This window comes from uncultured Thalassospira sp. (genome assembly GCF_963976115.1).
Lineage (GTDB): Bacteria > Pseudomonadota > Alphaproteobacteria > Rhodospirillales > Thalassospiraceae > Thalassospira.
Map to the genome: position 1 here is coordinate 57,672 of NZ_CAXBJJ010000005.1, position 57,671 is coordinate 115,342.

53 protein-coding genes (1 of these 53 only partly in view) are annotated in these 57,671 nt (G+C 54.7%); 11 read left to right on the top strand and 42 right to left on the bottom strand.

Annotated elements, in window-relative coordinates:
• A protein-coding gene (locus AAC086_RS07165) for a helix-turn-helix transcriptional regulator (protein WP_339777036.1) crosses the window boundary here: on the bottom strand, positions 1–1,009 show its 5' portion. Its footprint begins 185 nt before the window's first position; the window shows 1,009 of its 1,194 coding nt (coding positions 1–1,009); the start codon lies at positions 1,007–1,009; its stop codon lies off the left edge, out of view.
• Positions 1,010–1,148: 139 nt separating this feature from the next.
• Between AAC086_RS07165 and AAC086_RS07170 the strand changes: the two genes are divergently transcribed.
• Positions 1,149–1,655: a hypothetical protein gene (locus AAC086_RS07170; RefSeq protein ID WP_339777039.1), complete on the top strand. Its 507-nt coding sequence runs from the start codon at positions 1,149–1,151 to the stop codon at positions 1,653–1,655.
• Positions 1,656–1,746: 91 nt separating this feature from the next.
• Here AAC086_RS07170 and AAC086_RS07175 read toward each other — a convergent pair whose 3' ends face one another.
• From AAC086_RS07175 to uraH, 9 genes are all read right to left on the bottom strand, one after another.
• Positions 1,747–2,817, bottom strand: coding sequence for a BMP family ABC transporter substrate-binding protein (locus AAC086_RS07175; RefSeq protein ID WP_339777631.1), 1,071 nt, complete (start codon positions 2,815–2,817; stop codon positions 1,747–1,749).
• A 124-nt stretch (positions 2,818–2,941) separates the two neighbouring features.
• Positions 2,942–3,862, bottom strand: a complete 921-nt coding sequence (locus AAC086_RS07180) for an ABC transporter permease (protein ID WP_339777041.1) — start codon at positions 3,860–3,862, stop codon at positions 2,942–2,944.
• Positions 3,862–4,941 (bottom strand): ABC transporter permease, encoded by a 1,080-nt coding sequence (locus AAC086_RS07185; RefSeq protein WP_339777044.1) that lies wholly within the window; start codon positions 4,939–4,941, stop codon positions 3,862–3,864. Before AAC086_RS07185 ends, AAC086_RS07180 begins: the two co-directional genes overlap by 1 nt.
• On the bottom strand, positions 4,938–6,530 hold the full coding sequence (locus AAC086_RS07190) for an ABC transporter ATP-binding protein (RefSeq protein WP_339777633.1): 1,593 nt from the start codon (positions 6,528–6,530) through the stop codon (positions 4,938–4,940). Before AAC086_RS07190 ends, AAC086_RS07185 begins: the two co-directional genes overlap by 4 nt.
• A 129-nt stretch (positions 6,531–6,659) precedes the next feature.
• Positions 6,660–7,139, bottom strand: a complete 480-nt coding sequence (locus tag AAC086_RS07195; protein ID WP_339777046.1) for a nucleoside deaminase — start codon at positions 7,137–7,139, stop codon at positions 6,660–6,662.
• Positions 7,140–7,271: 132 nt separating this feature from the next.
• Complete coding sequence (gene xdhC, locus AAC086_RS07200; protein ID WP_339777049.1) at positions 7,272–8,408, bottom strand: xanthine dehydrogenase accessory protein XdhC; 1,137 nt, start codon at positions 8,406–8,408, stop codon at positions 7,272–7,274.
• A 5-nt stretch (positions 8,409–8,413) separates the two neighbouring features.
• Positions 8,414–10,819, bottom strand: a complete 2,406-nt coding sequence (xdhB, locus tag AAC086_RS07205; protein ID WP_339777051.1) for a xanthine dehydrogenase molybdopterin binding subunit — start codon at positions 10,817–10,819, stop codon at positions 8,414–8,416.
• Positions 10,812–12,299, bottom strand: coding sequence for a xanthine dehydrogenase small subunit (xdhA, locus tag AAC086_RS07210; RefSeq protein WP_339777053.1), 1,488 nt, complete (start codon positions 12,297–12,299; stop codon positions 10,812–10,814). Before xdhA ends, xdhB begins: the two co-directional genes overlap by 8 nt.
• 8 nt (positions 12,300–12,307) lie before the next feature.
• On the bottom strand, positions 12,308–12,661 hold the full coding sequence (uraH, locus tag AAC086_RS07215; protein ID WP_339777055.1) for a hydroxyisourate hydrolase: 354 nt from the start codon (positions 12,659–12,661) through the stop codon (positions 12,308–12,310).
• A 423-nt stretch (positions 12,662–13,084) separates the two neighbouring features.
• Between uraH and puuE the strand changes: the two genes are divergently transcribed.
• Genes puuE through AAC086_RS07235 form a run of 4 tightly spaced genes read left to right on the top strand, consistent with a single transcriptional unit; the run spans position 13,085 to position 16,230 of the window.
• Positions 13,085–13,999 carry an allantoinase PuuE gene (gene puuE / locus AAC086_RS07220; RefSeq protein WP_339777056.1) on the top strand — a complete coding sequence of 305 codons (915 nt, stop codon included), beginning with the start codon at positions 13,085–13,087 and terminating at the stop codon, positions 13,997–13,999.
• Positions 14,000–14,055: 56 nt separating this feature from the next.
• Positions 14,056–14,613 carry a 2-oxo-4-hydroxy-4-carboxy-5-ureidoimidazoline decarboxylase gene (gene uraD, locus AAC086_RS07225; protein WP_339777058.1) on the top strand — a complete coding sequence of 186 codons (558 nt, stop codon included), beginning with the start codon at positions 14,056–14,058 and terminating at the stop codon, positions 14,611–14,613.
• Between the two features lie 36 nt (positions 14,614–14,649).
• Positions 14,650–15,669 (top strand): allantoicase, encoded by a 1,020-nt coding sequence (alc, locus tag AAC086_RS07230; RefSeq protein ID WP_339777060.1) that lies wholly within the window; start codon positions 14,650–14,652, stop codon positions 15,667–15,669.
• A 30-nt stretch (positions 15,670–15,699) separates the two neighbouring features.
• On the top strand, positions 15,700–16,230 hold the full coding sequence (locus AAC086_RS07235) for an ureidoglycolate lyase (protein ID WP_339777063.1): 531 nt from the start codon (positions 15,700–15,702) through the stop codon (positions 16,228–16,230).
• Here AAC086_RS07235 and AAC086_RS07240 read toward each other — a convergent pair.
• The 20 genes from AAC086_RS07240 to pspA all read right to left on the bottom strand — a co-directional run bounded on the left by AAC086_RS07240 (position 16,227) and on the right by pspA (position 36,198).
• Positions 16,227–16,925 carry an HAD family hydrolase gene (locus AAC086_RS07240; protein WP_339777636.1) on the bottom strand — a complete coding sequence of 233 codons (699 nt, stop codon included), beginning with the start codon at positions 16,923–16,925 and terminating at the stop codon, positions 16,227–16,229. The genes AAC086_RS07235 and AAC086_RS07240 overlap by 4 nt on opposite strands.
• An 81-nt stretch (positions 16,926–17,006) precedes the next feature.
• Complete coding sequence (locus AAC086_RS07245; RefSeq protein ID WP_339777065.1) at positions 17,007–17,777, bottom strand: hypothetical protein; 771 nt, start codon at positions 17,775–17,777, stop codon at positions 17,007–17,009.
• Between the two features lie 88 nt (positions 17,778–17,865).
• Positions 17,866–19,653, bottom strand: a complete 1,788-nt coding sequence (locus AAC086_RS07250) for a hypothetical protein (RefSeq protein ID WP_339777067.1) — start codon at positions 19,651–19,653, stop codon at positions 17,866–17,868.
• A 720-nt stretch (positions 19,654–20,373) separates the two neighbouring features.
• Positions 20,374–21,156: a succinate dehydrogenase iron-sulfur subunit gene (locus tag AAC086_RS07255; RefSeq protein WP_339777068.1), complete on the bottom strand. Its 783-nt coding sequence runs from the start codon at positions 21,154–21,156 to the stop codon at positions 20,374–20,376.
• Positions 21,157–21,181: 25 nt separating this feature from the next.
• A complete protein-coding gene (sdhA, locus tag AAC086_RS07260; protein ID WP_339777070.1) occupies positions 21,182–22,978 on the bottom strand; it encodes a succinate dehydrogenase flavoprotein subunit in 1,797 nt (598 codons plus the stop codon).
• A gap of 3 nt (positions 22,979–22,981) precedes the next feature.
• Positions 22,982–23,365 (bottom strand): succinate dehydrogenase, hydrophobic membrane anchor protein, encoded by a 384-nt coding sequence (sdhD, locus tag AAC086_RS07265; protein ID WP_339777072.1) that lies wholly within the window; start codon positions 23,363–23,365, stop codon positions 22,982–22,984.
• A gap of 26 nt (positions 23,366–23,391) precedes the next feature.
• Positions 23,392–23,772, bottom strand: coding sequence for a succinate dehydrogenase, cytochrome b556 subunit (gene sdhC / locus AAC086_RS07270; protein ID WP_339777074.1), 381 nt, complete (start codon positions 23,770–23,772; stop codon positions 23,392–23,394).
• A 253-nt stretch (positions 23,773–24,025) separates the two neighbouring features.
• Positions 24,026–25,081 (bottom strand): MaoC family dehydratase, encoded by a 1,056-nt coding sequence (locus tag AAC086_RS07275; RefSeq protein ID WP_339777638.1) that lies wholly within the window; start codon positions 25,079–25,081, stop codon positions 24,026–24,028.
• A 96-nt stretch (positions 25,082–25,177) separates the two neighbouring features.
• Positions 25,178–26,068 (bottom strand): CoA ester lyase, encoded by an 891-nt coding sequence (locus AAC086_RS07280; RefSeq protein ID WP_339777076.1) that lies wholly within the window; start codon positions 26,066–26,068, stop codon positions 25,178–25,180.
• 250 nt (positions 26,069–26,318) lie between these two features.
• Positions 26,319–27,233, bottom strand: coding sequence for an HlyD family secretion protein (locus AAC086_RS07285; protein ID WP_339777078.1), 915 nt, complete (start codon positions 27,231–27,233; stop codon positions 26,319–26,321).
• Between the two features lie 7 nt (positions 27,234–27,240).
• A complete protein-coding gene (locus AAC086_RS07290; protein ID WP_339777080.1) occupies positions 27,241–27,444 on the bottom strand; it encodes a DUF1656 domain-containing protein in 204 nt (67 codons plus the stop codon).
• A complete protein-coding gene (locus tag AAC086_RS07295; protein WP_339777082.1) occupies positions 27,441–29,660 on the bottom strand; it encodes an FUSC family protein in 2,220 nt (739 codons plus the stop codon). Before AAC086_RS07295 ends, AAC086_RS07290 begins: the two co-directional genes overlap by 4 nt.
• Before the next feature lie 9 nt (positions 29,661–29,669).
• Entirely contained in the window at positions 29,670–30,146 is a 477-nt protein-coding gene (locus AAC086_RS07300) for a MarR family transcriptional regulator (RefSeq protein WP_339777085.1), read from the bottom strand.
• Positions 30,147–30,367: 221 nt separating this feature from the next.
• A complete protein-coding gene (locus AAC086_RS07305; RefSeq protein WP_339777087.1) occupies positions 30,368–31,492 on the bottom strand; it encodes a serine hydrolase domain-containing protein in 1,125 nt (374 codons plus the stop codon).
• Positions 31,493–31,661: 169 nt separating this feature from the next.
• Positions 31,662–32,048 (bottom strand): hypothetical protein, encoded by a 387-nt coding sequence (locus AAC086_RS07310; RefSeq protein ID WP_339777089.1) that lies wholly within the window; start codon positions 32,046–32,048, stop codon positions 31,662–31,664.
• 76 nt (positions 32,049–32,124) lie between these two features.
• Positions 32,125–32,679, bottom strand: coding sequence for an EndoU domain-containing protein (locus tag AAC086_RS07315; RefSeq protein WP_339777091.1), 555 nt, complete (start codon positions 32,677–32,679; stop codon positions 32,125–32,127).
• 120 nt (positions 32,680–32,799) lie between these two features.
• Positions 32,800–34,176 carry an AAA family ATPase gene (locus AAC086_RS07320; RefSeq protein ID WP_339777094.1) on the bottom strand — a complete coding sequence of 459 codons (1,377 nt, stop codon included), beginning with the start codon at positions 34,174–34,176 and terminating at the stop codon, positions 32,800–32,802.
• 386 nt (positions 34,177–34,562) lie between these two features.
• The gene (locus AAC086_RS07325) at positions 34,563–35,201 is read right to left on the bottom strand and encodes a hypothetical protein (RefSeq protein WP_339777096.1); all 639 of its coding nucleotides are present in this window, start codon (positions 35,199–35,201) and stop codon (positions 34,563–34,565) included.
• The gene (pspB, locus tag AAC086_RS07330) at positions 35,198–35,446 is read right to left on the bottom strand and encodes an envelope stress response membrane protein PspB (RefSeq protein WP_339777097.1); all 249 of its coding nucleotides are present in this window, start codon (positions 35,444–35,446) and stop codon (positions 35,198–35,200) included. Before pspB ends, AAC086_RS07325 begins: the two co-directional genes overlap by 4 nt.
• Before the next feature lie 86 nt (positions 35,447–35,532).
• Positions 35,533–36,198: a phage shock protein PspA gene (gene pspA, locus AAC086_RS07335; RefSeq protein ID WP_339777099.1), complete on the bottom strand. Its 666-nt coding sequence runs from the start codon at positions 36,196–36,198 to the stop codon at positions 35,533–35,535.
• Between the two features lie 165 nt (positions 36,199–36,363).
• Between pspA and pspF the strand changes: the two genes are divergently transcribed.
• Both pspF and AAC086_RS07345 read left to right on the top strand, forming a co-directional pair.
• Positions 36,364–37,389, top strand: coding sequence for a phage shock protein operon transcriptional activator (gene pspF, locus AAC086_RS07340; RefSeq protein ID WP_339777101.1), 1,026 nt, complete (start codon positions 36,364–36,366; stop codon positions 37,387–37,389).
• A gap of 8 nt (positions 37,390–37,397) precedes the next feature.
• Complete coding sequence (locus tag AAC086_RS07345) at positions 37,398–37,862, top strand: hypothetical protein (RefSeq protein WP_339777102.1); 465 nt, start codon at positions 37,398–37,400, stop codon at positions 37,860–37,862.
• A gap of 110 nt (positions 37,863–37,972) precedes the next feature.
• Here the strand turns inward: AAC086_RS07345 and AAC086_RS07350 are convergent, their stop codons facing one another.
• From AAC086_RS07350 to AAC086_RS07395, 10 genes are all read right to left on the bottom strand, one after another.
• The gene (locus AAC086_RS07350) at positions 37,973–39,106 is read right to left on the bottom strand and encodes an acyl-CoA dehydrogenase (protein WP_339777639.1); all 1,134 of its coding nucleotides are present in this window, start codon (positions 39,104–39,106) and stop codon (positions 37,973–37,975) included.
• Between the two features lie 70 nt (positions 39,107–39,176).
• Positions 39,177–39,800, bottom strand: a complete 624-nt coding sequence (locus AAC086_RS07355) for a carbonic anhydrase (protein WP_339777104.1) — start codon at positions 39,798–39,800, stop codon at positions 39,177–39,179.
• A 114-nt stretch (positions 39,801–39,914) separates the two neighbouring features.
• On the bottom strand, positions 39,915–41,102 hold the full coding sequence (locus AAC086_RS07360) for an acetyl-CoA C-acyltransferase (protein ID WP_339777106.1): 1,188 nt from the start codon (positions 41,100–41,102) through the stop codon (positions 39,915–39,917).
• 51 nt (positions 41,103–41,153) lie between these two features.
• Entirely contained in the window at positions 41,154–42,326 is a 1,173-nt protein-coding gene (locus tag AAC086_RS07365; RefSeq protein WP_339777108.1) for an isovaleryl-CoA dehydrogenase, read from the bottom strand.
• A 99-nt stretch (positions 42,327–42,425) separates the two neighbouring features.
• Positions 42,426–42,890 (bottom strand): PaaI family thioesterase, encoded by a 465-nt coding sequence (locus tag AAC086_RS07370; protein ID WP_339777110.1) that lies wholly within the window; start codon positions 42,888–42,890, stop codon positions 42,426–42,428.
• A 216-nt stretch (positions 42,891–43,106) separates the two neighbouring features.
• Positions 43,107–44,402 (bottom strand): TRAP transporter large permease, encoded by a 1,296-nt coding sequence (locus tag AAC086_RS07375; RefSeq protein ID WP_339777111.1) that lies wholly within the window; start codon positions 44,400–44,402, stop codon positions 43,107–43,109.
• Positions 44,399–44,980, bottom strand: a complete 582-nt coding sequence (locus tag AAC086_RS07380; protein ID WP_339777114.1) for a TRAP transporter small permease — start codon at positions 44,978–44,980, stop codon at positions 44,399–44,401. Before AAC086_RS07380 ends, AAC086_RS07375 begins: the two co-directional genes overlap by 4 nt.
• Before the next feature lie 125 nt (positions 44,981–45,105).
• Positions 45,106–46,128 carry a DctP family TRAP transporter solute-binding subunit gene (locus AAC086_RS07385; RefSeq protein ID WP_339777117.1) on the bottom strand — a complete coding sequence of 341 codons (1,023 nt, stop codon included), beginning with the start codon at positions 46,126–46,128 and terminating at the stop codon, positions 45,106–45,108.
• Between the two features lie 340 nt (positions 46,129–46,468).
• Entirely contained in the window at positions 46,469–47,242 is a 774-nt protein-coding gene (locus tag AAC086_RS07390) for a transporter substrate-binding domain-containing protein (RefSeq protein ID WP_339777120.1), read from the bottom strand.
• Between the two features lie 960 nt (positions 47,243–48,202).
• Complete coding sequence (locus tag AAC086_RS07395) at positions 48,203–50,107, bottom strand: DEAD/DEAH box helicase (protein WP_339777122.1); 1,905 nt, start codon at positions 50,105–50,107, stop codon at positions 48,203–48,205.
• A 398-nt stretch (positions 50,108–50,505) separates the two neighbouring features.
• Here AAC086_RS07395 and AAC086_RS07400 point away from each other — a divergent pair, with 398 nt between their 5' ends.
• On the top strand, positions 50,506–52,176 hold the full coding sequence (locus tag AAC086_RS07400) for a methyl-accepting chemotaxis protein (protein WP_339777124.1): 1,671 nt from the start codon (positions 50,506–50,508) through the stop codon (positions 52,174–52,176).
• 101 nt (positions 52,177–52,277) lie between these two features.
• Here AAC086_RS07400 and AAC086_RS07405 read toward each other — a convergent pair whose 3' ends face one another.
• Complete coding sequence (locus tag AAC086_RS07405) at positions 52,278–53,138, bottom strand: prephenate dehydratase (RefSeq protein WP_339777126.1); 861 nt, start codon at positions 53,136–53,138, stop codon at positions 52,278–52,280.
• 256 nt (positions 53,139–53,394) lie between these two features.
• Positions 53,395–54,141 (bottom strand): 3-deoxy-manno-octulosonate cytidylyltransferase, encoded by a 747-nt coding sequence (locus AAC086_RS07410; RefSeq protein WP_339777129.1) that lies wholly within the window; start codon positions 54,139–54,141, stop codon positions 53,395–53,397.
• A 340-nt stretch (positions 54,142–54,481) separates the two neighbouring features.
• On the opposite strand from AAC086_RS07410, the gene AAC086_RS07415 reads away from it, so the two are divergent.
• The 3 genes from AAC086_RS07415 to AAC086_RS07425 all read left to right on the top strand — a co-directional run bounded on the left by AAC086_RS07415 (position 54,482) and on the right by AAC086_RS07425 (position 57,516).
• Positions 54,482–55,270: a c-type cytochrome gene (locus tag AAC086_RS07415; protein ID WP_339777132.1), complete on the top strand. Its 789-nt coding sequence runs from the start codon at positions 54,482–54,484 to the stop codon at positions 55,268–55,270.
• 102 nt (positions 55,271–55,372) lie between these two features.
• Complete coding sequence (gene hisN / locus AAC086_RS07420; protein WP_339777135.1) at positions 55,373–56,155, top strand: histidinol-phosphatase; 783 nt, start codon at positions 55,373–55,375, stop codon at positions 56,153–56,155.
• A 134-nt stretch (positions 56,156–56,289) separates the two neighbouring features.
• The gene (locus AAC086_RS07425) at positions 56,290–57,516 is read left to right on the top strand and encodes a cation:proton antiporter (protein ID WP_339777138.1); all 1,227 of its coding nucleotides are present in this window, start codon (positions 56,290–56,292) and stop codon (positions 57,514–57,516) included.
• The last annotated feature ends 155 nt before the right edge of the window (positions 57,517–57,671 follow it).

Sequence of the window (57,671 nt, forward strand, 5' to 3'; positions counted from 1 at the left end):
TTAATCCGCGCAGAACCGCGTCAAAAACATCGATCTCGGTCGCGGTCAATTTATAGTGCTGGCGCATCAGGCCAACATTCAAATCGGTGTACCAGAACGGGTCCACCACCGTCACCAGCACACCGGAAAATTGCCCGCCAAAAGCGCCACGGGTTTCGCGCAAGGGCGACAGATCCAGCAAATAGGCGCTGTTTTCATTAATCCGGCTGCCAAGGCGAATGCTTTGCGACGTCGTACTTAACTGATCCTTGCGGCTTAGCTTCAAGATGGCATCACGCAAAAAGCGCGCATCATGATCATCGCGTGCCGACAGGCTGGCCCCCGCCCCCAGCATCAGGCTGTCGCCGGTTGAAACAATGCGATTGAATTCTTCATTGGCAAGCACCAGTTCCGAGCCAGCGGTGACAATCCCCACCCCGATCCGCAAGCGGTCCAGCACATCAAGAAATGCGCCGTAACGGTGCCGCAAAAGATTGACCGGCCGGTTCATTTCCAGAACTTTTGTCAGATGGGGGCCAATAATGCGCAGCATACTGGCCGCTTCGTGCGGCACAAATGGCCCGTCATCACGGTAATGGGTGGTTAAAATATCATAGCCGGACGGATCGTTTGACAGGCACAATCCCGCTGCCAGATTACAACCGGTAACTTTTTCAAGCCATGGGTAAAAGCGCGACGGCGACATGTCCCCGTTGCGGTGACGCATTTCGTCGCCAACTGAAAATTCGTAAAGTTCAAGCTGATGGAAATAGGCCGAGCCATCATTATTGTTCAAACCAAGTCGCAGATATTCGGCCGTCATTTCCGGCGTGATCCAGCTATTGGCGTGAAAAGAATAATCGGAAATTTCCGGGCGGATATTTTCAATGCGTACCAGAACAATGTTCTTGCTGCGCAATACCCCGGTCAACCAGTCAAGGCGTTCTTTCCACAATTCGGGCGAAATCGCGGCCTCATATAATGCTGGTATCATCGGGTTTAGAACGCCAAACTCTCTCTCACCGATCATTAGATCACGACCTCCCCTACCGCCAGTTCCCCTCTAAAACAGATAACCCGTTCTAACTAAAAGACAAAGGATTTATACTTATTTTAAAACAGCTTGATGTATCATTACCTCGCTGGCAAAGATTTTGGTTAGAGGATAAATGCAAAAAGATCTTCGGAATTTTCCATTTCGCATCGTCATCCACGAAAGACAGTCCGCCCAACCGATCCTTGACTGGCTGGATCGAAACATTCGCCATGACCGCTGGAACATGGGCATTCGCAATATTGAACTGCCGCGATCCGGGCAAAGCGCACCCTATGTCGATATGGTGATCCATTTTGCGCGCAGCGACGACCTGGAACTGTTTCGCGAAAAATGGGCCGGACAAAGCCGCCAGCGCCGGGTAAAATTAAAATTTATTCGCGCCGCCCTGTTCGCCTTAACCCACCCGCGAGCCGAAATGATATTTTACGAAACCCTGCCCGACCCCAATGCAGACCATAACGCCATGGCACGCACCCGGGAAAAAGCAGACAAACAGGCAAAAGAAGACGCCGAAAAGCTCGACACTGCACTTGATGCCGCTGCCGCTGCCCTGGATAACCCCAATCAAACACCCCCCAAAGCAAGTGATCAACCGCCCAAACCCATGGAATATAAATAAAAACAGCCCCGCCGGATAACCAGCAGGACTGTTTTAGCAGTATTTTCCGGGCCGGGGATAGATCGCCCCGGCAGGATAACCAGGCTCTGTTTTACTTCGGCAGTTCGGCGTCAATGCCTTTAACATACCAATCCATGCCCAGCAGCATGCCGTCCGGGGCAACTTCGCCTTCCTTGACGCGCAATTCGCCAGCCTGATCATAGATCGGACCTGCAAAGATCTTGATATCGCCCGAGGCAATTTTGTCTTCGGTTTCCTTGGCAAGGGCTGCAACATCATCCGGCATATTGGTAAACGGTGCCATATGGACCATGCCTTCTTTCAGGCCGTGCCAGGTATCATCCGCTTTCCAGGTGCCATCCATGACGGCCTGAACGCGGTCGATGTAATAGTCATCCCAATGGTCAACAATCGCGCTAAGCTGTGCTTTGGGCGCAAATTTGATCATGTCCGATGCCTGACCAAAACCCTTGATACCACGGTTTTCAGCAACCTGAAGCGGGGCCGGGCTGTCGGTGTGCTGCACCATAATGTCCGCACCCTGATCGATCAGGGCCTTGGCAGCGTCGCCTTCCTTGCCCGGGTCATACCAGCTGTTGACCCAAACGATTTTGACCTTCACATCGGGGTTAACCGACCATGCACCGCGCATGAACGCGTTGATGCCACGCACAACTTCGGGGATCGGGAAGGACCCGACATAACCGATAACGTTGCTTTTGGTCATTTTACCGGCGATCACGCCCGCAACATAACGGCCTTCATAAAAACGTGCGGCATAGGTCGCAACGTTATCGGCGCGTTTGTAACCGGTGGCATGTTCAAATTTCACATTCGGGAACTGTTTTGCCACCTTCAGGGTCGGGTTCATGAACCCGAACGACGTGGTGAAAATCAGGTCATTGCCGGTCTGGGCCAACTGGCGGATCACGCGTTCGGCGTCTGCCCCTTCAGGCACACTTTCGACAAATGTGGTTTTGACCTTGTCGCCAAATTTCTTTTCAACAGCCTGGCGGCCCTGATCATGCTGGTAGGAATAGCCAAAATCGCCAACCGGACCGACATAAACAAAACCGATCTTTAACGGATCAGCTGCCTGTGCCGCCCCCATGCCCAGTGCCAATGCGCCCACAGTCGCCAAGGCGGCTGCCGTGCGCTTCATAAAACGTGCCTTCATAAGAATGTCTCCCTTAAAACCTTCTGCACAGGATTTATACCTGTTATCGTGTACAATCAACAATGCGCGTCATAATTGAGTGTGACGCACCTCCCACTTGGCGCCGGCGTTATTGCGCCGGTCGGAACGCCTTGCCAATGCAGGCAGGCGCGTTAAGACGAATTTTGGTGATGTCGCTGGAAATAATCACCAGCACGATCACCGTTGCCAGATAAGGCAACATTGACATGAATTGCGACGGCACATTGATGCCCGCACTTTGCGCGTGCAACTGCAACACCGAAATACAGCCAAACATATAAGCCCCGGCCAAAAGCCGCCCCGGTCGCCAGGTGGCAAAAACCACCAGCGCCAACGCGATCCATCCGCGCCCTGCTGTCATGTTTTCGGCCCACATCGGGGTATAAACCAGCGACAGATAGGCCCCGGCCAGCCCCGACATCGCCCCGCCAAACAGCGTTGCCATATAGCGAATGCGAATAACATTATAGCCAATGGCATGGGCCGAATCATGGGAATCGCCAACCGCCTTTAAAATCAGCCCGGCACGGGTTTTGGTTAAAAACCAGCCCGAAGCAATCACCATGAAAATCGACAGATAAACCAGAAAATCCTGCCCAAACAGGATCGGCCCGATCACGGGAATGTCGGAAATGACCGGAATATGCAGGGACGGCAAGGGTTCGATGGCAAAACCAACAAAGCCAGAGCCAACCAGGGCCGAAAAACCCACCCCGAAAATGGTCAGCGCCAAACCGGTTGCCACCTGATTTGCCATCAAGGTCAGGGTTAAAAAGGCAAAAATCAGCGCAATTGCCATCCCGGCAATGGCCGCGGCAATAATGCCCAAAATCGCCGATCCGGTTGAAACGGTGACCGCAAAACCGGTGATGGCGCCAATCAGCATCATGCCTTCGACACCAAGGTTCAAAACGCCTGATTTTTCCGTTATCAATTCGCCGGTTGCCGACAGCAAAAGCGGAGTCGATGCCGTAATCACGGTAAGGATCAAGGGTACAATCCAGTCCATTATGCCGGCTCCCCGGATTTGCTAACCGATCCGAAACGGATACGGTATTTGGTCAAAACATCACAGCCCAGCAGGAAAAACAGCAAGATCCCCTGAAACAACCCGGTCACAGCACTGGGCAGCCCCAAACTGATTTGCGCCAGTTCCCCGCCCAGATAGGTCAACGCCATGACCAGACCGGCAAACAAAATACCAATCGGATGCAAGCGGCCCAGAAAGGCAACGATAATAGCGGTAAAGCCATAACCCGGCGAAATCGACGGTTGAAGCTGGCCAATAGGACCCGCCACCTCGAACATCCCGGCAAGGCCCGAAAGACCGCCCGATAACAGCAAGGTAAACCACACCATGCGTTTTTGCCGGAAACCAACATGGCGGGCCGCCTGTGGCGCCTGCCCAACCACGCGCAACTGAAAACCCACCACCGATTTGGTCAGCAAAACCCAGCCGCCCGCCACGATCAACAAGGCAAAGACAGCCCCCAGATGCACCCGGGTGCCGTCATAAATGATCGGCAGCAACGCCGCATCGGGAAAGGCACGGGATTCGGGGAAGTTAAAGCCTTCGGGGTTGCGCCACGGCCCATAAACCAGATAGCTGAGAAACAAGGTCGCAACATAGGTTAACATCAGGCTGGTTAGAATTTCATTGGCGTTAAAGCGCGTGCGCAGCCATGCCGGGATCGCGCCCCAGAACGCGCCGCCAACGGCCGCCATCACAAACATGCCGGGCAATAAAAACACGCTGGTACTGTCATAAAAAGCCAATGCCAGCCCGCCGCCAAAAATCGCCCCCATCGTCAGTTGGCCTTCGGCCCCAATGTTCCACACATTGGCGCGAAACCCCATCGCCAAACCAACGGCAATAATCACAAGCGGGGTTGCCTTGACGCACAATTCACCAATGCCATAGGCATTGTTAATCGGCATGATGAAAAAAGTATAAAGGGCTTCGATCGGGTCTTTGCCCATAAAGGCAAAAATGATCGCGCCGCTGATCAGGGTCAGCACAATCGCCAGCAAGGGCGAAAGATAGATCATTTTTTGCGAATGCTGGCGCCGTGGTTCAAGCCGGATCATTTCTGGCCTCCGTTCTGTTCGGGGGCCGAATTTGCGCCCTGATCATGAAGCCCGCCCATCAGAAGGCCGATTTCATCAATGGTGGCATCCGCCATATTGCGGGCGGTTGACATTTTACCCCCCGCCATCACAACCACCTGGTCGCAAATGGCGTAGATTTCGTCGAGATCCTGTGAAATCACCAAAACCGCCGTACCCTTGCCCGCCAGGTCCAAAAGCGCCTGATGAATGGCACTGGCCGCCCCGGCATCCACCCCCCAGGTCGGTTGCGAAATAACCAGCACCCCCGGGTCCTGCATGATCTCGCGGCCAACAATGAATTTTTGCAAATTGCCACCCGAAAGACTGCCCGCTTCGGCACTGTTACCGGTGGTGCGCACATCAAAGGTTTTGATAATGCCATCGGCAAAGCTGCGGGTTGGCACCTCGCGGATCAGGCCGCGTGCCGACAGGGCCATACGGCGAAACGCGGTCAAAAACCCGTTTTCGGCCAGGCTCATATCGGGCACTGCCCCATGCCCATTGCGTTCTTCGGGCACAAAGGCCGCCCCCAAACGGCGGCGGCGGCGCGGGCCAAAATCGGCAACGGGCTGTTTATCGATAATAATACAATCGGGCGTGCCATGAATTTCGGTTTCACCGGCCAGCGCCTGAAACAGTTCGTTCTGGCCGTTCCCCGCCACACCGGCCACACCCAGAATTTGCCCGCCGCGCACCTCGAACGAAATGTTTTTAAGATCGGTGCCAAATTGCTGATCGCTTGCCAGCGACAGGTTGTTAACCGCCAATCGCACATCGCCCGGTTCCGGGCGGGTGCCACGGTCCGGGGCGACCAGTTTTTGGCCGATCATCATTTCAGCCATCGATTTGGCCGTTTCGGCGCGCGGATCACAGGTGGCAACAACCTTGCCGCCGCGCAAAACCGTTGCATGTTCGCACAGCGCCTGAACTTCGTGCAATTTGTGGCTGATATAGAGGATCGCGCAGCCTTCACTGGCAAGACGGCGCAGGGTTTCAAACAGCTTATCCACTTCCTGCGGGGTTAAAACCGATGTTGGTTCATCCAGGATCAACAGTTTGGGGTTTTGCAACAGGCAGCGCACAATTTCGATGCGCTGACGTTCGCCCACCGACAGGGTATAAACATGGCGATCGGCATCCAGCGGCAGGCCATAGGTTTTTTCAACCTCGGCCACTTGCTGGCGCAAAACCGCCATATCGCGCACATCGTTCATGGCAAGGGCGATGTTTTCCAGCACCGTCATGGTTTCAAACAATGAAAAATGCTGAAACACCAGCCCAATTCCCATTTCGCGCGCCACGTGCGGGCTGGCAATGGTTGCAGGTTGCCCTTCCCACAACAAGTCACCGGAATCAGCCTGCATCACACCATAGATCATTTTGACCAGCGTGCTTTTGCCTGCGCCATTTTCGCCCAGCAAGGCGTGGATTTCGCCTGGCTCGATCCGAAAACTGATAGTGTCGTTGGCCAAACAACCGGGAAAGGCCTTGGTGACGCCGCATATTTCAAGCTGCGCTGGCCCCGATCCCGTTCGTTGTTCGACTGCCCCGGTTTTATTGCCGGTCATCGCGGTCACTGTCTGCCACCCCCTGATTGCGATCCGATTCCATAAGCCAAAGGCGTTTTACCCCTGCCCGGCCCGGTAATCAAACTGTCTCGATGCGTTTTTTAGATAGGTTTTTTGAGATACGGTTTGTTAATAGGCAATTTTGTCTTCTTTGGCCGCCCATTGGGCAAAAACCTCGGCGGCTTCTTCCATTTTAAAATGTTCGCACGGCAATTGGCGCTGCGATACGGGTTTGGCAACCTCGTCATATAAAAACTGGTCATCAAAACCGATGGCAGCCGCGTCTTCGCGGCCATTGGCGTAATAGATATGGTCGATCCGCGCCCAATATATCGCCGACAGGCACATCGGGCAGGGTTCGCAACTGGTGTAAATTTCGCACCCGGCCAGGTTAAAATCGCCCAAGGCCTCACAGGCCGCACGGATGGCTGAAACTTCGGCATGTGCGGTCGGGTCCATACTGGATGTAACCTTGTTCCAGCCTTCGGCAATGACTTTGTCATCGCGAACAATAACGGCACCAAACGGCCCGCCACAGCCCTCTTCCATCTTTTGGCGCGATAATTCTATGGCATGACGCATATGCTTATGGTGGGTATTATCACACACAGCCTGTTCTCCTTGGTTAAAGCCCTGCCCGGCGAACCGGGTTTTATTTGTTTTATTGCACCTGGTTATCACATGGCCCGATGCTTGTTTTTCCCGATCAACGCAGCGGCAATAAAACCGCACCTCGCCGGGTTAACCGGCAGTTTGACGGGTCTGTAAATTTGCCGTTTCGCCTTCCTGCAAACCATGGCCGCCATTAGCCTGCATGTTTTCGCGCATCCCCACCAACTGTGCCGCAACCGATGCCGCAATAACAGCCGGATGCTTGCCGGTAATACCGGCAACGCCAATCGGGCAGGTTAGCCGTGCCAGGGCCGCATCGGGCACAGCGCGCGCCCGCATCCGCGTGATAAACCGCGCACGTTTGGTGGCACTGCCGATCATGCCGACAAAGCCCGGATCGGCACGCAACAAGGCCGCCCGGCAAATTTCGAAATCTTCGGCGTGGGAATGGGTTAAAATCAGCACCATGGCCCCGGCAGGCAGATCAGCGATTTCTTCCCATGGGTTGGGGCTGTAAACCGGGTGCAGATGTGACGTTTCAGGGTGATCAATATAGTCAGCCCGTGAATCAACCCAGTGAATATTGAACGGCAACGGCGCAAGCGCGCGGACGATTGCTGACCCGACATGCCCGGCCCCAAACAGCCATACCGGCATTGCCCCGTCATCGAGCCGCACCGCCAGGGCCCCCGACACAGCCGCCTGCCCCACAGGCAGAGGCAGAGGTTGGCCGTTATCTGCCAGCACCCCGCCGCGCAAATTGCCAAACTGTGCGCCCAGCGACGACGCATCATCGCCCGAGATAACACCAAACGCGCCATCGGGGTTGTGATCCGACGGCAACACCAGCCACACGGGCGACGGGTCAATTCCCGGCCCGCCGCGCAACGCGATAACAGCCTGCAACAAAGCCGCCTTGCGCGCAGGGGTAAGCGCGTGAAACGCCACCCGAACCGATCCGCCACAACATTGCCCCAGCGAAGGCCCCAACGGAAACCGCATGAATTGCGCCATTGGCACCGTATCTTGGGCCAGCCAGTCACGGGCCTTGCGGGTCAGTTGATGTTCAAGGTTGCCCCCGCCCACCGTGCCCGCGATCTGTGTCGTCGAAATAACCATAAACGCCCCGGCTTCGCGCGGGGTAGACCCGGCAATATCGGCAATGCTGACCATCACCATCGGTTCGTTTGTTTGCAGCAAACCGATCCAGGATGACGGGTCCAGCAATGCAGACGATGAACCACACGGGGTGAAAAGGGCGCACATATTGCTTATTCCCCCGCCATTGATACAGGGGCATCTGCCAACGATGCCGCCTGTGCCGCCCCGTCAGCCATATGCATGACAGCCCGCAAAACGGCTTCGGGTGTTGCAGGGGTGTTTAAGGCCGGAACCTGTTTGCCATTTACCACCGATGCCACCGACGCCACAGCATGAGCAATGGCACGATGCACCGAAATGGCCAACATCAGGGGCGGTTCGCCCACCGCCTTTGAACGGTGGATCGATTTTTCAACATTGCGCCCCGATGACCACAGCTCCAGACGAAAATCGTCGGGCCGGTCCGAACAGGCGGGGATTTTATAAGTTGATGGCGCGTGGGTGCGAATACGGCCCGCATCATCCCACCATAATTCTTCAGATGTCAGCCATCCCATACCTTGAATAAACCCGCCTTCAATCTGCCCTCTGTCAATTGCCGGGTTTAGCGATTGACCCACATCGTGCAAAATATCAACCCGTGTGACCTTGTTTTCACCGGTCAGGGTATCGATCATGACTTCGCTGCACGCCATGCCATAGGCAAAATAGAAAAACGGGCGGCCCGATGCCGTTTCGCGGTCATAATGAATTTTCGGGGTGGCGTAATACCCCGTTGCGGATAACGAAATACGCCCGAAATAGGCCAGTTTGACCAGTTCGGCAAAGCTGATATCGGCCACATCCCCCACTATGACGCGGCCCGGTACAAAACGAATGTCCGCAGCAGCAACCTTATAGTGTTCCGCCGCAAACGCAATTAGCCGATCCTTGATAGTAAGTGCCGCATTGCGCGCCGCCATACCATTCATATCCGCCCCCGACGATGCCGCCGTGGCCGATGTATTGGGCACCTTGCCGGTATTGGTGGCGGTGATTTTGATGTGATCAAGATCGATCTGGAATTCTTCGGCCACGACCTGGGCCACCTTGACAAACAGGCCCTGGCCCATTTCGGTGCCACCATGGTTTAAATGCACCGATCCATCCTGATAGACATGGACCAACGCCCCGGCCTGATTAAGGAACGTGGTGGTAAAGGAAATGCCGAATTTAACCGGGGTCATGGCAATGCCACGTTTAATCACCGGGCTTTGGGCATTAAAGGCATCAATTTCAGCACGTCGCTGCCGGTAATCGGAACTTGCCAGTAAATCGCGAGTCAGTTCGGGCAGAATATTGTCTTCAACCGGCATGTGATAGGGCGTCATATTACGACCTTCGCCGCCATAATAATTGGCAAGGCGCACATCAAGCGGGTCCAAACCCAGCATCATCGCAATTTCATCGATGATGCGTTCAATCGCCACCATGCCCTGTGGCCCGCCAAAGCCGCGAAAGGCAGTGTTGGACACAAGGTTGGTTTTACAGCGATAAGACCGAATTTCAACATCGCCCAGATAATAGGCATTATCGGTGTGGAACATGGCACGGTCGGCAATCGCCGATGACAAATCGGCACTGAAACCGCAATTGGCGGCATATTGAATATCTGCGCCGCAGATGCGCCCGCTATCATCAAAGCCAATATCGTAATCGACGATAAAGTCATGCCGTTTGCCGGTCATGATCATATCGTCATCGCGGTCCAGCCGCATTTTGGCCGGGCGCCCGGTTTTTATCGCCACAATCGATGCCAGGGCCGCCCATTGCATGGATTGGGTTTCTTTGCCGCCAAAACCACCGCCCATACGACGCACTTCTACCGTCACCGCATTGGCCGGGCGGCCCAGCACATTGGCAATATTATGCTGTACTTCGGATGGATGCTGGGTGGAGCAATGAATAAAAACGTCGCCATCTTCCTGCGGGATGGCAAAGGAAATATGCCCTTCAAGGTAAAAATGGTCCTGCCCGCCAATCACCATACGCGCGCAATGGCGGTGTGGGGCTGCGGCCAGCGCACGCACATGATCGCCCCGTTTCATCACATGGGGGTCGGCCACATAGGATTTTTGCGCCATCGCATCGTCAATCGACAAAATGGCGGGCAATTCTTCATACGTGATGTCGGCCAGTTTGGCAGCGGCACGGGCCTGTTCGCGGGTTTGCGCCGCCACACAAAACACCGGCTGGCCGTAAAACTGCACGATGCCATCGGGCAAAACCGGTTCGTCATGGGTATGGGCGGGGGAAACATCGTTGATGCCGGGAATATCATCCGCCGTTAGCACACAGACCACCCCCGGTGCCGACCGCACCTTGGATAAATCCATTTTAATGATTTTGCCATGGGCAATGGTGGCAGCCCCCGGGGCCAAATGAAGCGTGCCATAAGGTTCGACAATATCGTCGATGTAAACGGCTTCGCCGGTGACGTGTTTGGGGCCGCTGTCATGCTTGCTGGCAGACCGCACCCCGCCCTTAAGGCCCGGTGTCGGTGCGATCAGATCGGTCGTATCCACTTTATCAAGCATGTGAAGCAGCCTCCCCGACCAGCCGGGTTGCGACGCCGGGTTGTGTGGTTTCGATAAACAGTTTGCTCAGCAGGTTTTGCGCTACCAACATGCGATATTCGCCCGATGCCCGCATATCCGTCATCGGTTTAAAATCATCCACCAAAGCCAGCCGCGCAGCATTCAGGGTTTCATCATTCCACGGCTGACCAATCAATGCCGCTTCGCATTTTTTGGCCCGCATCGGGGTGCCTGCCATGCCGCCAAAGGCCGCGCGCATATCGCGCACCACACCGTTTTCCAGCGTGATGGCAAAGGCACCCAGCACAGCGGTAATATCCTGATCAAACCGTTTGGAAATTTTCCATGCCTTGAACTGCGTTTGTGCGCCCGGCTGCGGCACAATGATTTTTTCCACAAACTCGCCCTTGGCACGGTCCTGTTTGCCATAGGTGATGAAAAAATCTTCCAGCGCCACCTCGCGGCGTACATCGCCCCTGCGCAACACAATACGTGCGCCCAGCGCAATAAGGGCGGGCGGGGTATCGCCAATCGGCGATCCATTGGCAATATTGCCGCCCACCGTGCCCGCATTGCGAATTTGCCGCGAGCCAATCCGGCGGATCAACTCGCCAATATCGGCGGCAACGGCCCCCAAGGCATCATGTGCCGTACTATAGGTGGCACCAGCCCCGATATGTAATTCAGTGCCAATCTTTTCAACCTGTTTAAGGTTGACGACATCGCCGATATAAATGATCGGGTCCAGGCGTTTAAGGTGCTTGGTCACCCACAGGCCCACATCGGTCCCGCCCGCCAGAATAACCGCATCGGGATGCGTGATCAGCAACCGGGCCAGTTCATCACTGCTGCGCGGCGCAAAATAACGCCCGCTTTCGTGGGCCAGGCTTAATCCGCCATCCTCCCCGATCAAAGCTTTAAGGCGGTTGGCAATATCCTGTCGGCGCGATTGTTCAAGTTTATCATTTATTGCGGCACCACCAGATTGACGTGCTGCCTCAATGATCGGTCCATAACCGGTGCAGCGGCACAGATTGCCCGCCAGGGCATCGTTAATCGCGCCCCGGTCATGCTCGCCGCCATCAAGCCAGATTTTATACAGGCTCATCACAAAGCCGGGCGTGCAAAAGCCGCATTGCGACCCGTGGGCATCGACCATCGCCTGCTGGACCGGATGCAAACGACCCTCATCGGATTTTAAATGTTCCACCGTCAAAAGCTGTTTGCCATCCAGCGTTGGCACAAACTGAATGCAGGCATTAACGGTGCGATACGACATGCCCCCCGCTGCCTGATCATCCACCTCGCCCAGAACAACGGTGCAGGCGCCGCAATCGCCTTCCGCACAGCCTTCCTTGGTGCCGCATTTATGCTCGGTCAGGCGCAGATAGTTCAACACCGTGGTTTGCGGATCAATCGTTGCAATCCGGCGTTCTTCATTGCCCAGCAAAAAACGGATGTCGCTTCGCATATTTGTCATGGTCTTTCTTAACTGCCGCGATAGGTGGAATAGCCAAAGGGCGAAAGCAAAAGCGGCACATGGTAATGGGAATCGGCATCAGAAATGCCAAAACGGATCACCACCTGATCAAGGAATTTGGGGTCTGGCAGGTTATAACCGGCGGCATCGAAATAATCCCCGGCCTGAAAAACCAGTTCGTATTTGCCCGGACGAAAGGTTTTACCGTCTAACAACGGCGCATCGGTGCGGCCATCGGCGTTTGTCACGGCGATGGCAACACGGTCATCATGGCCGCCGTCAAACCGGTGCAATTCAATGCGAATGCCGCCCGCAGGGCAACCGCGCGCGGTATCAAGCACATGTGTGGTCAAGCGCCCCATGGCGGGCCTCCTTTGTCACTGAAACCGGAATCCTGATTTAAATCCCGATAATTTTAGCGGTTGTCCGCTTGCCTCTCTGATCCGGCCTGTTCGTCTTTTTAAGGGTTAAGCCGGTTTCTTTATGATGTTTTTAAAAAGGTCGCACTGCAACAGGCATTCAGGAAAGAGGCGATAAAGTGAAACTATATCAATAATTCTTTGAAAAAGGATATTATGGCCACGGAACGCATCACCGTCAAAACCTTGGCACATATAGCTTTGCAGTATCTTTGGGGTGTCTGCCTGGGGCAATATTTTCTACATCACCTTGAAAATTTACCGCCAGGGATATGCCGGAATTTCTTGCTGCACCGCAGCCAATGGTTAATGCTACACCAAATAACCCGACGAACCAAACCGGGATTAAACGATCTGGAGGCAAAGATGACCGATACCCCCTATGCGCGAGACCTGATCGGTTATGGCGCAAACCCGCCCCACGCCAACTGGCCAGGCAAAGCCCGCATTGCGGTGCAATTTGTGCTGAATTACGAGGAAGGCGGGGAAAACTGCATCCTGCACGGGGATGCGGCATCGGAAGCGTTTTTGTCCGAAATGATCGGTGCGGATGCCCGCCTGGGTGTGCGCCATATGAGCATGGAATCGATCTATGAATATGGGTCACGCGTGGGGGTATGGCGAATATTGAACCTGTTTCGTGAACGCGAAATCCCCATCACCCTGTTTGCCGTGGCGATGGCCCTTGCCCGCCAGCCCAAAGTTGGCGAAGTTGCCATCAAAGACGGGCACGAAATTTGTTCGCATGGCCTGCGCTGGATCGATTACCAGTATGTTGCAGAAAATGTTGAACGCGATCATTTGCATCAGGCGATCGATATTATCAAAAACATCATCGGCGAACGCCCATTGGGTTGGTATACGGGCCGCACCAGCCCCAATACCCGCCGCCTTGTCGCTGAAGAAGGCGGTTTCCTGTATGACGCCGATGATTACAGCGACGAACTGCCGTTCTGGAGCACCCAGACCGAAAGCCCGCACCTGATTGTGCCCTATACGCTGGATGTAAACGACATGCGGTTTGCCGCCATGCAGGGCTTTAATTCGGGCGAGCAATATTACCAGTACCTTAAAGACAGTTTCGACACACTCTATGAAGAAGGCGTTCATACGCCTAAAATGCTGTCGGTGGGGTTACATTGCCGCCTTGTCGGCCGCCCGGGGCGGTTTAGCGCCCTGAAACGCTTTGTCGATTATGTGCGCAGCCATGATGATGTGTGGTTTGCCCGGCGCATCGACATTGCCCGGCACTGGCGCGAACACCACCCGTTTTCGGGTTAAGTTACAAGGCGCTGATCGCAAAGCGCCCTTGCACCTGATTTACAGGAACCTTTGAGATGAGCGAAAACACCGCTTCCACGGCCACCGGGCCGGATGAAAAACCATCGCTGTTTGCAACAAACCCGCCCAGCACGCTGGCGGCGAAGTCGTTTGTTAATCTGTATGGTGGCGTTTATGAACATTCGCCGTGGATTGCCGAGCGACTGGTCGAAGATGGCATCAGCCCGGCCCTTGATCGCCCGGAAAAACTGGCAAGCGCGATGCAGGTCATTGTGGAACGCGCCACGCGAGATGAAAAACGCGCCCTTTTATGCGCCCATCCCGACCTTGCCGGCAAACTGGCCCTGGCCGATTTAACCGCATCCTCACGCCATGAACAGCAAGGTGCGGGGCTAAATCAATGCAGCGAAGATGAACTTGTGCGATTTACCGAGCTTAACGATGTCTATAAGGGCAAGTTCGGTTTTCCGTTTATCTTTGCGGTAAAAGGATTTCATCGTACCGACATTCTGGCCGCCTTTGAACGCCGGGTAAAAAACGATATCGACACCGAATTTAACGAAGCCCTGCAACAGGTTCACCGCATCGCCTTATTGCGATTGCAGGCCCTGTAAGCTGGCACAAACCTTATATCAGCAGGACGCAAACCCATGAGCCATGCAAGCAGCGATACCGCCCCCGAATTTACCCGTCGTTTTGTCAATATGGCCGACGAACGGCTAGGCGCGATTGCCATTTTTGCCACCGACGATTTTTTTGCCGACAAACAACGGATGTTGCAATCGGCCCCGGCGGTTTTTTACCCCGACAAATACGACGATAACGGCAAATGGATGGATGGCTGGGAAAGCCGCCGCAAACGGGTGGAAGGCCACGATTACGCCATCGTCCGTCTGGCAACGTCCTGCAAGATCCATGGTGTTGATATCGACACCAGCTATTTTACCGGTAACTTTCCGCCTGCCGCCTCGCTGGAGGCCTGTTTTTGCCCCGAAGGCGACCCGGACGACACCACAAGCTGGACCGAAATTACCGCCCCGCAGGGACTGGGGGCAAGCGCGCATCATTATGCCGCGGTCAGCCATGACGGGGTCTTTACCCATGTTCGACTGCATATTTACCCCGATGGCGGCATTGCCCGCCTGCGCGTTTATGGCCGCCCCGACCGCGACTGGAGCCAGATGGCCCAGCAGGGCGAACAGGTAGATTTGGCCGCCATGATCAATGGCGGTATCGCGCTTGCCTGGTCCGATGCCCATTATGGTAACCCCAATGTGGTTCTGGCCCCCGGGCGCGGGGTGAATATGGGCGATGGTTGGGAAACAAGCCGTCGGCGCGAACCGGGAAATGAATGGCTGATTATCGAGTTGGGCCATCCCGGCGAGATCGATAAAATCGTGATCGATACCTGCCATTTCAAAGGCAATTTCCCTGACCGTGTGTCGGTTCAGGGTGCCTATGTGGACGGCGAAAAGGACAAGTCGATTATTGCACGGTCAATGTTTTGGCAAACCGTGTTGCCCGAACAAAAAATGCAGGCCGACCGCATTCATGAATTTGGCGGGGCCGCAATTACCGCACGCGGGCCGATTTCGCATTTGCGCATCAATTCAATACCGGATGGCGGCATCAGCCGCATCCGCATTCTTGGAAAACCGGCCCGGCCCTGAGAGGTACAGGTCGGACAACAGGGGGCGAAAATGAAACTGACTGTCGAAATGCTAACACCGGAAGCCTTCACCGAATTTGGTGACGTGATCAGCACGGAAACCGCACGCGACTCCTTTGGGATCAATCAGGGGACGACCACGCGCTATCACGATATTTCCGGCATCGATGCCAGCGAGGAAGGCGGACGACCGATTATCAGCATTTTTCGCGGCAATCCGCGCCCTCTGCCGATCCGCATTGCCATGATGGAACGCCATCCGCTGGGATCGCAGGCCTTTGTGCCGATGCAGGGCCAACGATTTTTAATTGTCGTTGCCCCCGCCAGCGATTTGCCCATGGCAAATGATTTGCGCGCCTTTGTCACCAATGGCAAACAGGGCATTACCTATGACAAGGGCGTGTGGCATCATCCGCTTTTGGTGCTGGAACCTGACAGCGAATTTCTGATCATTGACCGGGCAGGCCCCGGCAATAACCTTAACGAAGTCGATATGGGTGACATTGACGGCATGCCGATCAGCCTGGACTGGCCACCAGCCCAAATGGCAAAAACGGCTTAACCGGTAACGACCGGCAACGGCATTTTTCCCGCCAGCCCCAAATCACGCACATACTGCAAAAGCTCATCGCCAGATGCAACAACATGCGGTGCCCCTGCGTCATGCAACAGGACCGCATCGCCATGATGGCGGTGAGCACCGCCTAAAAAACCAACCACCTGCATCCCCGCCGCCCGCGCGGCCATAACGCCTGACGGGCTGTCTTCAATCACAAGGCAATGTTGCGGTAAAACCGCCATCCTTTGGGCTGCAAACAGAAACACATCCGGCGCGGGCTTGCCTTTTTCCACCTGTTGGGCGGAAAAAACCTTGTCTGCAAAGAAACCGTCCAGCCCGGTAATATCAAGACACATTGCCAAACGGGCAAGGTCACTGCCCGATGCCACGCATATTGGCACCCGCATTTCAGCCAGCACACCGGCAATGCCATCAATGGCACAAAGGTCGGCCTTAAAAATATCCGCCAGAATACCTTCGCAGGTTTGTTGATAATCTGCGGGGTCAAGTTGGGTGCCAAATCTGTCATTCAGCATCGCAACCATTTCGCCGTAGCTGATACCGCCAAAATCCTGTGCGATCTGTGCCGCCGACATTTTAATACCATGCCCGGCCAAAACCCGCTCATCCACGGCGAAAGACAAAATTTCGCTGTCGATCAGCACACCGTCACAATCAAATATCACACAGGAAATCATCACATCGCGGCCTATTGTTACCGCCCGGCACAGTCAATTCAGGCGAGGCCGGGCTTTCGGGCTTAGGCTTTACCAACGCACTCAATTTTGCGCAGCCCCTGCCCCCATATCAAGCGCCAGAAGCTGTTTTTGAATGCGCTGCGACAAAACAGGGTCGGGATTGGCGTTCAAGGCACGCTGATAGGCGACCCGCGCCATGTCGCGTTTGCCCATCGCAAGGGCGTTATCGGCAAAATGGGCCAGATGCTCGGCAATGGGGGCGGCCTTGTTGGCCTTGATCAGGGCTTCTTCCGCAGCCTGATAATCACCCTGCTTATACAGGATCAGGCCGTAAGTATCCTGTATCGACGGGTTTTCAGGCTGCACCTGCATGGCCATCTTAATCAGCCTTTCGGCCTCCATCAGGTTTTCGCCCTTGGTGGCGTAATGATAGGCCAGCCAGTTGGCGGCTTCGATATTACCGGCCTTGGCGGCCTGTGCGGCTTCGGCGGTCAGGGTGTCACTGTAAGATTTAATCACATCGGCGACGCCTTGCTGGTCCAGCCCGTCAATCGATGTCAGGCCCAGCCGCGATACCTTGCAATTGGCCCCACCGCCATTTTGGCACATCGCCAGCGCCTGTTGCCCCGCCCCCACAACTGTGGCATTGGGGCCGGCATAAAATGCCTTGCCGCTGTCATCGGTCGCCGCAGCCTTGAAATCGACCATCCTTGCATAGGCATCATCAAGATTGGTCTGTTCGGCAGGCCCGCCCATCATATCCTGGGGTTCCCAATTCGGTGCTGTATCGCCGCAGGCGACAAGCCCCAAAAACGCCATACTGACAATGACATGTCGGAAAATTGTCGTCATGGTCTGCAGTCTCCCCTTTGGATCATTCTGGTCGCCCCGGGCGTGATCGGATGGCCTCTTTATCATAGCAAAAACCCGGCACAATGCATTAACGGGTTTGCTCCCACAGCACGCCCCCCACCGACAAATCAGAATATGCCGGTGTTTTCAATTTGAAATCACCCTGCTTCAACTGCGCGATAATGTCTGTCTCACTGCCAACCTTTTCCAGATACAAAGTCCGCACCGAGGCCCACTGCTTTTTCTGTGGACGATATTTCAACACCGTTGCCACAGGGCGCAGCGAGAAAAACACGGCTTCACCGATACCATCGCCGTCCAGATCAACAATCAGCAGGGCGCATTTGTTCTCCGCCTGGGGCGCACTCATCGCTACCGTGTCGCTTTTGCAAAACTGACGGTCAAATTGCAAATCCTTGTCCATCATTTGGGTCAGATCGGCGCGCGAATAGGGCTGATTTTCGGGAAAAACCGGAATTTCACTGGCGGCCACTTCCTGGCGCTGATTTCGCCACACCGGCATTGATCGCAATTCGGCCAGGTCTGGCACCGCATCGGGATGGGCCTGTTTTAAGGCGGCAACCGCCTTTTCCCCCGGTTTGCCCAAGGCCTGTGCCATAAAGGCCAGATCGGTGTGTTTTAAGGTATCACTCTGCATCATGCGGGTCTGCTGATTGCCTGCGGCGATGCTGACCGGGTCCAACCATGGCAGATGAATTAAAAAGGCGATCATAGCACCACCAATCGCAACTTGCCCAAAGGCACGTTGCAAAGCGGCAATCATGCCCTCACCGCCCTTATTACCGCGCATCATGCCCGCCCGCATGATCCACAGCGTGCCGATTAACACGACAACCGCAATCCAGGTGCTATAAATGCGTTGTGGTGTCAGGCCGTAATCATCAACCCGTATCCAGATCGTGCCAATTGCGGCCAGCGCGCAAAGCGGCGCCATCCATAAGGTATAGCGAAAAACAACATCGCCCCGACGGCCAAACAATGTTGTTGTCACGCCCGACTGTATCGCCCCGAACAGCAAATAACTCAGCCACAGTGCCGCCGCCGTCACCACCAGACACATGCTGGTATCCTGCCCCAAAAGCTGTTCCCAGCCCCCCAGCGCGCCCAACAGCAAAAACAGAAAAACCCCGGCGGCCTGCAACGGATAAAAAAACCGGTACAGCGTGCCCAGCACCTGCCGAACGGCCTTTAACAGATTGGGTTTTTCGCGTGTCAGCATAATGCCGGTGGCAAAAGCCGCGCCCGAAAGCAACGCCCCGCCGAACGAAGATTCCAGAAAATCCTTTAGGGCAGTGAAACCGACAATGTTAAGCAATGTCGCCAGCAAATAGGCCATGATCCAGAACACACCAATCGCCACCCCGCCAAAGGCCAGTGACAGCTTGATATTCCAGATTTGTGGAACAATTTGGAAGATGTCGACAAAACGGCCCCATTTGCCGCGAGGCGGAGCCATCGTGCCGCGATTATACGCATCTTCCGCATTTCCCCCATCATCATTCGGCACAGCGGAGGCCGGACTGCGCCACATCGCAACAAGAACCCCGACCCAAACCGCCTGGGCAACAAACAGCCCGGTGACCGAGGTATCGTAAACATTTGCGAACCCGACCAAAGCCTGAAAAACCGCAACCTGCCCGGCTGTCAGCCCGCAAACCACCAGCGAAAACACAATATCACGCCACAGTTTGCGCACCCCGATGGCAAACCAGCAACAATAGGCCGCTGCGATGATAAAAATCATCAGCGGGGCAAGATACAGACTGCGCTCGTCCACATAGGTCAGCAGATACCATAACGCCGCCCCATAAAACCCGCCACTTAGCGGAAAAAGCCACCACAGTCTGTTTGTCATCAATATATATCCATTCGATTTGTTGGCGGGCGATAATTGGCGGGCTGGCAGATGTTTGGGCGACGCCGGAAGACATCTCACATCCCCAAAACAACCACGCAACCTGTTTAAAAACTGTTAGGCACTTTATCGCAAACGTTGAACGCAACGCATATTAAAATTGAATAATCGGAAACATTAACAACCCATGAGATTTATTGCCGCAAACAAGCACCAATTTCAAATATGACTGGAACAACAAAGCCGTAACGGCATTACAAACACGATATTGTTAAACGGGAGCAACTCGGCATTCTCTAAAGCACTTCAAACCCGAATTGATCGCGCACGATGGCGGCATCACCATTGATGACACACGTGCATTCCTTCAGGACTATATCGATAACTTCCTGAACGTTGCCAAAAAACACGTAACCTGATTTCAAACGACATCGTGCAGCTTATGCCAAAGCTCGTTGATCAACACCGATCGACGAGCCCTTCAGTCGGCGGGCGGGCTTGTGAAGCCCTTGCAAATCGCATCACAAGCCGCGCGGCGTAGTCGCGCCGAGCCAGTTCTCAACGAGTTGTTATCATCGAAGATTGGTATTGTATCGCCAAAGATCAGGGCTTTGCAGAAGTTTTCATGCTGATTGGCAGATCAAACAAAAGCCGCCGGAAATTTTCCGGCGGCTTTTTTGTAACGCAAGATAACTTGCGTGCTATCTGGTTCTGCCGGGCTTACGCGCCGCGTTCCGCAATCATTTTTTTGATTTCGGTAATCGCCAGGGCCGGGTTCAGGCCTTTGGGGCAGGAGTTGGTGCAGTTCATGATCGTGTGGCAACGATACAGGCGGAACGGGTCTTCAAGCATATCAAGACGTTCGCCGGTATATTCATCGCGCGAGTCAGCAAGCCAGCGATAGGCCTGCAACAGAACGGCCGGGCCAAGGTAACGGTCCGAGTTCCACCAGTAAGACGGGCACGCGGTCGAACACGAGAAGCACAAAATGCATTCCCACAGGCCGTCAAGTTTGTGACGTTCATCGTGGGACTGCAACCGTTCGCCATCTGGCGGCGGCGGGCTATCGGCCTTCAGCCACGGCTCGATCGAAGCAAGCTGGGCATAAGGCTGGGACAGATCGGGCACCAGATCCTTGACGACCGGCATATGGGGCAACGGATAGATTTTGACATCGCCGTCAATATCGCCAATCGGCTTAAGACATGCCAGCGTGTTGCGGCCATCGATATTCATCGCACATGAACCGCAAATACCTTCACGGCAGGAACGACGGAATGTCAGGGTCGCATCGACTTCGTTCTTGATCTTGATCAGGGCGTCGAGAACCATCGGGCCGCAGGCGTCAAGGTCAAGTTCATAGGTATCGGTACGCGGGTTATCGCCGGAATCAGGATCATAACGATAGATCTTGAATTTCCGGGTATTCTTCGCATTCGCCGGTGCAGAAAACGATTTACCGTCCTGCACGACCGAATTGGCGGGAAGCTTGAATTCAGCCATCTCTCAAATCCTCTCTGTCCGCGCCTTAATACACGCGTTCCTTCGGCTCGATATACTCAACTTCGTCGGTAAGGGTGAAGCTGTTAACCGGCCGATAGGTGAGATCAACGCCATAGTTGTTGTCCCAGGCAACCTTGGCAATCGTGTGCTTCATCCAGACGGCGTCGTCGCGCTTGGGATAATCTTCGTGCGCGTGCGCCCCGCGGGATTCGTGGCGCGCCTCGGCGGAATTCATGGTTGAGGCGGCACAAACCATCAGGTTTTCCAGTTCCATGGTTTCCACCAGATCCGAGTTCCAGATCAAGGAACGGTCCGAAACAGAAACATCCGACAGGGTTGTTGCTGTTTTGGAGAGTTTTTCAACCCCTTCACCCAGGATTTCGGCGGTCCGGAACACGCCGCAATTGCCCTGCATGACGCGCTGCATTTCGAGGCGGATTTCCGCCGTCGGACGGGCACCCTTGGCCCAGCGCAGACGGTCAAAGCGATCAAAGGCTTTCTGGCCATCGCTGGCTTTCAGTTCCTTGAAGGATGATTTCGGATCAACAAGCTCGGCGGCATGCAAGCCACACGCGCGGCCAAACACCACCAGATCCAGCAGCGAGTTGGTGCCCAGGCGGTTCGCGCCATGAACAGAAACGCACGCAGCTTCGCCCGCAGCCATCAGGCCCGGCACAACACGGTTAGGGTCATCCGCCGTGGGGTTAAGGACTTCGCCCTTATAGTTGGTCGGAATGCCGCCCATGTTGTAATGAACCGTCGGCAGAACCGGGATCGGTTCTTTGGTCGCATCAACACCGGCAAAAATCTTGGCGGTTTCGGTAATACCCGGCAGGCGTTCCCACAGAACTTCCGATCCCAGATGCTCAAGATGCAAATGAATATATTCGCCATGTTCGCCAACACCACGACCATCACGAATTTCCTGGGCCATCCCGCGCGACACAACGTCCCGCGATGCCAGGTCTTTCACGGTCGGGGCATAACGTTCCATGAAACGTTCGCCTTCGGAGTTGGTGAGATACCCGCCTTCGCCGCGTGCGCCTTCGGTGATCAGGCAGCCCGACCCATAAATGCCGGTCGGGTGGAACTGAACAAATTCCATGTCCTGAAGGCCAAGACCCGCACGGGCCACCATACCATGGCCGTCACCGGTGCAGGTATGGGCCGAGGTGCAGCTAAAGAAGGCCCGGCCATAACCGCCCGATGCCAGAATGGTCATCTTGGCGTTAAAGCGATGCATGATGCCGGTATCAAGATCCCATGCCACCAGACCGCGGCAGGTGCCGTCATCATCCATGATCAAATCAATGGCGATATATTCAACAAAGAACTCGGCTTTGTGTTTCAGGCATTGCTGATACAGGGTGTGCAACATGGCGTGACCGGTACGGTCAGCCGCGGCACAGGCACGTTCAACCGGGGCCTTGCCGTGGTCACGGGTGTGCCCGCCAAACGGGCGCTGGTAAATCTTGCCTTCGGCGGTGCGCGAAAACGGCATGCCGTAATGTTCAAGTTCATGAACAGCCGGCACCGCATTGCGGCACATATATTCGATGGCATCCTGGTCGCCCAGCCAGTCCGACCCCTTGACGGTGTCGTACATGTGCCACTGCCAATGGTCTTCCGACATATTGCCCAGCGACGCACCGATACCCCCCTGGGCGGCAACAGTGTGTGAGCGGGTCGGGAAAACCTTGGTGATACAGGCAGTTTTCAAACCGGCTTCGACTGTGCCCAATGTGGCGCGCAAACCGGCACCCCCGGCACCCATAACGACAACATCGTAGTTATGGTCGATAATTTTGTAGGATTCTGTCATTGCTCAGGCTCCGGCAAAAACGATTCGCAGCACCGAAATAATCGCAGCAACGGTCATGAAAACCGTTAACCCGCGGATCAGCACCATCGAAACGATTTCTGCTTTACGGTTATGCACATAGTCTTCGATCACAACTTGCAGGCCGAGAACAAAATGCCAGGCAACGGAAATGATCAAAAGGACCATCATGGTTGCATGGAAATAGCCGCTCAGCCAGGCGTGCACCGCATCAAATGATGCCGTGTGGCCCGCGAGGATCGAATAGATAAACCACAGTCCCAGCGGCAGGTTCGCCGCAGCGGTGACGCGTTGCGTCCACCAGTGCGAAGAGCCGCTTTTGGCGGAACCGAGACCGCGTACACGGCCCAGATCGGATTGCATCTTCATAACAACCTTGTCCCCATTTGCCTGGATCAAACCAGACCGATAATCCAGGTGATGATGGTCAGCACGGCTGCCGCGCCAAGAACGATCGGGTTGGTTTTAGCAGCCCCTTCATTCGACAGGCAGCGACCGGTATCCCAGACGAGGTGCCGGAGACCGTTGCAGGCGTGATAGTAAAACGCCACTGTCCAGCCGAACAGCAGCAGCAGACCAAACCACGAGGTGAAAAATGCCTGATAGCCTTCGAACGTATCCCGACCGGCGCCAGCGGCGATCAGCCACGACGTCAGGAATACGAAACCAATGGCAAGGCCAATGCCCATGATGCGGAACGAAATGGACATTTTGGCCGTCAGCGGGAGCCTGTACACCTGAAGGTGGGGAGACATCGGCCGATTGGCTTTGCTCATAACGGAATTGCCTCTTCTCAAATTGCTGGCGGGAAAGCACGGATTATTTACCCACGCAGAGGGGGCAAGTCAATCTCAACGCCCTTGAAAACCATAGAAATCTGCGAATTAACGCCATCCCTACCGTTGATTTAGACTTGTTTCATATAGTTGAAAGCAAGGCAATATCCCCCTTAGTCGGAGATATTTGGAGATATTAAGGTCCGCCCCCGCCAAAACAGGTGCGACGGCGAATTGATGTTCTTTGTACGATCTAACAGCGTTTCGGGATCAAAATTGTATGATCGAAATCGAGCAGCACGGCGGAGTCATATTTTCCATCAGCCCCCCGCAACGGAAAGCCCGACGCGCCCTGGTTGCGCACTGCAACAAGCCTTACGCGCAAAGCGCCCACATCGTCACGGTCGGCAAGGCTGATTTTATCGATAATTTCCGACCAGGCAAACACTGTATCACCGGCAAAAGCCGGATTGGCATGGCTGCCACCATTGATCGCCACAATTTTAAACCCGTTGCCCAGCCCGTTAAACGACAATGCCCGGGCCAGCGACATAATATGCCCACCATAGACTAAACGCTTGCCAAACCGGCCCTGATTGGCCGCAACCTGGTCAAAATGAACTTTGGCGGTGTTTTGATATAAGCGGGTGGCGATCTGGTGTTCGGCTTCCTCGATGGTCATGCCATCAACATGGTCAATCTTTTCGCCAATGGCGTAATCTTCCCAAAAGTGCGGCGATCCGGCCAGTTCACAATCATAATCGGCCAGATCAAGCCCGACCGGCACCCGAAAATGAGTGGCATCCACCGTGGCGGCAAGGTCGGGCACAATGGTCTCAGGAGCAGGGGCATCAACGTTATTTTTATGCACCATGACCCAGCGGTTATAATCCACCACCATTTCACCATGCTGGTTACGCCCGACCGAATTAACGTAAACAACCCCGGTTTTGCCGTTTGAATTTTCCTTTAGCCCGATCACGCGCGACACCGCGCTGATCGTATCACCGGCATAAACCGGCGCCCCAAACACGCCGCCCGCATAGCCCAGATTGGCCACCGCATTTAACGACACATCGGGCACCGTTTTGCCAAAGACCATGTGAAACACCAGCAAATCGTCAACCGGCGCATTGCCAAACCCGATGCCCATGGCAAATTCCGCCGAGGACTGAACAGCGAAACGCGGGCCATATAACCCGGTATACAGCGCCACATCGCCCGCCGTAATGGTGCGCGGGGTGGCATGGCGCAACACCTGCCCCAGACGGAAATCCTCGAAATAATTGCCGGGATTATTTTTGGACATCATCACGGAAAATTCCTTGTTCCCTGTGCGACTGGCCCCGATAAGGGCCAACCGGACATCGAAATGCACCGCACACTATGCAGGCACAAAAATGGATCACTCCGGTGTGGTTGTGGTTTCCATTGCCGCAATCTGATCAGCAAGGCCGACCAGACGCTGCGCGCTCACCACATGCAGATTTTCAATCAGCTTGCCATCTACCAGCACAACCCCCTGCCCCCTGGCACTGGCTTCCTGATGGGCCGCAATAATTTTGCGCGCCCAGGCAATGTCGGCGTCGCTCGGCGCAAAGGTTGTGTTGGCGGTCTCAATGGTTTTGGGATGGATCAGTGTTTTACCATCAAATCCCAGTTCACGTCCCTGCACGCACGATGCCCTAAAACCTTCGTCGTCAGACAGATCAAGATAAACACCGTCCAGAATGGCCAGATCATAAGCCCTTGCAGCGAGCATACACAAACCAAGACTGGTGATCATGGGCAAGCGGTCCCGCGTGTGGGCACAGTTCAAATCCTTGGCCAAATCCGACGTTCCCATGACAAACCCGCCCAAAAGCGGATGCGCCCCGGCAATATCGCGGGCATTTAACATCGCTAACGGCGTTTCCATCATGCACCAGATGCGCATGTTTTCATGTGCCCCTTCGGCCTGCATGATGGCTGCAACCTGACGAATGGTTTCCGGGCTTTCGACCTTGGGCAGCAAAATGGCATCGGCCTTGCTGCGCGCCGTGGCAACGATATCGTCATATCCCCACGGGGTGTTTAACCCGTTCACCCGCACCTGAATTTCACGCGGGCCAAACCCGCCTGCATCAAGGGCTGCCATAATCTGGTCACGGGCCAGTTTTTTCGAGTCGGGAGAAACAGCATCTTCCATATCGAGGATCAGCCCATCCGCCAAAAGGCTCCGCCCTTTTTCCAGCGCCCGGCCATTTGAACCGGGCATATATAAAACGGATCGACGCGGGCGCGATAACGCAGCCATCTGAAAGCCCCTTTTTGTAACTTTAGTATAATTTAACCCAATTAAACTTTCTTAAAATTACCAAACTTTGCTGCATCGCGGCAAGTTGTATTTTGTCCTCCTCAACAGGTTTCATGCTTTCTTGCGGTTATCACGTATGCCGAACGGCTATTGCCCCTTAAGAACATTGCTCCGCTTTCACCCAAACATCAGGTTCGCGAAGGTCAGAACATAAAAACAGCCCCAAACCAATATGGCGGGGCCGTTTTTTTTAATTTTCTGCAACATGATCCGGAACAGATTTTCTGGCGATATTACCATCTTCAATCACCCGCACCGTGGCACTGCGCCCGGCGACCAGCCTGACATCGGCGGGGACATTATCCAGCGCCACGCGCACCGGAACGCGTTGGGCCAGCCGGACCCAACTGAAGGTGGGTTTTACATTGGCAAGGCTGCCGGTGGCACCGGTGCGTTCGCTATCCTGAATACCCGCAGAAATGCTGGCGACATGACCATAGATTGGCTGTTTTTCGCCCATAAGCTGCACTTCAACCCGGTCGCCAATGGCAATGCGGGGTAATTTGGTTTCTTCAAAATACCCGGCCACATAATAGGAATGGGCATCGATCAGGGCGGCAATGGCGCTGCCTGCGGCAACATAATTGCCCGGCCGCAGGGAAAAGTTGGTCAATGTGCCATCAACAGGGGCATAGACCCTGGTACGTTCCAGGTTCAGTTCAGACAAATCAACGTCAGCCCTGGCCAGTTCAACAGCGGCCTTTGCCGTGGCCAGGGTCGTGCGGACCTGTTCCTTTTTCTGGCGCGAAACGGCATCGCTGCTGAGATTGCGATAACGTTGAACTTCGCGTTCAGCCTGTTGCTTGCTGGCAACGGCACTGTCAAGGCGAGCCTGTTCCTGAGAAAGCGCCACCTTGAAACGGGCGGTATCGATTTCAAACAGTAAATCGCCGGTCTTGACCTGCTGGTTATCACCAACATGCACCTTGCTGACCAACCCCGACACATCAGGCGCAATTGCCACCACATCCGCACTGATACGGCCATCGCGCGTCCAGGGATCGTTCATGTAGTAATCCCACAATTGCATCCCGGCCACCACTGCCGCCGCAACCAGAACCCCGGACAGAACAAACCGCCCGATCCATGAAAACCATTTTTTCATAAATCACCTATCTTACAAAAACCGCCGTGATCCCGGCTAGCAGCAATACAAACAGCGCCAGATCGATCAGGGCCGGATGAAATGTGGCGCGGTAAAAACCAACCCGCACCAAAACCTTGCGCAGCACAATCAGGCTGCCCCATGCGGCAATGGCGCACACCAGAAAGCCTGGCAAAAAAACGCCATATAAATCCACCATCGCGCCCATCATGCCCGTCCCGCCAAACCTGCAGGTGCCAGATCATTTGCGCACAACAAACACGATGCAATCTGCTCAAAACGAGGGCTGAAATCCGGTTCACCGTCACGGGCCAGAACCCGGCGCATCGCCACAAGCGACACCACCAGCCTGCGTTTAAAAACAGGGTCCATTTCCGTCGATTTCGCGCCAATCTGCATATCGCGCGAGGCAACAAGCCCGATCAGACGATCCGCCCCGCCCGAAATGTCATGCATATCCGCTAAGGTGGACCGCGCTGTTGCCAGCATCAGAATCTCGTCTAGCAAGGTTAAAAGTTCGCCATCAGGCGGACGATCAAAATCGCGGGTCCGCAAATCAAAATGGGTGGCCATAACAGCCAGAAACCGATCCATACGGTCGCCAATTTGCCCATCCAGTCCTTTGCGCACCCGGCGCAAGTCGACAAGATTGGCCGCAATCGAAACTTCCGGCATCGCCCGCATCAGGCGGGTACGATGGTCGGGGGCCTGGGCCAGTTTAGGCAGAATCAGGCCCTGGCGGTCCAGAAGGCGGCGCAACACCGTCATGCGCGGGGCAACATGGTCAAACCGGGCCAGATTGGCAAGGTCGCGCCAATTGGCCTGTAACAGGCGACGAATGCTATGATCGGGCGTCATCGACCGCATCATCGCGGTGACCACTACGGCCACGACAAAACCCGAAATCATAGCCACGGCACCGTCCAGAGAACTGGCAAAATTGCCGCTATAACGGGTGGAAATGTTAAGCAACATCACCGTATTGACAATCATCGGCAGGGCAAAGATAAAGGTTTTGGGCGACGGGATCAGCAAACCGATCAGCAGCAGGTAAGGCGCGAAAACCACCACCAGCAACGGAAAACCGTCAATTGCCGGCAACACCGCGTAGCCATAAAACAGCGTCACCGCCACAGAAAACAGCGTATAGGTGATAAAGCCTTTCTGAGCCGGAACCGGGTCATCAAGAAACGATAAAATACTGGTGCCCACCGCCGCCATCATGGCCGCAGACGCACCGTTCGGCCAACCGGTTTCAACCCAGATCAGGCACACAACCAGTGTGGCAATACTCGCCGTCAGGCCAGACCGGACCGCCAGGCCATAATCCACATGCAACGCGGGTTTGTCGCCGCGATCGCGCCAGCGATCAACAACACTGTGTGGAACCCGCCCTTCGCGGATTCCGGCCCACAATAACTGGCAATCATCATAAAACCCGATCATCCGGTGCAGGCGCACGCACAGATTAATCACCAGAAGGTCATGCCAGTTGCGGTTGACCTCGTATTGATGGGCCAGTTCGGAAATATCGCTGTGCAACTGATTAATGCGGGTACGATCAAACGGATCGGCATCGCCATCCTGTATCCAGCCCTCGATATTTTGCAAAAGAACGGCAACATTTTCGGGCACACCAGGGCCAGTTGCAGCCAGGGCTGTGATCCGGTCATGCAAACTGTAAAGCGAAGGCAACAGGGCCGCCATGGCATTTTGCAGGGCCTGTAACGGTCGCGTCATGCCATTTAACAATGACCGTTCATACCCGACATGCACCGCAAGGCCATGTATTTCGCCAATATCGGCGATCAATTTGATGCGGTCACCATGCAGTTTTTCTTCGTCATGGTTGCCTGCAAAACTTAATGCTGCCAATGCGCGCACATCGTGCAAGGCACGATCAATGCGCGCCGCCAGAACCGGGCCCAAATGGCGCGGGAACACCACATGGCTAACGACAGTGGCACAAATGATCCCAAGGCTGATTTCCTGCACACGGGCAACAGCGACATCAAAAACGATGCCCGGGTCGGTGACACAGGGAAAGCCGATAATAGCAGCGGTATAACCTGCCAGCATAAACAGGTAACTGCGCGGGGTGCGGTCCAGCCGTGACAAATACAGGCATAAACCGACCCAACCGGCCATCGCCAGCGACAGCAAAACCGGCGCATCTACAAGGTTGGGCACCAGCGCCACGGCAAAAACCGCCCCGATCATGGTGCCAACCACACGGTAAACCGCCTTGGAGGCCAAGACACCGGTCAGAGGATTGGCGATAATATAAACCGTCGCCATCGCCCAAACCGGGCGGTCGAGATCAAACGCCAGCGCAATGAATAAGGCAAGCATCCCGGCAACAAAGGTTTTGGCCGAAAACAGCCAGTCATCAAAGCCGGGGCGGGACGCGAGAATATTTTTTAACATCACATCCCTCTAACTTTTGGTCTGTTCCAGGTCTTTGTCTTCGCAACAGGTCAATCTGGCCAAAAGTTGCTTTAAAACCTTCAGGGTGATTTCAAGTTCACCATCATCAATATCGGTCGTTATACTGTCACGGACCCGGGCCAGAATATGTTCAATCTCGATGGCTTTGGCCGCCCCTTGCGGCGTTAACGACACCATTTTTGCCCGCCGGTCAGACGGGTCTGCCACACGGCGCACCATGGCGTCGGCCTCAAGTGCATCAATCACGCGCACCAGCGACGGGCCCTCAACACCGATTTCCTCGGCGATAGCGCCCTGGCGCACGGTTCCACCGCGCCGGTGCAACACAATTAACGGCAAAGCACTGGTTTGTGACAAGCCATGCGCGTGCAGCGCGCGATCAATCTCGCGGCGCCATTTGCGCGCTGTGTTGATCAGGGCACTGCCAATGGTCAAATGGGGTGAAAAGGGGTCAAAATCTTTCATACAAAAATGGTAGCATTGAATTAGTTTGAATCCTATCTATTTTAATTCCAATCAGACATACCACCAGCGCATGGCAGCCTGCATGCTATATTTTCCGGCTTTTCGCCCGAAACAGCACGCAGAAAAATGCCGCTTTGTTCCCAAAGGCGTGCAAATACAGATCAGGATTTGGGGAAAACCGGACCGCATTCCCGACGCGATCCGGTCTTGTTCTGGCCGCGTTACTGAAGCGGGTTGCCAAAAATGGCGGGCAGGATTTGCTGGGTAAAGGGCGGCCCATCGTTTAGCGGGCGCCCATTGGTTAAAAATACAATTGCCGTCTGTTGCCTGGGAAACCATGAGATTTCGGCACTATAGCCAAAATAATTGCCATCATGTCCCCAAACCGGGCCCCAGTCGCTTTCCCCAACCATCACGCCATAGCCATATGAGCCGTTACCGGCAAACATGGTATCGGTTGTCATACGCTTGATCGCATTGGGACCCAGCAAGCTGCCATCGACAAACAACCCGCGCAGGAATGCCAGCATATCGCGCGCGGTTGAAACAACACCGCCATCGGCCAAATGATCGCCAACATCAAAACCGGTGACATCTTCAAGGTTGCCATCGCCATCGCCGTCGTCATATCCGCGCGCCAGTTCCCGATCCCTTGGGAAACTGCCAAAACTGGTGGCATCCATTTCAAGGGGGGCGAAAATACGTTTTTGAAAAATATCCTCGATGGCGGCCTGTTCGACCTGCTCGATGATATAGCCCAGCAAGATGTAATTGCTGTTCGAATTGCCATATTCACTGCCGGGTGAAAAGACGGCATCCCGATCCGCCATCAGCGGCAGCAACTCGGCATTGCGCCAGCCATGTTGCGGTTCCCGCCCGACCAGTTCAAAAAAGAAATCGCCATCCAGATAATCGGGGATACCGGAACTGTTATGCAAAAGATCAACCAGGGTCGCCTGTTTGGCATTGACAATGGATTGGGCATATTCGGGCGGCAACCAGCGCGCAGGATGATCTGACAATTTCAGACGCTGTTCGGATGCCAGTTGCAAAATGACGACCGCAGTCATCATTTTGGTCAAGGACCCGATATAAAACCGTTCTGTACCGCGCATTTTGCGGGTTGGGGCGACATTGGACAGCCCGGCAGCCGCAAAACGGCTGGTGCCGTCCTGATAGGCAATGCCAACAACGCCACCAGGCAAACCGGCCTGCGTGACATAACCTTGTAAAAAGGTTTGCAACGGGTCTGACGTTTTCTGGTTTTGGGCAAAGGCTGCATTGCCACCGACAGCAAAGGCAATAGTCACCGTCACCATTGCCAGGATATGGGCTTTTGCGCCCAATCTTATCCCCAATCGTGCCCCTGCCCGTGTCATCCTGCGCCACCACCAACGATCCTGCACCGTTTCTGTCCCCCGACTGAAATTACAGCCCTTGCACTATGGACAGCATTTGCTCGCAATCAAATTAAAAACTCAAGCGCGATCATTTGGAATGGCTATAATATTGCGATTACTGGTTGTTTTGGGCATCCCCGATAGTGGCAATACGACATTCAAGGGCTGCGAGAAGATCCTTTGTCGCCACGGTTAAAGCCCCCTCGCCGGTTCCATCAACCACCGGATCAATGACCGATGTTTCAGCCCCGACAGACAGTGCATAGGCATTGATCACGATTTCGGCATCCGGCATATCTTCAACGGCTTTCCGGTCCCCTCCGGCCTGTGCGGCGCGGGTTTGCTGATCGATAATACAGTCGCGAACATAATTGGCTTTGTGCGCAGAATGCTGAATATCAAGCACCAGAAAGGCCGCAATACGGTTATGCCCTGCATCGTCGGCCGTGCGACCGGGCCAGTCTGGCACCTCAGACCGAGACGCCCCCACAGTCTTCGTCATCGCGCCCTCCTTTCAAGAAAACCAACAAGACAAACCTTATTGCCTTGTTAATCCAAACCGATCAAAGCGGCCCGCCTTACGGCCTGGTATTGATCGGAAAGGCCGTGTTGATGTGTTTGCCCGAAACCGCCATTGCCACAGAAAACCGCAAGGATGCATCCTTGCCAACGCAGTATTTCCCGCCATCATCGGATGGAAGGGGATCAGGCCGGTTATACCCGCATTTTGTCCATCCGGGTGCCCCCGCCGGGCAGGACGCTTCAAGATGATCTGCCGCATAGATAATCGATTCCGCGATCTGGGCCTGACTGCAATCATCGGGAAACAGGGTTGAGAATTTGGACCGATTGGACGGCGTGGCAGCACCTGGAAGGGCGGAATTCCAGACAATTGTGGCTTCATAAATGCCATTGGCATTTTCTGATCCCGGCGTCACCGTGACGACAGAAATGGTGGCCGGGTTTAGCCCGCCCGGGCGGGAATGAAAACCAACGAAGCGTTTTTTGCCATTTACTTCGCCGCAAAAAACATGCTCCAGATTGATCGAATAAGCGCCGCTGCCATGCCCCTGCCCCGGACATGCAACCTGAGCCTGGGCTTTTTGCCCCGCACCAACCAACAGCATTGTCATTACTATGGCAGCACCGCTCAACAATCGGCCTGCGCGTGCTCTGATAAACATATGACGCCCCGTCAGGTGTTAAGAATACGTTCCGGTCAATGACCGGCCCCATTCAACAGCGCTTGCACCTTAAAGCTGTGAAAATTCCAGCCCGATGCGCAAGGCCAGCACGCTGGCCGGTTCAAACCGCATCGGCTCCCCGCCCAGTTTACCCCCATGCCATTGCGCCTTGGTCAGAACAAACGCGCCAAGGGGCAAATCGTGGCTGATTTTAAAGTTCACCAGCGCCCGAACTTCCTTGGGTTTGCGAATGGCATCATCGCGCCACAGGCAATGATAGGCAAATAACGGCGTACCGCTGCGCCGGTCCAAAAACACAAAGGGCACTTCGTAATGGCCCCAACGGGCATAAAACAGACTTTCCATGCCGGTACTTGACGCCAGAAACTGGGTCTGGATCGCCGTTTCCACCAGTCGGCTTATCGTATCTTCGCCCTCGGCGCGCCCGCCAATCAGCCCGGTTCGCAAACCAGGATGGATCAGATGCACCTTGAAGGCAACGGCGCGCTGAAACGGTTTGGCATCCTGGTCAATCCGCTCCAACCGTCGCACCAGCCACGCACTTTCCAGATATTCCAGATAGCGGCGCAGGGTATTTTTCGCCAGATCAAGCTCGCGCGCCAGCGTTTCAATCGAAAACTCGGCCCCGGTATTATAGGCCAGCAATACAAACAGGCGATGCAGGTCCGACGGGCTGGAAATGCCGTGCAATCCGGGCAAGTCAGAATGAAGGGAGCGGTGAATCGCCCCGGCCTCGCCATTACTGTCATGAAAACCGCCTTCATTGATGTAATTTTCAAACAGGCGGTTCAGCTCTATCAAGCCATCGGGCACATCCGTTGTAAAACGTCCGGCATTTGGTGATTCTGGCAGGACGTCGGTTGGCTTAATGCCTTGCTGGCCCAAATATTCGGCGAAACTAAAGGGGGGCAAAAATAATGTGGTTAAATGGGCACGGTTTTCGGCATTGGGGGCCAGCGCACTGACTGCGACCACGCGCAGCATCGGATCGGCTTTTAACAGCTTTTCCAGTTGGGTTTCCCAATCACGTTGATAGGAAACTTCATCGATAAACAGCCATAACGGGTGATCGGCCGAAATGCCGCGCGAGGCGCGCAAAAGGCGCGGCAAACGGGACATATCAAGTTCCAGAAACAACGGATATTCGAGCGAGACATAACAAACATGGCGGCGCGGAGTATCGCCATCCAGCAATTGGGAAATCGCCTGGCGCAACATCACGGTTTTGCCCACACCGCGCGGCCCGGTCAGCACAACAGCCTTGCGACCGTCGCCGCGTTCAATAGCATTCCAAAAGCGTTTGAAAAATGCCCGTTCCGGCAGATTATGTACCACATCATCGGTGATGCCATCCCACCACGGATTATCCGCCATCAAACGACGCAGAAAATCCGGTTCGCCGGGATGTTCAATAAAAGTCGCCATAAACCGCCCCCACAGTTTGCCGATGACAGCTATCGCACCAACAAAATAACGCCAGCAACAACACCCAAATTAAGATTAGTCATAAACCTTATTCGAATATTTTTTAACAAATACTTGCCACACGCCGCTTTTTTTACCCGTCACGCAAAAAAAAGCGGATCACCCGCCGAGATTGGCAAGCGATCCGCTGGACCGTTCTGCAATGTGCTAAGCACGAGGGAGCGCAGGTCTTGGGGAAGACGCGAGGGAGATAAACCCGACAATGCGAGCACCACCTGCATCACGGTCCTTTTACATCGGCCAGGCGGGCGGGGGAGGCAAGCCAGCCGATGCAAACCGGGAAAATTGACAATCAGAGACCGCAGCCAAGCTTTTTATTTGTCAGTTTAAGGCTTCGGGTTCGGGTTAGGATCAGCATTCTGTGCGTCATCTGGTTCGGATGCCTTTTTTCCGTCATCCGCTTTGCGCATCCGCTCCAGCTCGGAGGATAAATTATAGTCACCCGAGGCAACATAACCCTCCATATTACCCGTGCGGCGTTCAAGATCATCAAACTTGGCGCGCAATTCATCCATCCAGGGTTCTTCGTAATCGACCCCGAAGGTCGGATGCTCAACGTTTTCAAACGTCGCCTCACGGGCTGATGCCGCAGCCCCCCGTGCCGACGACGCAGCCCCGCCAGAGGACCCGCGAGCACGACGCCCGAAAAAACCGAACCATTCCGGGTGATGGACATAGGACCACGCGGCGATAAACAGAAACACACCAACCGGGAAACTGAAAATCAGCGTCAAGATCCAGGCAATCATTACACCTTTGCGCGGAATGCCGAACTTCTCGGAAATACCGGCAATCGTGCGTTTGAACGGCCCGGAGTGATGCGGGCCATGACGATGACCACAGCCACCCCGGCCTTGGTTCTGGCCACGATTTTGCCCCCGGCGAGAGCCACATCCACCCCCGTCGCGGTGATTGTGACGCCTGTTATAGTATCGTGCACCGGCAGCAGCTTGCTCGGCAGTCATATCCTGTTCCTCCATTCGGCAACCTCTGCATCCAGAAGACTTTCCAGTGTCGCAACCCGACCCTCAAGGCGCTCCGCCTGCAATTTCAGACGGGCCATTGCTTCCTTGTGTTGCTGAATTTCCACCGGGGGAACGCTCTGATGGTCGGCTTTCATACGTTTCCAAACGGTAATGTAATGAAAAACCACCCAGATTGGCCCGACAATGGAAATAAACACAATCAATGGAACGGCAAAAACCCACATAAGCGCCCTTTAACTGATCAGGGTTCGATCATGCCATGATTGGTCATGATCGCCGACTGCGAACACCAAAGTACCCGCACACTGAATTAGCTGTCTTTATTGACCCGTTCTTTCAAGGCCTTAAGATCATCTTCGATCCCAAGTTCGGATTCCAGATCGCCAAACTGTTCATCAAGCGACTTGGCGCGGCCCAGATCAAAGGAATCTGCGCTGGCTTCAAGTTCGTCAATCTTGCGTTCCATCGCTTCATAGCGCAGCAAGGCTTCATCAATCTGGCCATTATGCAGTTTTTCGCGCATTTTGACCCGTTTTTCTGCTGTTTTCATCCGAATTTCCACTGCACGCTGCTTGCCCTTGGCTTCGTTCAGCTTGTTGTGCAACTTGTTCAGATCTTCGTCAAACTTGGCCAGTGTTTCTTCAATCACTTCAAGCTCACGTTCCAGCACAGCCGACTGCTCTGCCAGACGACGACGCGCCATAAGCGCGCCTTTGGCCAGATCATCGCGGCCCTTGGAAACCGCAAATTCGGCTTTTTCTTCCCATTCATTCTGGCCGTCATGCAGCTTTTTAAGCTTGCGTTCGACTTCCTTTTTATCAGCAATCGCCTTAACAGCACTTGATCGCACTTCGACCAGGGTGTCTTCCATTTCCTGAATCATCAGGCGCACCATCTTTTCCGGGTCTTCAGCCCGGTCCAGCAGTGAATTGATATTGGCATTAACGATATCGGACAAACGCGAGAACACGCCCATTGCTCGATCTCCTGTTGGGGGATGTAAACTCTTCTGCCTTTTATATTGCAGGTGGCGTGCCAGTTTTAAGTTTCCTTAAAAATCAATACTTTAATCAACAGCATCCAATTGAAACTAAAATTTATCGCGACATTATTAGCGTTTTTCGATAACGTTTTTCGCGATATGGACAACAGATCACAACCGATATTGGGCGAAGACCCCCGTTTTTTGGCCGCCCTGGAGCATGTTTCGCGCCTGGCGCCGATTAATCGCCCCTGCCTTGTGATTGGCGAACGCGGGTCGGGCAAGGAACTGATTGCGGCCCGCCTGCATTATCTTTCCGCGCGCTGGGGCGGGCCGCTGGTCAAGGTCAATTGCGCAGCACTGAGCGAAACCCTGCTTGATACCGAACTGTTCGGCCACGAAGCCGGGGCCTTTACCGGGGCGACCAAACGCCACACCGGCCGGTTTGAACGCGCCGATGGCGGCAGCATCATTTTAGATGAAATAGCCACCGCCAGCCCGGTGGTGCAGGAAAAATTACTGCGCGTGGTCGAATATGGCGAAATTGAACGGGTTGGCGGCAGCGAAGTCATTGACGTGGACGTGCGCGTGATTGGCGTCACCAACGAAAACCTCAAACATCTGGCCGCGCAGGGCAAATTCCGCGCCGACCTGCTTGATCGACTGGCATTTGACGTAATTGCCGTGCCGCCATTGCGCGAACGCCCGGACGATATTTTGCCAATGGCCGAACAATTTGCCCTGGAAATGACCAAACGTTTATCGCGACAAGTTTTTTCCGGTTTTAGCAAACATGCCATACAGCAATTGCAAAATTACGACTGGCCGGGAAATGTGCGCGAATTGCGCAACGCAGTTGAACGCAGTCTTTATATGGCCGACGATGGCGACAAACCGGTTTCGCATATCGTGCTGGACCCGTTTGCCGGGATCTGGAGCGAGACGGATGCATCCCCGTCCGCTACCTCCACAATGCCAACAGTCAATGCCGCCCTGCCCCGGCCCGCCGATGCCGATACGGAAATCGATTTCAAAACCGCGACCCGCGATTATGAAATATCGCTGTTAAATACTGCCATGGGCCGGGCACGCAACAACCAGACCGAAGCCGCCGAGATGCTGAAACTGAATTATCATCAGTTGCGGCGCTTGCTGGAAAAATACAACCTGTTGCCCAGCAGATAGGCACCAACATGTATCAACCCCGCACACCTGGTTATTCAAAACACGACGCCGTTCAACGCTGGCATTTGCCAGACCGGGTATTTTTCGCCTGCGGGGCCTGCCACATCCTGGCTTATGCTTTTATGGAGCGATATGACGCGCAAAACACCCAGCATTATGCGCCGTTATGGCTCAAACCCGCCAGCGGATTTACCGGCAACCACATCGTGATTGCTGGCACAGACTGGATATTTGATTACCACGGCTATCGTTGCCGCACTTCTTACATGAACCACACATTCAAACGCGCACAACAACGCTGGCCCGGCTGGCAGGCCGAGATAATTACGCTGACACCCGATATTCTGGTTTCCGAAGAAAAATCACGCCAAATAGCGGGCCTATGGCTCCGCGAGCCGGGGCAATTCCTGCATGATGCCTTGCCCCGTGCGCGAAAATTTCTCGACCATTTTGCGCCGCCGCCACCTCGATAAAGCATATTTCCTTTAATATACTTTAGCAAACATACGATGCACAACATGCAAAATAGTAACCTGAAAATTGCCCTGCCCGATGCTGCCCCAATCGGCGGTTTGGCAAAAGCTTAATCCGCCAACGACCGGGCAATCACCATGCGCTGAATATCGGATGTGCCTTCATAAATCTGGCAGACACGAACATCACGGTAAATGCGTTCAACCGGGAAGTCCTTAAGGTAGCCATACCCACCGTGGATCTGGATGGCTTTGGAGCAAACCTCTTCAGCCATTTCGGAGGCAAACAGTTTTGCCATGCAGGCTTCGGTCAGGCAGGGTTTGCCATCGTCACGCAAGTGCGCGGCGCGATGGACCAACAGGCGGGCGGCGTCGATTTTGGTCGCCATATCGGCCAGGCGAAAGGCAACGGCCTGATGTTCGATAATCTTTTTGCCAAATGTTTCGCGTTCATTGGCATAATCGCGCGCGGCATCAAAGGCAGCACGCGCCATGCCCACCGATTGCGCGGCAATGCCAATGCGCCCGCCTTCAAGATTGGCAAGGGCAATTTTATAGCCCTGCCCTTCGGCACCCAGCATGTTTTCGGCGGGCACCCGGCATTCAACAAAAGTGATCTGGCAGGTATCCGATGCGTTTTGGCCGAGTTTTTCCTCGGTTCGCGACACGACATAGCCGGGCGTATCGGTTGGCACGATGAAGGCGGAAATACCGCGTTTTCCCAGCGACGGATCGGTCACGGCAAACACAATGGCGATATCACCTTCACGGCCCGAGGTGATGAATTGTTTGGCCCCGTCAATCACCCAATGATCGCTATCGCGCACGGCGCGGGTTGTAAGGGCGCTGGCATCGGAACCGGCCTGTGGTTCGGTCAGGCAGAACACACCAATTTTTTCGCCCAGCGCCATGGGCACCAGAAATTCCTGTTTCTGGGCCTCGGTGCCGAATTTTAAAATCGGCATACACCCAACCGAATTATGCACCGACATGATGGTGGAGGTAGCGCCATCACCCGCCGCGATTTCTTCAAGAGCCAGCGCATAGGACACATGGTCCATGCCCGCCCCGCCATATTGTTCCGGAACCAGCATGCCCAAAAAGCCAAGCTCGCCCAGCCCGTTAATCGCTTCGGCGGGGAAAATATGGTGCACGTCCCATTTTGCCGCGTGGGGTTTTAATTCGTTTTCGGCAAATTCACGCGCGGTATCGCGCACCATTTCCTGATGGTCTTCCAGCCGCATCATGTGCCAGCCTCCTTTTTATAACGCAGTCAAAGGAAACATACCGGCACAAACGACGTTCGGCCCGATATTATCCGTCGACCTTTTCAAACCTGTCATTTTCTTCGACATAGCGCCACAGGGCACCTTCTTTCATGTCGAACCACCAGCCATGGATCTGCAAATACCCGGACTCAACCCCCGCCTTAACAAACGGAAAAGTTAACAGATTGGTCAGGGAATTGCGCACCGACTGGCGCGAAACGGCGTCCACGTCCGGGCCATGGGCGGAACTGCATGTTGCAATTTCCATCCACGGGCCGATAAATTCACGATCCGGGGCCGTAACACCGCCAATCGCCCCTTGCACCAGCGCCTGAATACCGCCGCAACCCGAATGACCCAAAATAACAACGTCACGAACCTTCAGGTCGCGCACACCATATTCCAATGCAGCCGACGTACCATGATACTGGTCATCGGGCTGATAGGGCGGCACAAGATTGGCGACGTTTCGAACAATAAACATATCGCCCGGTTCGGCATTCATCAAAATGGCCGGATCAGCACGGGAATCGGAACAGGCGATCAGCAGCACTTCGGGTTCCTGCCCGGATTCCACCAGATGGGCTACCCGTTCGGGCCGCTGATCATAATAGGCCGCCTTAAAACTGCGAAAGCCCGCCTTCATCCTGTCAATCGTACGCATCGTCATCAGGTGCATTCCCCTGTTTTGTCGCAATTTGATTGCCTCAAAATAGGGGTAAAATGCCAAGCTGGGTAGTCCCTGAATGCAATTTCAGACGCAGAACGCCTGCCCCTACCCGAATTACAGCAATTCCACCGCCATTGCTGTGGCTTCGCCGCCGCCAATACACAGGGATGCGACACCCTTTTTCCCGCCATGGGTTTTAAGGGCATGGATCAATGTCACCAGCAATCGTGCGCCTGTCGCCCCGATCGGATGCCCAAGGGCACAGGCCCCGCCATTAACATTAACCCGGGCCGGGTCCAACTTAAGATCATGAATGGCGGCCATGGCCACCACGGCAAAGGCTTCGTTGATTTCCCATAAATCAACGCTATCCTTGTCCCAGCCGGTTTTTGCCAGAAGCTTTTCAATCGAACCGATGGGGGCCGTGGTAAACCAGCACGGTTCCTGTGCATGGGTGGCATGGCCGACAATTTTGGCAATTGGCTTCAGGCCGCGGTTTCGGGCTTCGGACTGGCGCATCAGCACCAGGGCCGCCCCGCCATCGGAAATAGATGATGAATTGGCCGCTGTGACGGTGCCATCCTTGCGAAAGGCCGGGCGCAGGCCGGGTATTTTCTCGGGCCGGGCTTTGGGCGGCTGTTCATCGGCGCTTACCGTGACCTCGCCCTTGCGAGACGTGATGGTAAGCGGGGTAATTTCGGCATCAAAATTGCCACTTGATGCAGCAGTATTAGCCCGTTTCAGGGATTCAATGGCGTAGGCATCCTGATCTTCGCGGGTAAAGCCGTATTTTGTAGCGGTATCCTCGGCAAAGGTGCCCATCAGGCGGCCCTTGTCATAGGCATCTTCCAGACCATCAAGAAACATGTGGTCCTTGACCTCGCCATGCCCCAGACGCAAACCTTCGCGTAGCTTGGGCAGTAAATAAGGTGCGTTGGTCATGCTTTCCATGCCACCGGCCACCACCACATCGGCACTGCCTGCCAAAATAAGGTCATTCCCGAACATGGCTGCTTTCATGGCTGAGCCACACATTTTATTAACCGTGGTGGCCCCGGCAGACCACGGAATGCCGGCATGCCATGCCGCCTGACGGGCCGGTGCCTGCCCCTGACCCGCAGGAAGCACATTTCCCATGATGACTTCTTCAACATCATCGGCGGACACGCCTGCGCGTTCCAGTGCGGCCTTAATCGCAGCACCGCCCAGTTCGGATGCGGTTAACGGGGCCAGATCACCCTGAAATCCACCCATCGGGGTGCGGGCACAGGAAACAATTACAACCGGATCATTCTTCATCAAAAATCCCCTTCATTCGGGAGAACAAAATGCATATCGGAAAAAGGCGGGCGCTTACGCCGTTTCGCCAAACAATTCACGGCCAATCAACATGCGGCGGATTTCGCTGGTCCCCGCGCCAATTTCGTACAATTTGGCATCGCGCAGCAACCGACCGGTGGGATATTCATTGATATAGCCATTCCCACCCAGTGCCTGGATCGCTTCCAATGCCATCCATGTGGCTTTTTCAGCGGCATATAAAATCACCCCGGCGGCATCCTTGCGCGATGTTTCGCCGCGATCACAGGCCTTGGCAACTTCATACACATAGGCACGGCACGCATTCATGGTGGTGTACATGTCGGCCATTTTGCCCTGCATCAGCTGAAATTCGCCAATCGCCTGACCAAACTGTTTACGTTCATGAATATAAGGCACCACCACATCCATACAGGCCCGCATAATGCCGGTTGGCCCGGCGGCCAGAACGGCACGTTCGTAGTCAAGGCCGCTCATCAGCACGCGCACACCGCCATGCAGGTTGCCCAGCACGTTTTCCTCGGGCACTTCGCAATCCTGAAACACCAGTTCGCAGGTGTTGGACCCGCGCATCCCAAGTTTATCGAGCTTTTGTGCGGTTGAAAAACCTTTAAAACCTTTTTCAATGATAAAGGCGGTAATGCCTTTTGGCCCGGCACTAGCATCGGTTTTGGCATAAACCACCAGGGTGTTGGCATCGGGGCCATTGGTGATCCACATTTTATTGCCATTAAGGATGTAACGATCCCCCTTTTTCTCGGCCCGCAATTTCATCGATACCACGTCAGACCCGGCCCCGGGTTCACTCATGGCCAGCGCCCCAACATGTTCGCCACTAATCAGTTTGGGCAGATAACGGGCTTTTTGCTCCGCCGTGCCATTGCGGCGCAACTGGTTGACGCACAAATTGGAATGCGCCCCGTAGGATAGCGCAACCGAGGCCGAGGCCCGGCTGATTTCTTCCATCGCCACCACATGTTCAAGATAGCCAAGGCCGGTGCCGCCATCTTCCTCGGGCACGGTCATGCCCAACAGGCCCAAATCGCCGAATTTGCGCCACAAATCGTTGGGGAATTCGTTTTTCGCATCAATCTCGGCGGCGCGCGGGGCAATTTCGGCCTCGGCAAAGGAAGAAACGCTGTCGCGGATCGCCTCGGCGGTTTCGCCAAGATCAAATCTTAAACCGGGGAAATCAACAAATGCCATCGGATATTTCCTGCCCTTGATCGCGTGTTATAAACAAAATCCGGTGCCGACATTGCGACACCCTGTCTTAAAAAGCGAAAGCCGTTAAGCGGTGTGCCATTACGCAGCCCCTGCCAGCAATTCGGGCGGCAGACGCATGACCTTCAGGGTTTGCAAGGCGGTTGTGCACAAAACATCGCGCTCCCCATCATGGCCGAATACATCAATGCGGGTCACGATAATGGACCGCCCACGCGAAATGACCTCGCCCACGGCGCGTAATTGCGCACCCAGCCCCGGTGCAACAATGTTCAGTTTGTATTCCACCGTCAGCATCCCCTGATCGGCGGCAACCAGGCTCCATCCGGCAAAGCCACCGGCAATATCGGCCAATCCGGCAATCGCCCCGCCGTGAAAATATCCATTATGCTGCACCAGATCGGCGCGCGCCGGCATCACCATTTCAACCCGGCCCGGGCTTACCTTTTCCACCCGCGCACCCAGCGCCAGATTGTAAGGTTGCTGGGCAAAACGGCGGCGAACTTCGGCATCATAGTCGGGATTTTGTGGTTCAAATACGGTCATAGCTGGCCTGCCTACCCTAAAACTTTGAAAACTGTTTCCTTCTTGTAGTTTACGTTTACGTTAACGTCAAATTAAATCGGCAAGAGACTACCGAATTAATGTTTTGCCCGGCAAAGAAACTTGGCAAGCTCATCAAAAAGGCGACACCCGTTAAACGAATGCCGCCCTGAAACCCGATCCCGCCGCAGACAGCGGCCTCTCCAAAAGATTAAATCTTCACGTGCGGTAGCCTAACAATTCAGGCAGCCAGGTGACCAAGGATGGAAATGCAATCACAAAGGTCATGGCAATCGCCATCGACAGCACCAGCCACAGGCTCCATCCCACCGATTTTTCAAGCGGAATACCGGCGATGCGGGTTGTGACCATCAAATTAACCGCAACAGGCGGGGTGAACTGACCAATGGCGATGTTCATCGCCATGACCACACCGAACCAGACCGGGCTCCAGCCAAATTCCTGCATGATCGGCATCAGGATCGGCAGCATGATCAGATAGATCGACACACCATCCAGCACCATACCGGCCAGCAGCAACACCACCATGATCAGGGCCAGCACCACATGTTCGTTGCTTGATAACCCAAGGATGGCATTGGCCAACAAATCAAACGTCCCCAATGCCGCCCCGGCCCAGGCAAAAATGCCCGCCAGCGAAATGATCAGCATGATCACGCCCGATGTAACAGCAGAATCGACAAACAGGCGATAAAGATCGCGCAAGCGGATGGTGCGATAAACAAACATGCCAATCACCAGCCCATAGGCCACGGCCACAACAGCCGCCTCGGTCGGGGTGAACAGGCCGGAGCGCAACCCGCCCAAAATGATGACCGGGGCCAGAAGACCGGGCAGCGCGTGCATGAAGGCCGGTAAAATAGCCAATTGGCTGCGGGTTTCCTGCGCACCAAAATCGTGTTTGCGCGACAGCAACAGCACCGGAATGATAATGGCAACCCCTGCCAGAATACCGGGAATAATCCCGCCTGCGAACAAGGCACGAAGGTCGGTTCCCGGTACAATGATCGAATAAATGATCAAGGCGACCGACGGCGGAATAAGAATGGCGGTCGAGGCCCCTGCCGCAATCACACTGGCGGAAAATTCACGCGGATAACCCGCGCGCATCATGGACGGGATCATAACCATGGCAACAGCAGCGGCATCAGCCGGGCCAGAACCCGACATGCCCCCCATCATCATGCACACCAGCACGGCAACAACCGCCAACCCGCCCCGACGCGGGCCAACAAGCGCACCGGCAAATTCCACCAGCCCCCGTGCAACGCCGGATCGTTCGAAAATCATGCCGGTTAAAATAAACAGGGGAATAGCGATCAGCGGATATTTGGCAATGCCGCTATAGGTATTGGTCCCCACCGTGGCAAGCGCATAGACATCAAGACCGAAATAAATGCCAATAACTGCGGAAAAACCAAGGGCCACAGCAATGGGAGCCCCCATAAACAACAACACGGCAAAGGCCGCAAGCAGGGCGATACTGGGGGTCATTTTGCCCCTCCGTCGCTATTCTGTGCATCATCTTTACGGCGCGCGCGGGTCAACCGCCAGGCATGTTCAACAACCCGAAACAAAATAACCAGCGACAGTAACGGCAACCATATCGAATAGATCCAGCTGGGATAACCAAGCCCCGCCGATACTTCACCGTAATTATATTCATCAAGGGTAAAGGTCGCCCCGTAATACATGATCATGGCGAACAGCAAAGTGGTAATGGCCAGAATCAAAAGCTCGACCACAAGGCGAACCGGGCGGGAAAAGCGTTCGAGGAAGAATGTAATGCGAATATGTTCGTTCCGGGCAAAGGCAATAGAAGCCCCCACCAGGGTCATGACGACCAGCAAAAACACCGAAAATTCTTCGGTGAAAGCAAAGGAAATGTCGGTCAGATAGCGCACCACCACATTGGCAAGGCTGATCAGGCAGATCAGACCCATGGCAAGGGCGGCAAGGGCTTCTTCAATTTTCAGCCACGGACCACCGGCGTCACCGCCATTTGTTTCGGGCGATGCATTGCCGTGCGGCTCGGCATCAAATTCAATAGGGATTCCGTCACGATCCGACACGGTCGGGACCTTTCAAACATAGCGCATAATTTTAAGGAAAAAGCAGAAGACAGAAAACCGGCCCCCACAGTGGCAATGTGCCGCTGCGAAGGCCGTGCATTCAATATTTTGCAGGCACGAAAATCTTAACGGTTGGCAACGGACTGTTCAGCCATGTCAACCAGGTCGGCACCGATGCGTTCTTTCCACTTGTTATAAACATCGCGGGTCGCATCGACGAATTTCTGACGCTGTTCATCGGTCAGCGTGGTGATTTTTGCGCCGCGCGCCTCAAGCGACAGGATCAACGACTGGTCATCTTTGGTCATACCCTTGCGCGCCAGCCCAATACCATAGGCACCGGCATCATCGGCAGCCTGTTTTACAATCGCCTTGTCTTCGTCGCTAAACGAGTCCCAAACACGGGTATTGACCGCAAAAATCAGCGGATCAGCCACATAATGCCACATCGTAATATAGACCTGACCCGCGTTTTCCATTTGCGCAACGTCATAAACCGTCAACGGGTTTTCCTGGCCATCAACCGCCCCTGTGGTCAATGCCGGTTTGGCATCGGCCCAGCTCATTTGCGTCGGATTGGCACCCAGGGCACTGAAAATATCGTTATAAAGCGGCGATCCGACCACACGCATTTTCAGCCCGTCCAGATCGGCAGGCGACGTGATCGGATGCTTGGAGTTGGTCACTTCACGGAAACCGTTTTCAGACCAGCCAATCGGCTCGATCCCCTGTTTACGGATCGCTTCAAATATTTTCTCGCCGACCGGTCCCTGGGTCAGGGCATCCATCGCGGCGAAATCAGGCATCAGAAACGGCAGCGAAAACAGGTTCAGTTCTTTCACCTGCGGCGACCAGTTAATGGTCGAGCCAACGGCCATATCGATAATGCCCTGGCGCATGGCGGTAAATTCCTTGGTCTGATCCCCCGACACCAGTTGGGCATTGGGATAGACCTTCATTTTAATGCGGCCATCGGTACGATCCGACACCAGGTCGGCCCATACGGTCGCGGCTTCCCCCCAGGGAAACGGTTTTCCCAGAACAGTTGAAACCTTGTACTCGGCTTTATAATCGGCGGCATGCGCAGTCGCGCTCAGGGCCAGGGCCGCACCAACAACCAGTGCGGGCAGGCTTTTTAAAAAATTCATAATGTTCGTTCCTCCCAGAACGGCTGTGTTTGGGTAACTTAATTTTGTTAATGGCGGAAGTTAATATGGAATCTGTCGTGAAAACAACTGCAAAGGCACAATTTCGCCCTATTCCCGCCCCGCGCCCCGTTTCCCCTGCCGCTACCCTGCGTATTTTCCCGCAGGCCTCTCTGCGGTACGGTCAAATCTCGCCCCTGCCCGCATGACCGGGATAACATGCCACCCCGATCAGATGGATTTTGGTGGAAAGTCGGTTAAATGTTTAGTCCCGGCATTTACACAAGACACATAAAAGGCAGCCGATGAAGGCCGCCTGCAAACAAGTGGAAAAAGCCGATTGTCAGTTACTCAACCGGCCCCATTGCGCAATATTACTGGCAAGAAGTTTTTCCATCAGCCCATCATCCACCAGTTTACGAATGGCAGCAGAAAGGCGCACCCGCATGGTTTCGGTATTACACGGCGAACTGTGCGACATGGTTACAAACAAATCTTCCGCGCTGATCTCGACCGGGTTGGCAACAATGTCGTTCAGGTTGTTTTGGGCGATAAAGGCGGCAGCGGGAAAATCTTCATAAACCAGATAGTCGGCCCGCCCCAATTCGACCAAACGCAGGCTTTGTGCCAAAGTCGGACTTTCGTGCAGGGTCAGTTTTTCGGCGGCAAACCTGTCAAATTTTGTCCCGAAACTGTTATTGATAACAGTTATCCCATCCAGCCCGATCAGGTCGTGCCACTGGGTGATGGCATGGGGGAAATTCGTGCGCGTCCACACCCGGGTGCGGGTACCCTGAAAGGCCGGTTTCAGGTAATCCATATACTCGGCACGGCTCGGAGTAAAAAATGCCCCCGCGATCAAGTCGATATTGCCGCGCCGGATTTCTTCCTGCACCCGCCCCCACGGGCCACCATTGACCACCGACATTTCAAGCCCGGCTTCCTTGCCAACCTGAATGATAAAATCGGCATTTGCGCCGATCAGTTCGGACGGGTCATCGGGGTTGGGCCACAAATAAGGGGGATAATCGGGATTACCCGATACCAGCAAACGATGACATGAAGCATCGCCCGCATATGCGGACGAACCAATGCCTGTTGCCAACAAAAACAACATGGCCCAACACCCTGCCATACAGGATGCAACCCGCTTAAACGCCACAAAATCCAGGCTTGAGACCATTTTAGATCCCCCGCTCCTACAAAATGCCAGGCTGTTTTTCCAAAGGGCTATTCAAATATGGCAAAGACCGGCAAGGGAAACATCTGCCCGGTACTGGCCACTTTCCATATCCCTGTTAGCAATGCTGTAGTCTGATCCGCAAAATGTTAACACAAATCAAATTGAGTCCCAAGATGATGTTTACAAAGTCATTTCGCACGGAAAAACCCGAAGAACGCTTATAAATAAAACCAAACATTCATCGATCAGCATATTCGGTATTCCCCTACAAACACCGAATTCACATACATCAAACCAGACAAAGGCGTTTACTGCAACATCATCCCTCAATAATTTAGTCGAAGGTATAAATAAAACGCTCAATGAAGATGCACATAATCCGCAATATCGTGCCGTATCTTCATTAAATCACTCGCATTTAAGTGCCGATTTTATCAGTTCAAAAACGGACATTCGAACAAGTCATCTCCTGCGCAAACACGCCCGAACGTGCCATATTAAAGGAAAAATGCTTTAAAGCACTTTTCCTTTAATATGACCCATTTTGCCAGCTCAGTCTGCCGCCTGGCAAGGAGAAGTCCGCCGGGCGTAATGGGTTTACGGACAAGGATTTCGACGCGGCCAGGCGGCAGACTGTGCTGGCCCACAGGGTTTGTTTTTGGCGGTGTTTGGCGGCGTTACACCGCTCGCCCGATGCGCCGCATCGCGCAGCGCGCTGTGCCTTGCCAAACGACACGCCAAAAACAAACAAAATGGGTCATATTAAAGGAAATGTGCTTTAGCCCCGCGAGACAGCAAAAACGACACTGCCCATAGAGAGTCGAAAAAAAACGGGCGGCAAACCCGCAAAGGTTCGCCGCCCGTTTCATCAAAATCAAATCAGTTGGTTGGCAATCAGGCCGAACGACGTTTCAGGCCCTGCTGACCGGTACGGGCACCGCCCTGGGTGCGCGGACGATCAGCGAAATCGCGTTTGCCACGTGCTTCGCCGCCTTCGCGGAACTTGAAGCCTTCGGTACGACCCGCATCACGCGGCTTGCCCGCAAAACGACGTTCCCCGGCACCGGCACCAGCCGCTGCACGATCTTCACGCGGAGCACGGTCATTGCGGTCTGAACCACGGTCGTTACGATCTTCGCGGCCACGGAACGAGGTCGGGCGATCATTGCGATCACCACGATCCGGGCGGTCGCTGCGTGCCGGACGATCGGCCTGAACCGGACGTTCGCCACGTTCTGCGCGATCACCACGCGGGGCGTAACCGCCATCACGTTCGCCACCACGGACACGGTCACGGTTCGGACGACCGGCAAAACCACCACGGTTTCCGCCGCGATCTTCGCCTTCAAAGCGCGGCTTGCGCGCCGCAAAATCGCCCCGATCACCACGGTCATTGGCAACTGCAGCATCATCACGGCGAGCGAAACCGCCCCCCTGATCATTGCCACGTGCAAAACGACGGCCACCTTCACCTTCGCTGCGGCCGCCAAAGCCACCGCCGCCATTACCACCACGACCGGCATAACCGCCGCGACCAGCACCTGCACCAGCACCGCCGCCATTACCGCCACGGCCAGCATAACCGCCACGACCACGACCAGCGCCGCCGCCATTGCGATCATCACGGCCACCACCGGCACCGCCACGGCGTGCTGCCGGGGGCGATACATGGAATTCGTGATCTTCATCAATCGTCACATCCTGACGGATGACACGTTCGATATTGCGAAGATGACGGACATCACGCGGTTCGCAGAACGAAATCGCAATGCCTTCTGCGCCACCACGACCGGTACGACCGATACGGTGGACATAATTTTCCGGGTCGGTCGGCAGGTCATAGTTAACGACATGCGAAATACCGGGAACGTCGATACCACGGGCAGCAACATCGGTTGCAACCAGAACCGGGAAACGGCCATCCCGGAAATTGCGCAGGATTTTCTGACGGATGCGCTGCTGTTTGTCGCCATGAATGGCGTCAGACTGTATACCGGCATCCTGAAGCTGGAACGCCAGTTCGTCGGCATCAAGTTTGGTTTTGGTGAAAACCAGAACCCGGTCACTGCCTTCGCGCTTGATAAGCTGCAACAGTAAAGCGGTTTTGTTCTGGCGGGTTACAAACATGCCACGCTGGGTCACACGTTCGGTCACACTGGCCTGCGGTGCAGTCTGCACCTTGACCGGATCACGCAAAAGGCGATCGGTCAGATGGCGGACGGCATCTGGCATGGTTGCCGAAAACATAACGGTCTGATGTTTGTAGGGCAGCAATTCAGCAACGGTCAGAACATCTTCGGAGAAGCCCATATCAAGCATACGGTCGGCTTCATCAAGAACGAAGACTTCAACATCGTCAAAACGAACCGTGTTGCGTGACATATGGTCAAGCAAACGGCCCGGTGTTGCGACAAGAATATCACAACCGCGACGCAGTTCCTGAATCTGCGGGCCCATCGGTGAACCACCGTAGACAACAGTTGAGAACAGGCGAATGCCTTTTTTGAAATCGCGCAGGCACTGGCCAATCTGGTTTGCCAGCTCACGAGTCGGTGCCAGAATAAGGGCACGCGGCTGACCAGGAGCAGGGCGTTTCGGGTTTTCAGCCAGACGCTGAATCAGGGGCAAACAAAATGCTGCGGTTTTACCACCACCCGTCTGGGAAATCCCCATCAGATCCTTGCCTTCCAGCAAAGCCGGAATGGTTGCGGTCTGAATTTCCGTCGGAGCCGTAAAACCAGAGGATTCGACATTGCGCAGCAGAGGCTCGATAAGGTTGAGCCCTTCAAAATTCGTCATAAAAGGTAAAGTCCTTCAAAACACCGGTGGCGCCATGTTCACGCCTGAAAAAAAACAAGCCTGCCCGAACGCAAGCTTCCCGGTGCTCGGCGATATACCGCAGCCACGGACCCTGCATGAGAAGGCAATGATGGGCCATGACGTCATCACGTCACAACCGCCCCCGCCTATCTACACAGTTCCTGACAGCACTATCTGCCCTACAAGCGAAGGAATGACCCGGTTGATACAGACATGTTGGAGACTTGTCAAACTATCTGGACGCCGGTCAGCCATGCGACAAAAGCACAATAGCAACCTTGGGGCAGCATAACGTGATATATATATAAAACCTGTCCACCTTACGGCTCTAGGGGGCCGCGTCCCATAGTGGATTTCATTTGCAGGGGGCCAATACCATGCGCTTTCGCGTTATGACCGGTGTTTTCGCAATACCGGCGATATGCCTGATCACACTCATCGCCATCATTACAACCGTTGCCTTTAGTTACCAAAACAGCATCCGGGCCGAGAAATACAATGAAATCAGCCACCTGACCGAGGGTGCTGTCAAAATCATTGATCAATATATCAACAAGGTCGCCTCAGGCGCCCTGGATGAGGCAACGGCCAAGGCCGAGGTGCTGGCCCTGCTGCGCGAATACCGGTTTGCCTCTGATAACTATATTTATATTTCCGATTTCAGCCATTGCATGGTGCTTGATCCCTTAAGCCCGGGCGATGAAGGCCAGTGCAAACCCGACAGCAAAGTGCGTCAAATGATTGTCAGCACGGCAAAATCGGGCGGCGGAGTAATCACCTATGAAACCAAAAAGCCCGGCGAAGGCGACCAGTTGATTGAAAAAGCCGCCTATGTGCGCCCGATTCCGCAATGGCAATGGGCGCTAGGGACCGGTGTTTACATGGATGATGTCGCCAGGCAGTTTCACGCTGTTTTATGGCAGCTCGGGTTAATCTCGCTGATTGCAATTATCATTGCCGGTACACTTTCCTGGATGGTCAGCAAGCAGATTGCCCAAAGCATTGTCGGGTTGAACCGCAATATCCGCACCATTGCCGATGGCAATTATAATGCAGCGGTCGATACCGATTCGCGGTTTATTGAAATTGCCGATATGGCCACAGGCGTTTTGTCGCTGCGCGATACATCGGCATCCGCCAAAAAACTTGAAGCCGAGGCCCTGAACCAGAAACAGCAAGCGGAGCAAGCACGGCGCAGCCACATTCGCGATATCGCAACCAAGCTGGAACGTGAAGTGGGGTCCATCGCCCATGCGGTTGACGGATCGGCAAAGAAATCACTGAATTTATCAGAAAACATGGCCCGCAATGCCAATGGCATTCTCAAACATAGCCGCGAAGTCGCCGCCACCGCGGGCGATGTATCGGCCAATGTTGATGCCGTTGCCGCCGCCACCGAAGAACTTTCCTCCTCGATCCATGAAATTAGCAGCCAGGTTGACCAGATGGCGCAAACCGTTATCCAGGCAACCGAAGAAAGCAACAATGCCCGCAACGATGTGGGGGGATTATCGCAATCGGTTGATAAAATTCAGGAAATCGTCAATCTGATTAACGATATTGCGGGCCAGACCAACCTTTTGGCCTTAAATGCCACCATCGAGGCTGCCCGGGCCGGGGATGCCGGCAAAGGCTTTGCCGTGGTAGCAAGCGAGGTGAAAAACCTGGCCACCCAGACCGGGCGCGCCACCGAGGAAATTGCCAATCAGATCAATTCTGTGGTCGACGGCACCAACCGCGCCGTAAGCGGCATCAGCCGGGTTTCAGATACCATTGGTGTTTTGCGCGAGGTTTCGACGACCATTGCCAGCGCCATTGAGGAACAGGGGGCCGCAACCCGCGAAATTGCGGGCAACGCGCACCGCAGTGCCACTGGCGTCAAACAGATATCCGATACATCGGACAAAACCATGCACGATGCCCAGGGAACCACCGGTGATGCCGACCAGATGAAGACGGCCACACAGGAACTGTCGCAACGCTCGGCTGAACTGACACAAATTATTGGCCGCTTTGCCAAAGACCTGAGCAAACAGGCCGACACCTGATGGCTGCCCGCCAGGGGGGCCGTATGTGAACCACATCGTAAAACGGGCTGTCACATTTAAAATGTGACGGCCCGTTTGTTTGTTTCCAATACGCAGGTGTTTTATTCAGCGGGCAAAACATTTTCACGCCGGAACGGATGGGCAGGATAAACACCCAAAATCAGAACTTCATGAGAAAAAAACTGCAATTCTTCAAGGGCATGACGCAACCCAAGCTGGTCGGGATGGGCTTCGACCTCGGCGAAAAACTGGGTCGCGGTGAAATGCCCCTCGACCATATAGCTTTCCAGCTTGGTCATGTTGATGCCGTTGGTAGCAAAGCCGCCCAGCGCCTTGTAAAGGGCGGCGGCCACGTTGCGCACCCGAAAAACAAAACTGGTCACAACCGGGCTGCCATCATTTGGGGCGGTTTTGGCCTCGCGCGATAAAATAATGAAACGCGTGGTGTTGTGCGCGGCATCTTCGACCTCGGTGCGCAACACATCGAGCCCGTAAATTTCAGCCGCCAGCAACGGTGCAATCGCTGCAATCGATTTATCCCCCAGATCGGCAACTTCCTTGGCACAGCCCGCAGTATCAGAGCCAACAATGCCGGGCACACCCAGTTCCTTGCGAATTTTGCGGCATTGGCCAAGCGCGTGAACATGGCTGCGAATTTCGCGAATATCGGAAATCTGCGTGCCTTTGACACCCAAAAGCGCATGATTGATGCGCAGGAAGGTTTCACCAATGATATGCACGCCCGACTCGGGCAACAGATGATGAACATCGGCCACACGGCCCGCCAAAGTATTATCAATCGGAATAACCGCCAGATCGACTTCGCCATCCCGCAACGCCCCAAATGCGCCTTCAAAGGTCGGACAGGGTACTGTTACAGCGCCCGGAAAAGCCCGCCGTGCCGCCTGATCGGAATAGGCACCGTGCATCCCCTGAAAAGCAATTCGCATTTGGTCGGTCATTAGATCATTCCCGTTAAATCAGGGCCGTAGCCCCTAACAAATAGAAGAAGTATAACGCCCCGCCATGGGCGTACCGGCCGATAACGACACGGCATTTTTGTTATAGCGATAATTCGGGCCGCGATAAAACCATCCATTTTGCAAGGGCAGCACAGCATCTGCCCCGCCCCCGCTTTTGCAAACCGGCATCGCACCAATATTAAAGACCGGTGTGATGCCGTTTATTTGCCATAAACGGTCGGGTTGGGCGGCCCAATCAGCCGCGATTTGCCAGAAATTCGCGCGCACGTTCCAGATCTTCGGGTGTATCAACGCCCAATGGCACGCCATCGACCAGCGCCACGGCAATTACCATGCCGTTTTCAAGGGCGCGCAATTGTTCAAGCCGTTCGCGCATTTCCAGTTCCGCCGGGGGCAAACTGACAAACCGGTCCAGTGCGGCCCGGCGATAGGTGTAAAGGCCGATATGATGATATAGCGGGCCATCGCCGTGCGGGGCGGTTGCGCGGGTAAAATACAGCGCGCGGGCGACACGCAAATTGCCAAATGCCGCCACGGCCTTGACCACATTGGGATTATTGCGTTCTTCGTCACGGCGAATAACCGCTGCCAATGTGGCAATATCCACCGCCGGGTCCGATAGCGGGTTAAATACCGCGCGAATATCGGCGGCATCAATGGTTGGCAGATCGCCCTGCACATTCACCACCGCATCGTGTTTTTTAAGCGGATCAAAGCTGCTTAAGGCCTGGTGAACCCGGTCAGACCCGCTAGGCAGGTCGGGATCGGTTAAAACAGCAATACCACCGGCATTGGTGATGGCATCAGCAATTTCCTGTTCCGCGCAGGCGACAAGCACAGGGCCGATTTCGGCTTCGACCGCGCGCCGCCAGACATGCACAATCATCGCTTCGCCGTGAATATCGGCCAGTGGTTTGTTGGGCAAACGGGTGGAAGCCATACGGGCCGGAATGACAACAACAGGATTGCGGGGGGCGGACATGGGTATGGGGTCTCCGATCCGAAAACAAGGGGCGGCCCCGGCAGACATTATCAACGTAAACGCGATGCTGTTTTACCGGGAAGAAGTTGAAACGACGCGACAATAACCGGTTTCGCCCCTGTGGCAAAAGCACGAATCCAACGGGAACTGCCAATTTTTGGCAAGTTTTCCCTTAACTGTGAAGAAAGGTTGATGAAAAACCATGAAACGTATAGTTTCCGATCAGGCAGTCTGGCCTGTTGTCGCATGCGTATTTGCGTGGGGGCGTCAGGGACGCATGGGTCAGCCGCGTCATAAGAATAAAACCTGAGAGTTATATAGGCTGTTACGGGATCCCGTCATGAAAACGATGGAAATCAATAAGATCATCGCCGGTATCATTGTCGCCGTGCTTTTGGTGATCGTTGTCGGCAAGATTGGGGGGGCGCTTGTCCACCCCAAACAACTGGAAGAACCGGTTTATCCTTTTTCGGATGATCTGAGCGCTGCGGCAAACAAACCTGCCGCTGCACCTGAGGAACCTGCGGGTCCTGAACCGATCCTGGCAATGCTGGCTGATGCCGATATTGCTGCGGGCGAAAAGGTCTTTAAAAAATGCGGTGCCTGCCATGACAATACCAATGGCGGGCCCAATAAAGTCGGCCCGAACCTGTATGGTATCGTTGGCAATGTGGTCGCCCACAAAGATGATTTCAGCTATTCCGACGCGGTCGCCAACCATGGCGGCACGTGGGGATATACCGAGCTGAACCATTTCCTCGCTGCGCCCAAGGATTACATCCCGGGCACCAAAATGTCGTTTGCCGGTCTGAAAAAGGCATCTGACCGCGCCAATATCATCGCGTTCCTTAACAGCATGTCGGATAATCCGTTGCCTGCCCCGACTGCCGATGAAATTGCCGCCGAGGAAGGGGGAGACAAAGCCGCAGCCGAAACCGGCGAAGCCCCGTCTGACGAAGGTGCGGCCAAAACCGAAGGGAGTGACGGTGATGCAGGCAATGCCGCAACAACCGACAATGCCGCCGGTGATGCTGCCGCCCCGCAAGAAGAACCGGCCAAGGAAGGCGATGCTGCCAATGATAATGGCGCACCGGCAACCGACGAAGCACCGGCCGCCGCAGGCCAGTAATTCAGACCGGTACAATAAAACACTTATTTTGCAGGGGACGGTTTTCCGTCCCCTGCTTTTTTATGGCATAAAGCGATTCTCTGTTGCGCACAGGAGCCCGCCTTGGAACAGTTTGACCCGTTTATAAAAATCGCCCATCGCCTTGCCGATGCGGCCCGCCCGGTGGTTCGTAAATATTACCGCACGGCTGTTGCCGTGGATGTAAAGGCCGATGCCAGCCCGGTCACCATTGCGGACCGCGAAGTTGAAACCACCATGCGCGCCATTCTGGCCGAGGAATGCCCCGATCACGGCATTCTGGGCGAAGAACATGGCCACCATAACCTTGATGCCGAATATGTCTGGGTGCTGGACCCGATCGACGGCACCAAATCATTTATCGTTGGTAAACCCAGCTTTGCCACATTGATCGCCCTGTGCCGCAACGGCAAACCGGTGCTGGGCATTATCGACCAGGCCATCACGGACGAACGCTGGGTCGGCATTGAAGGCCGCGAGACAACGTTTAACGGCACCACCGTCACAACCCGTCCCTGCCCGGCCCTTGATCAGGCCATTTTCTTTACCACCGCACCCGAACTGTTTCGCGGTCCGCAAATTCAGGCCTATGAAACGATTCGCACCCAATGCCGCCAACCGATGTACGGGGTCGATGCCTATGCTTATGGCCTGACCGCCCTTGGTTTGGCTGATGTGGTGGTAGAAGCCAACATGCAGGCCTATGATTTTTGCGCCCTTGTTCCCGTTGTAGAAGGTGCGGGCGGCAAAATGAGCGACTGGCAAGGCGAACCCTTACACATTTACAGCGACGGCTGTGTGGTTGCTACTGGTGATCATCACTGTCACGAACAGGTTGTGGCAATCACTAGGGCAGCAATGCCTTGATCTACATCCCGTTGACCGGGTGTCGGACAGTACGAAGACCCACTTAAGTAGCCACTGCACACCGATCACCCCTTACCCTGTCGCCATGCGCAAAACGCACGGCGACAGGGACTTAATTGCCAAAGGCCTGGATCATGCAGGAATGGATCGCCATTTTATTTGTCGCATCGGGGCTGGTTTACGGCCTGTGGTCGCGGCGCATGCAAAAGTTCAACATATCATCGCCGATGATGATGGTGCTGGCCGGGGCGATTGTGGCAGTTCCCCTGGGGTTATGGGCGCAGGCCCCGCTTGAACCACTAAAAGATAACTTTCATTTTGCCCGGGTATTTTCTGAACTGACTCTGGCGATCATTTTGTTTCTGGATGCAGCAATCCTTGATTACCGCAAGGAACGGCCCGCCCTTCGACTGGCGACCCGGTTGCTGGTGGTGGGCCTGCCCTTAACCATCTTGGTGACATGGGTGGCAGCATATTATGGCATTGCCCCGGGCATTGGCATTGTTCCGGCCTTGCTGATTTCATTAATGGTTTCACCAACCGATGCCGCCCTTAGCCGCCCGGTTCTGGAAAACGGACATATTTCATCGCCGGTGCGCCAGGGCATCAATATCGAAAGCGGCCTGAATGACGGGCTGGTTTTGCCCGTGTTTACAACCGCCCTTGCCATTGAAACAGCCCTAAGCGGACAAAATACCAATGGCTGGATCAGCGAAGCCATTTTGGAAATTTTGCTGGGGGCCGGGGTTGGCGTAGCATCCGGGGTTATTTTGGGCGTGCTGATTAACCATGCCGTGGCCCGTAACCTTATGATCGACCGCTTTGAACGGCTGTTTGGGGTGTTATCGGCCCTGCTGATTTTTCTGTTAGCCGAAAAGGCCGGTGGCAATGGATTTGTCGCGGCCTTTGCCGGGGGACTGGCGCTTAACGTTGCCAGCTCCAAAGTCACCGATGTGATTGAAAGTTTTGGCGAGGCCGAGGCCGAACTTTTAACCATGCTGACATTTTTTGTCTTCGGGCTGTTGATTTTGCCATCGGTCTATGAACTGTGGACCGCAGAAATGACACTGTTTGCCATCCTCAGCCTGCTGGTTCTGCGCCCGGCCTGTGTGTGGATCTGCATGATCGGCTCGCCCTATAATCTGGCGGAAAAACTGTTCATCGGCTGGTTTGGCCCGCGTGGCATTGCATCCATCATTTATCTGTTGATCATGGTCACCCTGCTGGGCATTTCAGGGTACGAATCGCTTATCGCGTGCGTTGCACTCATTGTAACAATCAGCGTGATTGCCCATGGCATAAGTGCAACACCTCTTTCAAATGCCCTTGCCAGATACACCAAAAAGAAACGCCCGGCCTAAGCCGGGCGCACATCCATATGATTATCCCAGCCAGCACGATCTGGCGTGGCACACGTCATATGGTTGCGGAACCACACCTGAAAGCAGCCCCGCCATCCCCTTGCATACGCGATGAAAACCGGTTTGTTTCACCCCGTGTGGTCGGACATGTTTCC

What these genes read in the sequence shown, in the direction of transcription:
- AAC086_RS07170 (WP_339777039.1), top strand. Translation starts at nt 1,149, where the DNA reads ATGCAAAAAGATCTTCGGAATTTTCCATTTCGCATCGTCATCCACGAA.
- AAC086_RS07175 (WP_339777631.1), bottom strand. Translation starts at nt 2,817, where the DNA reads ATGAAGCGCACGGCAGCCGCCTTGGCGACTGTGGGCGCATTGGCACTG.
- AAC086_RS07180 (WP_339777041.1), bottom strand. Translation starts at nt 3,862, where the DNA reads ATGGACTGGATTGTACCCTTGATCCTTACCGTGATTACGGCATCGACT.
- AAC086_RS07185 (WP_339777044.1), bottom strand. Translation starts at nt 4,941, where the DNA reads ATGATCCGGCTTGAACCACGGCGCCAGCATTCGCAAAAAATGATCTAT.
- AAC086_RS07190 (WP_339777633.1), bottom strand. Translation starts at nt 6,530, where the DNA reads ATGACCGGCAATAAAACCGGGGCAGTCGAACAACGAACGGGATCGGGG.
- xdhC (WP_339777049.1), bottom strand. Translation starts at nt 8,408, where the DNA reads ATGTGCGCCCTTTTCACCCCGTGTGGTTCATCGTCTGCATTGCTGGAC.
- xdhB (WP_339777051.1), bottom strand. Translation starts at nt 10,819, where the DNA reads ATGCTTGATAAAGTGGATACGACCGATCTGATCGCACCGACACCGGGC.
- xdhA (WP_339777053.1), bottom strand. Translation starts at nt 12,299, where the DNA reads ATGACAAATATGCGAAGCGACATCCGTTTTTTGCTGGGCAATGAAGAA.
- uraH (WP_339777055.1), bottom strand. Translation starts at nt 12,661, where the DNA reads ATGGGGCGCTTGACCACACATGTGCTTGATACCGCGCGCGGTTGCCCT.
- puuE (WP_339777056.1), top strand. Translation starts at nt 13,085, where the DNA reads ATGACCGATACCCCCTATGCGCGAGACCTGATCGGTTATGGCGCAAAC.
- uraD (WP_339777058.1), top strand. Translation starts at nt 14,056, where the DNA reads ATGAGCGAAAACACCGCTTCCACGGCCACCGGGCCGGATGAAAAACCA.
- alc (WP_339777060.1), top strand. Translation starts at nt 14,650, where the DNA reads ATGAGCCATGCAAGCAGCGATACCGCCCCCGAATTTACCCGTCGTTTT.
- AAC086_RS07235 (WP_339777063.1), top strand. Translation starts at nt 15,700, where the DNA reads ATGAAACTGACTGTCGAAATGCTAACACCGGAAGCCTTCACCGAATTT.
- AAC086_RS07240 (WP_339777636.1), bottom strand. Translation starts at nt 16,925, where the DNA reads ATGATTTCCTGTGTGATATTTGATTGTGACGGTGTGCTGATCGACAGC.
- AAC086_RS07245 (WP_339777065.1), bottom strand. Translation starts at nt 17,777, where the DNA reads ATGACGACAATTTTCCGACATGTCATTGTCAGTATGGCGTTTTTGGGG.
- AAC086_RS07250 (WP_339777067.1), bottom strand. Translation starts at nt 19,653, where the DNA reads ATGACAAACAGACTGTGGTGGCTTTTTCCGCTAAGTGGCGGGTTTTAT.
- AAC086_RS07255 (WP_339777068.1), bottom strand. Translation starts at nt 21,156, where the DNA reads ATGGCTGAATTCAAGCTTCCCGCCAATTCGGTCGTGCAGGACGGTAAA.
- sdhA (WP_339777070.1), bottom strand. Translation starts at nt 22,978, where the DNA reads ATGACAGAATCCTACAAAATTATCGACCATAACTACGATGTTGTCGTT.
- sdhD (WP_339777072.1), bottom strand. Translation starts at nt 23,365, where the DNA reads ATGAAGATGCAATCCGATCTGGGCCGTGTACGCGGTCTCGGTTCCGCC.
- sdhC (WP_339777074.1), bottom strand. Translation starts at nt 23,772, where the DNA reads ATGAGCAAAGCCAATCGGCCGATGTCTCCCCACCTTCAGGTGTACAGG.
- AAC086_RS07275 (WP_339777638.1), bottom strand. Translation starts at nt 25,081, where the DNA reads ATGTCCAAAAATAATCCCGGCAATTATTTCGAGGATTTCCGTCTGGGG.
- AAC086_RS07280 (WP_339777076.1), bottom strand. Translation starts at nt 26,068, where the DNA reads ATGGCTGCGTTATCGCGCCCGCGTCGATCCGTTTTATATATGCCCGGT.
- AAC086_RS07285 (WP_339777078.1), bottom strand. Translation starts at nt 27,233, where the DNA reads ATGAAAAAATGGTTTTCATGGATCGGGCGGTTTGTTCTGTCCGGGGTT.
- AAC086_RS07290 (WP_339777080.1), bottom strand. Translation starts at nt 27,444, where the DNA reads ATGATGGGCGCGATGGTGGATTTATATGGCGTTTTTTTGCCAGGCTTT.
- AAC086_RS07295 (WP_339777082.1), bottom strand. Translation starts at nt 29,660, where the DNA reads ATGTTAAAAAATATTCTCGCGTCCCGCCCCGGCTTTGATGACTGGCTG.
- AAC086_RS07300 (WP_339777085.1), bottom strand. Translation starts at nt 30,146, where the DNA reads ATGAAAGATTTTGACCCCTTTTCACCCCATTTGACCATTGGCAGTGCC.
- AAC086_RS07310 (WP_339777089.1), bottom strand. Translation starts at nt 32,048, where the DNA reads ATGACGAAGACTGTGGGGGCGTCTCGGTCTGAGGTGCCAGACTGGCCC.
- AAC086_RS07315 (WP_339777091.1), bottom strand. Translation starts at nt 32,679, where the DNA reads ATGACAATGCTGTTGGTTGGTGCGGGGCAAAAAGCCCAGGCTCAGGTT.
- AAC086_RS07320 (WP_339777094.1), bottom strand. Translation starts at nt 34,176, where the DNA reads ATGGCGACTTTTATTGAACATCCCGGCGAACCGGATTTTCTGCGTCGT.
- AAC086_RS07325 (WP_339777096.1), bottom strand. Translation starts at nt 35,201, where the DNA reads ATGACTGCCGAGCAAGCTGCTGCCGGTGCACGATACTATAACAGGCGT.
- pspB (WP_339777097.1), bottom strand. Translation starts at nt 35,446, where the DNA reads ATGTGGGTTTTTGCCGTTCCATTGATTGTGTTTATTTCCATTGTCGGG.
- pspA (WP_339777099.1), bottom strand. Translation starts at nt 36,198, where the DNA reads ATGGGCGTGTTCTCGCGTTTGTCCGATATCGTTAATGCCAATATCAAT.
- pspF (WP_339777101.1), top strand. Translation starts at nt 36,364, where the DNA reads ATGGACAACAGATCACAACCGATATTGGGCGAAGACCCCCGTTTTTTG.
- AAC086_RS07345 (WP_339777102.1), top strand. Translation starts at nt 37,398, where the DNA reads ATGTATCAACCCCGCACACCTGGTTATTCAAAACACGACGCCGTTCAA.
- AAC086_RS07350 (WP_339777639.1), bottom strand. Translation starts at nt 39,106, where the DNA reads ATGCGGCTGGAAGACCATCAGGAAATGGTGCGCGATACCGCGCGTGAA.
- AAC086_RS07355 (WP_339777104.1), bottom strand. Translation starts at nt 39,800, where the DNA reads ATGACGATGCGTACGATTGACAGGATGAAGGCGGGCTTTCGCAGTTTT.
- AAC086_RS07365 (WP_339777108.1), bottom strand. Translation starts at nt 42,326, where the DNA reads ATGGCATTTGTTGATTTCCCCGGTTTAAGATTTGATCTTGGCGAAACC.
- AAC086_RS07370 (WP_339777110.1), bottom strand. Translation starts at nt 42,890, where the DNA reads ATGACCGTATTTGAACCACAAAATCCCGACTATGATGCCGAAGTTCGC.
- AAC086_RS07375 (WP_339777111.1), bottom strand. Translation starts at nt 44,402, where the DNA reads ATGACCCCCAGTATCGCCCTGCTTGCGGCCTTTGCCGTGTTGTTGTTT.
- AAC086_RS07385 (WP_339777117.1), bottom strand. Translation starts at nt 46,128, where the DNA reads ATGAATTTTTTAAAAAGCCTGCCCGCACTGGTTGTTGGTGCGGCCCTG.
- AAC086_RS07390 (WP_339777120.1), bottom strand. Translation starts at nt 47,242, where the DNA reads ATGTTGTTTTTGTTGGCAACAGGCATTGGTTCGTCCGCATATGCGGGC.
- AAC086_RS07395 (WP_339777122.1), bottom strand. Translation starts at nt 50,107, where the DNA reads ATGACGAATTTTGAAGGGCTCAACCTTATCGAGCCTCTGCTGCGCAAT.
- AAC086_RS07400 (WP_339777124.1), top strand. Translation starts at nt 50,506, where the DNA reads ATGCGCTTTCGCGTTATGACCGGTGTTTTCGCAATACCGGCGATATGC.
- AAC086_RS07405 (WP_339777126.1), bottom strand. Translation starts at nt 53,138, where the DNA reads ATGACCGACCAAATGCGAATTGCTTTTCAGGGGATGCACGGTGCCTAT.
- AAC086_RS07410 (WP_339777129.1), bottom strand. Translation starts at nt 54,141, where the DNA reads ATGTCCGCCCCCCGCAATCCTGTTGTTGTCATTCCGGCCCGTATGGCT.
- AAC086_RS07415 (WP_339777132.1), top strand. Translation starts at nt 54,482, where the DNA reads ATGAAAACGATGGAAATCAATAAGATCATCGCCGGTATCATTGTCGCC.
- AAC086_RS07425 (WP_339777138.1), top strand. Translation starts at nt 56,290, where the DNA reads ATGCAGGAATGGATCGCCATTTTATTTGTCGCATCGGGGCTGGTTTAC.